The 57,671-nt window shown below is 44.5% G+C and carries 54 protein-coding genes and 1 tRNA gene (1 of these 55 cut by a window edge); 26 read left to right on the top strand and 29 right to left on the bottom strand.

Translation table 11 applies throughout. The features are described from left to right. The 10 genes from ilvA to DN53_RS00825 all read right to left on the bottom strand — a co-directional run. Window positions 1-480: the start of a threonine ammonia-lyase IlvA gene (gene ilvA / locus DN53_RS00780; protein WP_129652522.1), read on the bottom strand. The gene continues 786 nt to the left of window position 1, outside the view; 480 of the gene's 1,266 nt are visible here — the first part of the coding sequence; it begins with the start codon at window positions 478-480; the stop codon falls past the left edge of the window. 17 nt (window positions 481-497) lie between these two features. Then, a complete protein-coding gene (ilvC, locus tag DN53_RS00785; RefSeq protein ID WP_129652523.1) occupies window positions 498-1,973 on the bottom strand; it encodes a ketol-acid reductoisomerase in 1,476 nt (491 codons plus the stop codon). Window positions 1,974-1,995: 22 nt separating this feature from the next. Continuing rightward, window positions 1,996-2,523, bottom strand: a complete 528-nt coding sequence (ilvN, locus tag DN53_RS00790; protein ID WP_129652524.1) for an acetolactate synthase small subunit — start codon at window positions 2,521-2,523, stop codon at window positions 1,996-1,998. Between the two features lie 2 nt (window positions 2,524-2,525). Further along, the gene (locus DN53_RS00795) at window positions 2,526-3,107 is read right to left on the bottom strand and encodes an O-methyltransferase (protein WP_129652525.1); all 582 of its coding nucleotides are present in this window, start codon (window positions 3,105-3,107) and stop codon (window positions 2,526-2,528) included. Between the two features lie 2 nt (window positions 3,108-3,109). Then, window positions 3,110-4,843, bottom strand: a complete 1,734-nt coding sequence (gene ilvB, locus DN53_RS00800) for a biosynthetic-type acetolactate synthase large subunit (protein WP_129652526.1) — start codon at window positions 4,841-4,843, stop codon at window positions 3,110-3,112. Window positions 4,844-4,906: 63 nt separating this feature from the next. Next, the gene (gene ilvD / locus DN53_RS00805) at window positions 4,907-6,583 is read right to left on the bottom strand and encodes a dihydroxy-acid dehydratase (RefSeq protein WP_129652527.1); all 1,677 of its coding nucleotides are present in this window, start codon (window positions 6,581-6,583) and stop codon (window positions 4,907-4,909) included. A 378-nt stretch (window positions 6,584-6,961) separates the two neighbouring features. After that, on the bottom strand, window positions 6,962-7,801 hold the full coding sequence (locus tag DN53_RS00810) for a 5-oxoprolinase subunit C family protein (RefSeq protein ID WP_129652528.1): 840 nt from the start codon (window positions 7,799-7,801) through the stop codon (window positions 6,962-6,964). Next, window positions 7,794-8,528 (bottom strand): 5-oxoprolinase subunit PxpB, encoded by a 735-nt coding sequence (gene pxpB, locus DN53_RS00815; RefSeq protein ID WP_129652529.1) that lies wholly within the window; start codon window positions 8,526-8,528, stop codon window positions 7,794-7,796. Before pxpB ends, DN53_RS00810 begins: the two co-directional genes overlap by 8 nt. Continuing rightward, on the bottom strand, window positions 8,528-9,268 hold the full coding sequence (pxpA, locus tag DN53_RS00820) for a 5-oxoprolinase subunit PxpA (protein WP_129653326.1): 741 nt from the start codon (window positions 9,266-9,268) through the stop codon (window positions 8,528-8,530). Before pxpA ends, pxpB begins: the two co-directional genes overlap by 1 nt. Next, window positions 9,268-10,464 carry an Nramp family divalent metal transporter gene (locus DN53_RS00825; protein WP_129652530.1) on the bottom strand — a complete coding sequence of 399 codons (1,197 nt, stop codon included), beginning with the start codon at window positions 10,462-10,464 and terminating at the stop codon, window positions 9,268-9,270. Before DN53_RS00825 ends, pxpA begins: the two co-directional genes overlap by 1 nt. Before the next feature lie 181 nt (window positions 10,465-10,645). Here DN53_RS00825 and DN53_RS00830 point away from each other — a divergent pair, with 181 nt between their 5' ends. Next, entirely contained in the window at window positions 10,646-11,089 is a 444-nt protein-coding gene (locus DN53_RS00830) for a hypothetical protein (RefSeq protein ID WP_116217812.1), read from the top strand. On the opposite strand, the gene DN53_RS00835 is transcribed toward DN53_RS00830, so the two are convergent. Continuing rightward, window positions 11,086-11,496 carry a hypothetical protein gene (locus DN53_RS00835; protein WP_129652531.1) on the bottom strand — a complete coding sequence of 137 codons (411 nt, stop codon included), beginning with the start codon at window positions 11,494-11,496 and terminating at the stop codon, window positions 11,086-11,088. The genes DN53_RS00830 and DN53_RS00835 overlap by 4 nt on opposite strands. A 259-nt stretch (window positions 11,497-11,755) precedes the next feature. On the opposite strand from DN53_RS00835, the gene DN53_RS00840 reads away from it, so the two are divergent. Continuing rightward, the gene (locus DN53_RS00840) at window positions 11,756-13,186 is read left to right on the top strand and encodes a M20 family peptidase (protein ID WP_129652532.1); all 1,431 of its coding nucleotides are present in this window, start codon (window positions 11,756-11,758) and stop codon (window positions 13,184-13,186) included. 2 nt (window positions 13,187-13,188) lie between these two features. Here the strand turns inward: DN53_RS00840 and DN53_RS00845 are convergent, their stop codons facing one another. The 6 genes from DN53_RS00845 to DN53_RS00870 form a co-directional block, all read right to left on the bottom strand. Further along, on the bottom strand, window positions 13,189-14,724 hold the full coding sequence (locus DN53_RS00845) for a YifB family Mg chelatase-like AAA ATPase (protein ID WP_129652533.1): 1,536 nt from the start codon (window positions 14,722-14,724) through the stop codon (window positions 13,189-13,191). Between the two features lie 142 nt (window positions 14,725-14,866). Continuing rightward, window positions 14,867-17,260 carry a penicillin acylase family protein gene (locus DN53_RS00850; RefSeq protein ID WP_129652534.1) on the bottom strand — a complete coding sequence of 798 codons (2,394 nt, stop codon included), beginning with the start codon at window positions 17,258-17,260 and terminating at the stop codon, window positions 14,867-14,869. A 79-nt stretch (window positions 17,261-17,339) separates the two neighbouring features. Continuing rightward, window positions 17,340-19,319 carry a protein-disulfide reductase DsbD family protein gene (locus tag DN53_RS00855; RefSeq protein ID WP_129652535.1) on the bottom strand — a complete coding sequence of 660 codons (1,980 nt, stop codon included), beginning with the start codon at window positions 19,317-19,319 and terminating at the stop codon, window positions 17,340-17,342. Continuing rightward, complete coding sequence (gene tilS / locus DN53_RS00860) at window positions 19,316-20,623, bottom strand: tRNA lysidine(34) synthetase TilS (RefSeq protein ID WP_129652536.1); 1,308 nt, start codon at window positions 20,621-20,623, stop codon at window positions 19,316-19,318. The genes DN53_RS00855 and tilS overlap by 4 nt, the downstream gene beginning before the upstream one ends. A 22-nt stretch (window positions 20,624-20,645) precedes the next feature. Continuing rightward, window positions 20,646-21,944, bottom strand: a complete 1,299-nt coding sequence (locus DN53_RS00865) for an anthranilate synthase component I family protein (protein WP_129652537.1) — start codon at window positions 21,942-21,944, stop codon at window positions 20,646-20,648. A gap of 7 nt (window positions 21,945-21,951) precedes the next feature. Continuing rightward, window positions 21,952-22,485, bottom strand: a complete 534-nt coding sequence (locus DN53_RS00870) for an NADPH-dependent FMN reductase (RefSeq protein ID WP_129652538.1) — start codon at window positions 22,483-22,485, stop codon at window positions 21,952-21,954. A gap of 129 nt (window positions 22,486-22,614) precedes the next feature. Between DN53_RS00870 and DN53_RS00875 the strand changes: the two genes are divergently transcribed. Then, window positions 22,615-23,811 carry an acyltransferase family protein gene (locus DN53_RS00875; RefSeq protein ID WP_129652539.1) on the top strand — a complete coding sequence of 399 codons (1,197 nt, stop codon included), beginning with the start codon at window positions 22,615-22,617 and terminating at the stop codon, window positions 23,809-23,811. An 80-nt stretch (window positions 23,812-23,891) separates the two neighbouring features. On the opposite strand, the gene lpdA is transcribed toward DN53_RS00875, so the two are convergent. The 3 genes from lpdA to DN53_RS00890 all read right to left on the bottom strand — a co-directional run bounded on the left by lpdA (window position 23,892) and on the right by DN53_RS00890 (window position 26,383). Then, window positions 23,892-25,298 (bottom strand): dihydrolipoyl dehydrogenase, encoded by a 1,407-nt coding sequence (gene lpdA / locus DN53_RS00880; RefSeq protein ID WP_129652540.1) that lies wholly within the window; start codon window positions 25,296-25,298, stop codon window positions 23,892-23,894. A 128-nt stretch (window positions 25,299-25,426) separates the two neighbouring features. Continuing rightward, window positions 25,427-25,816, bottom strand: a complete 390-nt coding sequence (locus DN53_RS00885; RefSeq protein ID WP_129652541.1) for a hypothetical protein — start codon at window positions 25,814-25,816, stop codon at window positions 25,427-25,429. A gap of 108 nt (window positions 25,817-25,924) precedes the next feature. Continuing rightward, window positions 25,925-26,383, bottom strand: coding sequence for an Lrp/AsnC family transcriptional regulator (locus tag DN53_RS00890; RefSeq protein WP_129652542.1), 459 nt, complete (start codon window positions 26,381-26,383; stop codon window positions 25,925-25,927). A gap of 153 nt (window positions 26,384-26,536) precedes the next feature. Here DN53_RS00890 and DN53_RS00895 point away from each other — a divergent pair, with 153 nt between their 5' ends. The 11 genes from DN53_RS00895 (at window position 26,537) to ribB (ending at window position 37,410) form a co-directional block, all read left to right on the top strand. Then, on the top strand, window positions 26,537-27,760 hold the full coding sequence (locus tag DN53_RS00895; protein WP_129652543.1) for an aminotransferase class I/II-fold pyridoxal phosphate-dependent enzyme: 1,224 nt from the start codon (window positions 26,537-26,539) through the stop codon (window positions 27,758-27,760). Window positions 27,761-27,828: 68 nt separating this feature from the next. Further along, entirely contained in the window at window positions 27,829-29,319 is a 1,491-nt protein-coding gene (gene nhaC, locus DN53_RS00900; RefSeq protein WP_129652544.1) for a Na+/H+ antiporter NhaC, read from the top strand. Between the two features lie 210 nt (window positions 29,320-29,529). Further along, the gene (locus tag DN53_RS00905; RefSeq protein ID WP_129652545.1) at window positions 29,530-30,174 is read left to right on the top strand and encodes a peroxiredoxin; all 645 of its coding nucleotides are present in this window, start codon (window positions 29,530-29,532) and stop codon (window positions 30,172-30,174) included. A 5-nt stretch (window positions 30,175-30,179) separates the two neighbouring features. Further along, entirely contained in the window at window positions 30,180-30,494 is a 315-nt protein-coding gene (locus DN53_RS00910; protein ID WP_129652546.1) for a thioredoxin family protein, read from the top strand. Then, window positions 30,475-30,732 carry a DUF6952 family protein gene (locus DN53_RS00915; RefSeq protein ID WP_129652547.1) on the top strand — a complete coding sequence of 86 codons (258 nt, stop codon included), beginning with the start codon at window positions 30,475-30,477 and terminating at the stop codon, window positions 30,730-30,732. Before DN53_RS00910 ends, DN53_RS00915 begins: the two co-directional genes overlap by 20 nt. Window positions 30,733-30,825: 93 nt before the next feature. Then, on the top strand, window positions 30,826-31,332 hold the full coding sequence (gene tpx, locus DN53_RS00920) for a thiol peroxidase (protein WP_129652548.1): 507 nt from the start codon (window positions 30,826-30,828) through the stop codon (window positions 31,330-31,332). Then, window positions 31,325-31,690 carry a diacylglycerol kinase family protein gene (locus DN53_RS00925; RefSeq protein WP_129652549.1) on the top strand — a complete coding sequence of 122 codons (366 nt, stop codon included), beginning with the start codon at window positions 31,325-31,327 and terminating at the stop codon, window positions 31,688-31,690. The genes tpx and DN53_RS00925 overlap by 8 nt, the downstream gene beginning before the upstream one ends. Window positions 31,691-31,752: 62 nt before the next feature. Beyond that, a complete protein-coding gene (locus DN53_RS00930; protein WP_129652550.1) occupies window positions 31,753-34,131 on the top strand; it encodes a DNA translocase FtsK in 2,379 nt (792 codons plus the stop codon). A gap of 4 nt (window positions 34,132-34,135) precedes the next feature. Further along, the gene (gene lolA1 / locus DN53_RS00935; protein WP_129652551.1) at window positions 34,136-34,783 is read left to right on the top strand and encodes an outer membrane lipoprotein periplasmic chaperone LolA1; all 648 of its coding nucleotides are present in this window, start codon (window positions 34,136-34,138) and stop codon (window positions 34,781-34,783) included. Between the two features lie 3 nt (window positions 34,784-34,786). Further along, window positions 34,787-36,274 carry an LptF/LptG family permease gene (locus tag DN53_RS00940; protein WP_129652552.1) on the top strand — a complete coding sequence of 496 codons (1,488 nt, stop codon included), beginning with the start codon at window positions 34,787-34,789 and terminating at the stop codon, window positions 36,272-36,274. Continuing rightward, window positions 36,274-37,410, top strand: coding sequence for a 3,4-dihydroxy-2-butanone-4-phosphate synthase (gene ribB, locus DN53_RS00945; RefSeq protein WP_129652553.1), 1,137 nt, complete (start codon window positions 36,274-36,276; stop codon window positions 37,408-37,410). Before DN53_RS00940 ends, ribB begins: the two co-directional genes overlap by 1 nt. A 25-nt stretch (window positions 37,411-37,435) precedes the next feature. Here ribB and DN53_RS00950 read toward each other — a convergent pair whose 3' ends face one another. Together DN53_RS00950 and DN53_RS00955 are read right to left on the bottom strand one after the other, a co-directional pair. After that, on the bottom strand, window positions 37,436-38,629 hold the full coding sequence (locus DN53_RS00950) for a DegT/DnrJ/EryC1/StrS family aminotransferase (RefSeq protein WP_129652554.1): 1,194 nt from the start codon (window positions 38,627-38,629) through the stop codon (window positions 37,436-37,438). 21 nt (window positions 38,630-38,650) lie between these two features. Then, window positions 38,651-39,403, bottom strand: a complete 753-nt coding sequence (locus DN53_RS00955; RefSeq protein ID WP_129652555.1) for a sulfite exporter TauE/SafE family protein — start codon at window positions 39,401-39,403, stop codon at window positions 38,651-38,653. A 103-nt stretch (window positions 39,404-39,506) separates the two neighbouring features. Here DN53_RS00955 and DN53_RS00960 point away from each other — a divergent pair. Beyond that, window positions 39,507-39,591, top strand: a tRNA-Ser gene (locus DN53_RS00960). 71 nt (window positions 39,592-39,662) lie between these two features. Here DN53_RS00960 and DN53_RS00965 read toward each other — a convergent pair. The 6 genes from DN53_RS00965 to DN53_RS00990 are packed head-to-tail and all read right to left on the bottom strand — an operon-like array spanning window position 39,663 to window position 45,747. Further along, window positions 39,663-40,547, bottom strand: coding sequence for a diacylglycerol/lipid kinase family protein (locus DN53_RS00965; protein ID WP_129652556.1), 885 nt, complete (start codon window positions 40,545-40,547; stop codon window positions 39,663-39,665). Continuing rightward, window positions 40,544-42,511 carry an LTA synthase family protein gene (locus tag DN53_RS00970; protein ID WP_129652557.1) on the bottom strand — a complete coding sequence of 656 codons (1,968 nt, stop codon included), beginning with the start codon at window positions 42,509-42,511 and terminating at the stop codon, window positions 40,544-40,546. The genes DN53_RS00965 and DN53_RS00970 overlap by 4 nt, the downstream gene beginning before the upstream one ends. A 17-nt stretch (window positions 42,512-42,528) precedes the next feature. After that, a complete protein-coding gene (locus DN53_RS00975; protein ID WP_129652558.1) occupies window positions 42,529-44,067 on the bottom strand; it encodes a DUF3570 domain-containing protein in 1,539 nt (512 codons plus the stop codon). Continuing rightward, on the bottom strand, window positions 44,030-44,239 hold the full coding sequence (locus DN53_RS00980) for a DUF4266 domain-containing protein (protein ID WP_129652559.1): 210 nt from the start codon (window positions 44,237-44,239) through the stop codon (window positions 44,030-44,032). The genes DN53_RS00975 and DN53_RS00980 overlap by 38 nt, the downstream gene beginning before the upstream one ends. A gap of 8 nt (window positions 44,240-44,247) precedes the next feature. Beyond that, the gene (locus DN53_RS00985) at window positions 44,248-45,294 is read right to left on the bottom strand and encodes an FAD:protein FMN transferase (RefSeq protein WP_129652560.1); all 1,047 of its coding nucleotides are present in this window, start codon (window positions 45,292-45,294) and stop codon (window positions 44,248-44,250) included. A gap of 9 nt (window positions 45,295-45,303) precedes the next feature. Further along, the gene (locus tag DN53_RS00990) at window positions 45,304-45,747 is read right to left on the bottom strand and encodes a thioredoxin family protein (RefSeq protein WP_129652561.1); all 444 of its coding nucleotides are present in this window, start codon (window positions 45,745-45,747) and stop codon (window positions 45,304-45,306) included. A gap of 107 nt (window positions 45,748-45,854) precedes the next feature. Between DN53_RS00990 and DN53_RS00995 the strand changes: the two genes are divergently transcribed. The 7 genes from DN53_RS00995 to ygiD all read left to right on the top strand — a co-directional run bounded on the left by DN53_RS00995 (window position 45,855) and on the right by ygiD (window position 53,239). Then, window positions 45,855-46,376: an RNA polymerase sigma factor gene (locus tag DN53_RS00995; protein WP_129652562.1), complete on the top strand. Its 522-nt coding sequence runs from the start codon at window positions 45,855-45,857 to the stop codon at window positions 46,374-46,376. A 50-nt stretch (window positions 46,377-46,426) separates the two neighbouring features. After that, the gene (locus tag DN53_RS01000) at window positions 46,427-47,341 is read left to right on the top strand and encodes a FecR family protein (protein ID WP_165357208.1); all 915 of its coding nucleotides are present in this window, start codon (window positions 46,427-46,429) and stop codon (window positions 47,339-47,341) included. Between the two features lie 24 nt (window positions 47,342-47,365). Then, window positions 47,366-49,909 (top strand): TonB-dependent receptor plug domain-containing protein, encoded by a 2,544-nt coding sequence (locus tag DN53_RS01005; protein ID WP_165357210.1) that lies wholly within the window; start codon window positions 47,366-47,368, stop codon window positions 49,907-49,909. Window positions 49,910-50,022: 113 nt separating this feature from the next. Further along, entirely contained in the window at window positions 50,023-50,874 is an 852-nt protein-coding gene (locus DN53_RS01010) for a helix-turn-helix transcriptional regulator (RefSeq protein WP_242502038.1), read from the top strand. Window positions 50,875-50,959: 85 nt separating this feature from the next. Then, complete coding sequence (locus DN53_RS01015; protein WP_129652565.1) at window positions 50,960-51,484, top strand: YceI family protein; 525 nt, start codon at window positions 50,960-50,962, stop codon at window positions 51,482-51,484. Window positions 51,485-51,496: 12 nt separating this feature from the next. Further along, a complete protein-coding gene (locus DN53_RS01020) occupies window positions 51,497-52,339 on the top strand; it encodes an SDR family oxidoreductase (protein ID WP_129652566.1) in 843 nt (280 codons plus the stop codon). Window positions 52,340-52,408: 69 nt separating this feature from the next. Next, window positions 52,409-53,239, top strand: a complete 831-nt coding sequence (gene ygiD, locus DN53_RS01025) for a 4,5-DOPA-extradiol-dioxygenase (RefSeq protein WP_129652567.1) — start codon at window positions 52,409-52,411, stop codon at window positions 53,237-53,239. A 15-nt stretch (window positions 53,240-53,254) separates the two neighbouring features. On the opposite strand, the gene DN53_RS01030 is transcribed toward ygiD, so the two are convergent. Beyond that, complete coding sequence (locus tag DN53_RS01030) at window positions 53,255-53,884, bottom strand: NAD(P)H-dependent oxidoreductase (RefSeq protein ID WP_129652568.1); 630 nt, start codon at window positions 53,882-53,884, stop codon at window positions 53,255-53,257. Window positions 53,885-54,035: 151 nt separating this feature from the next. Between DN53_RS01030 and DN53_RS01035 the strand changes: the two genes are divergently transcribed. The 4 genes from DN53_RS01035 to DN53_RS01050 all read left to right on the top strand — a co-directional run bounded on the left by DN53_RS01035 (window position 54,036) and on the right by DN53_RS01050 (window position 57,020). After that, window positions 54,036-54,431 (top strand): DoxX family protein, encoded by a 396-nt coding sequence (locus DN53_RS01035; RefSeq protein ID WP_129652569.1) that lies wholly within the window; start codon window positions 54,036-54,038, stop codon window positions 54,429-54,431. A 42-nt stretch (window positions 54,432-54,473) separates the two neighbouring features. Continuing rightward, entirely contained in the window at window positions 54,474-54,860 is a 387-nt protein-coding gene (locus DN53_RS01040; RefSeq protein ID WP_129652570.1) for a tRNA-binding protein, read from the top strand. A gap of 21 nt (window positions 54,861-54,881) precedes the next feature. Next, a complete protein-coding gene (locus DN53_RS01045; protein WP_129652571.1) occupies window positions 54,882-55,913 on the top strand; it encodes a DUF4421 family protein in 1,032 nt (343 codons plus the stop codon). A 267-nt stretch (window positions 55,914-56,180) separates the two neighbouring features. After that, complete coding sequence (locus DN53_RS01050; RefSeq protein ID WP_129652572.1) at window positions 56,181-57,020, top strand: PD40 domain-containing protein; 840 nt, start codon at window positions 56,181-56,183, stop codon at window positions 57,018-57,020. The last annotated feature ends 651 nt before the right edge of the window (window positions 57,021-57,671 follow it).

The raw sequence follows: 57,671 nt of genomic DNA on the forward strand, positions 1-57,671 counted from the left end.
TTCATCATCAAAAGGGTGTACAAAGGTCTTACCTTCTTCGGCACAGAATAATTGGGCCGCTTTATTGGAGTCATCAAAGGTATCGCCTTCCAATACTACTTTGACCCAATCGCCGCCAAACATCTTGGTCTGGTCTATTTTTTGTTTTGGGGTGACCACGGGCATAAAAATCGTACCCTTGACCTGTAAATGACTACAGGCAAATGCCACGCCTTGGGCATGGTTGCCAGCACTGGCACAGACCACGCCTTTTTCCAGTTCTTCCTTGGAAAGCGAACTGATCTTATTGTAGGCACCGCGAATCTTATAGCTCCGAACACGGTGCAGGTCTTCCCTTTTGAATAAAATATTGGCCCCATAATTTTTGGAATACCGGATACTCTGCTGCAAAGGCGTCACTTCGGCCACTTGGGCAATGGTCTTCGCTGCTTGGTATATATCCGCTATTTGTGGAAAATAGGCATCCACAGTCTTCTTCATGAGGCCAATATCTGTATTTATCCAATAGGTTTCATAGCGGTCATGGAAGCACGCAAACGCGCTCCAACCACCTCCACGTCATGCTCACGGATGGCTTTGTTCACTGCGATCAACTTGATGTTGTCCACACCATTGTCCTTTCCTTCACCAAAGTGTTTCCCAATAATATCGGTTTCCACAGTTTTCATGAAGTCGGTCAACAAAGGCTTACAAGCATGATCGAACAAGTAGCAACCGTACTCTGCAGTATCGGAAATTACCCGGTTCATCTCGAACAATTTCTTTCTTGCGATAGTATTTGCAATCAGAGGAGTTTCGTGAAGTGACTCGTAATAAGCGGATTCCCCAATGATTCCAGACTCGGTCATGGTCTCATAGGCCAATTCAACCCCAGATTTTACAAAAGCGACCATCAATACACCATTGTCATAGTATGCTTGCTCGGAAATGGATACATCACCAGCTGGGGTCTTTTCAAAAGCGGTTTCTCCGGTAGCGGCACGCCAATCCAATAGGTTTTTATCGCCATTGTCCCAATCTTCCATCATGGTTTTGGAGAAATGACCACTCATAATATCGTCCATATGTTTTTGGAACAAGGGACGCATGATCACTTTCAACTCCTCGGCCAAATCAAAAGCTTTGATTTTGGCAGGATTGGACAAACGGTCCATCATATTGGTGATACCCCCTTGTTTCAATCCTTCGGTAATGGTTTCCCAACCGTATTGTATCAATTTGGAAGCATATCCGGCATCAACACCTTTCTCGATCATTTTATTGAACGAAAGGATGGATCCGGTCTGCAACAATCCACAAAGGATGGTCTGTTCTCCCATCAAATCCGATTTTACCTCGGCCACGAAAGAAGATTCCAAAACACCGGCCCTGTCACCACCTGTTCCGGCGGCATAGGCTTTGGCCTGCTCCAATCCCTTTCCTTCAGGATCGTTCTCTGGATGGACTGCAATTAGGGTAGGTACCCCAAAACCTCTCTTATATTCTTCGCGTACTTCAGAACCTGGACTCTTTGGAGCAACCATGATCACAGTGATGTCCTCACGCACCTGCATTCCTTCCTCAACAATGTTGAACCCGTGTGAATACGATAGCGTAGCACCTTTTTTCATCAAGGGCATTACCGCACCTACCACTTTGGAGTGTTGCTTGTCCGGAGTCAAATTGATGACCAAGTCAGCGGTAGGGATCAATTCCTCATAAGTTCCCACGGTGAAATTGTTCTCAGTGGCATTCTTGTATGACTGTCTTTGCTCCTTTATGGCCGCTTCGCGAAGCGTATAGGAAATATCAAGTCCAGAGTCACGCATGTTCAACCCTTGGTTCAACCCTTGGGCACCACAGCCCACTATTACAATTTTCTTGCCCTTAAGAGCGGTAACACCATCAGCGAACTCACTTGGGTCCATAAACCTACACTTTCCCAATTGGGTCAATTGTTCACGAAGTGATAGTGTGTTGAAGTAATTTGCCATTTTAACTATTTGATTTTGCTATTTATTGATTTTGAAATTCTGCTAAAATATTGGTGATCGGCATGGCCGCCTTACTCACGGCTATCCTGCCGGAGCGTACAAACTGCATGATCCCGTAAGGCTCCAATGCATCGTGCATCTCATCGATTTCATGACGACGCCCCGTCTTGGCCAAAACAAAGAAATCCCTGCTCACGGTAACAATCTGTGAATTGCTCTCTTTGATGATGTTCTGGATCTGTCTTTCATCAAACAACAAATGGGATGCCACCTTAAAAAGGGCCGATTCTTGGTAAATGGTTTCGTCATCCGTATGATAGTAGGCCTTGATGACCTCAATCTGTTTTTCTATTTGGTTGACGATTTTTCGCGCCCAATCTTCGGTGGAAAAAATCACGATTGTGAACTTGGAAACGTTCTCAATCTCTGATTTTGAAACATTTAAACTCTCAATATTAATGTGTCTCTTTAAGAATATCCCAGATATTCTATTGAGTAAACCCACATTGTTTTCGGAATACACCGATATGGTATACCATTGATTTTCCATGCTTATTTTATTTTAACCGCAACTATGAGTCCTGTGGACCAGTCCATTTTTGTAATTGTTATATCTTTTCTTTTTTCCAATAATTCAATCAGCTCGTTCGCCTTATCCTCATGCCCTGCCGGCCAATTGGGTTGCCTGCTCATATCGTCTATGACATAAAAGCCGCCCATCTTAAGTAAGGCCAGGGCATTCTCCAGATGACTGTATTTTCCAGGCCAAGCATCCGCAAAAATCAAATCGAACGAATCACCTTTATAAGATTCCAGCCAATCCCCACCTTCAGCGCAAACAAGCTCCAAGCGTGGTTCGTCTTGAAAAAAGGCCTTGGCAATCTGGATAAGTCCAGCTTCATTGTCCACACTGATGACATGGGAATCTTTGTCCATCCCCTGCACCATCCAAGCCAATGAAAGGCCAACTCCCGTACCCAATTCCAAGAAACTTCCATTGGATTTGGAGGCCACCAATGTCCTTAACAAGGAACCTACCCCCATATCCGAAGACATGGAAAAGCCCATTTCCTTGGATTTGGCAAGCAAAGCGGGATAGTTGACCGGTATATCCAAACTATTGGCCTGATCCATCTTTATTTCAATCTGATATCTGAAATGGAAGCCCCTGTTGGAACCATTGGGAACACATTGTCTTCCTTCTCTACCCGAACCTCCAAGAAATAAGGGTCTTTGGAAGCCATCATTTCCTCCACGGCATCCTTCAATTCCGAACGCTCCACTACCCTTCTTGACTTAATGTGATATCCTTCCGCGATTTTCACAAAATCAGGATTGGTCATAACGGTTGAGGCATATCTTCTTTCAAAGAAAAGTTCTTGCCATTGACGCACCATTCCCAAGTGATCATTGTTCAATACCACTATTTTCACGGGTAGATTATGCTGAAAGATAACCCCAAGTTCCTGAATGGTCATTTGGTACCCGCCATCACCAATGATAGCAACGACCTCGCGGTCCATAGCCCCCATCTTGGCGCCAATGGCTGCCGGAAGGGCAAATCCCATGGTGCCCAAACCACCTGAGGTGATATTACTTTTAGTCTGTTTGAACTTGGCATATCGACAAGCCATCATTTGATGCTGTCCCACGTCGGAAACAATGACCGCCTTGTGTCCGGAGGCCACATTGATCTGTTCCAAGACCTCACCCATGGTAAGTCCCGGCTTGGTGGGATGTATATCTTTCTGGATTACAGTATCAAATTCGATTTGACGCTTTTTTTCAAACTCGCCCAACCATTCCTTATGTTCATTTTTATTTACCAATGGGAGTAGCAACTCCAAAGTCTGTTTGGCATTGCCCAAAACAGCAACATCCACCTTCACATTTTTGTTGACTTCCGCAGGATCTATCTCAAAATGAATGATCTTGGCCTGCTTGGCATAGGTTTCCAAATTCCCGGTTACCCTATCATCAAAGCGCATCCCTATGGCAATGAGCAAATCGCACTCATTGGTAAGGACATTGGGGCCATAATTTCCATGCATACCCACCATACCCACGTTCAATGGATGGTCCGTATCCATGGCCGATAGTCCTAAAATGGTCCATGCCGCGGGAATTCCCGCTTTTTCAACCAAAGCCTTGAGCTGTTCTTCCGCTTCACCCAAAATCACCCCTTGTCCAAAAACAATATAGGGCTTTTTGGCATTGTTGATCAATTCCGCCGCCTTTTCAATAGCACTTACTTCGATATCCGGAGCAGGTTTATAACTTCTAACCCCTGTACATTTCTCGTATACAAAATCCAACTCGTCAAACTGGGCATTTTTGGTGATGTCCACCAAAACGGGGCCCGGCCTACCGGATTTGGCAATGTAGAATGCCTTGGCCATGATCTCAGGGATTTCTTCTGCTCTGGTAATCTGATAGTTCCATTTGGTAACAGGTGTTGAAATTCCAACAATGTCCGTTTCTTGGAAGGCATCGGAACCCAAGAGATGTCTTGCCACCTGTCCGGTGATGCACACCATAGGTGTGGAGTCTATTTGGGCATCGGCTATACCGGTCACCAAATTGGTGGCGCCAGGGCCTGACGTTGCCATGGCAACCCCAACCTTTCCGCTTACCCTCGCATACCCTTGCGCGGCGTGGGTAGCGCCTTGCTCATGCCTTGTAAGGATATGGGTAAGCTTATCCTGAAACTTGTACAGTTCATCATACACAGGCATGATGGCCCCACCAGGATACCCGTAAATAAGGTCTACCCCTTCGGCCAATAAGCAATGTATGATGGCCTCAGCACCTGTTATACGTATGGAGGTGCTTTTTTTGTTCTCTTTTTTTTGTGCTTTCAATGTTTCCATAAGCCTTTATTTTTGGAAATACATATCCTTCCCTCTATGGGCATTTATAGTGTTTGTTTATTTTTAAAATAAGTCGGTAACACATCCTTTAGAGGCAGATGAAACCGTTTTTGCGTATTTGTACAGGCTCCCTGATTTTATTTTCAGCTCAGGTTGCTTCCATGCTTTTCTTCGCTGTTCCAATTCTTCATCGGAAATATTGATGTTGATGGTATTGTTCACAGCATCGATAGTGATTTCATCCCCATCCTTCACCAAAGCGATACCTCCACCCACTTGAGCTTCCGGGGAAACATGACCTACCACAAAACCGTGGGATCCTCCCGAAAACCTTCCATCTGTGATCAAGGCAACATCCTTGCCCAAGCCTGCGCCCATAATGGCTGAGGTTGGTTTCAACATTTCGGGCATTCCCGGAGCTCCTTTAGGTCCTTCATAACGAATGACCACCACATCTCCTTTTTGGACTTTACCGGTGTGAATTCCTTCGTTAACGGCAGTTTCGCTGTCGAAAACACGAGCTGTCCCCGTAAATTCCAATCCTTCTTTACCGGTAATCTTGGCTACAGCACCTTCCGTGGCCAAATTTCCGTAAAGGATACGGATGTGCCCCGTTTCTTTGATGGGTTGGTCCAAAGGCCTGATAATATCCTGTCCTTCTTCCAAATCGGGCGCATCCAAAAGGTTTTCGGCCAATGTTTTTCCGGTCACGGTGATGCAATCGCCATGAAGCATTCCTTTCTTCAACATATATTTTAGTACCGCTGGAACACCGCCTACCTTGTGAAGATCTTCCATAAGATATTTTCCACTGGGTTTCAAATCTGCCAGCAGCGGGGTAGTTTCACTGATTCTTGTAATGTCTTCCAAAGTAAAGTCAACCTCTGCAGCATGGGCAATGGCCATAAAGTGCAATACGGCATTGGTAGAACCACCCAAAACGGTTACCAATCGGAACGCATTCTCCAAGGATTTTTTGGTAACAATATCCTTGGGCTTGAGGTCATTTTGCAATAGGTTGAGCAAAGCGGCTCCCGCAGCTTCGCAATCGGCACCTTTGCTTTGGTTCACTGCCGGGATTGAAGAGTTGAACGGCATGGACATTCCCATGGCCTCAATGGCCGACGCCATGGTGTTGGCTGTGTACATCCCTCCACACGCGCCGGCTCCCGGACATGCTTTGTGGATTACTTCCTTATATTCGGTTTCATCAATGGTTCCCGCCACTTTTTGGCCATAAGCCTCAAATGCGGAAATGATATCCAATTTTCTATTATTGTGGCATCCTGGCGCTATGGTTCCCCCATACACTAAGATAGAAGGTCTGTTCAAACGCAATTGGGCCATCAAGGCACCAGGCATGTTTTTATCACAGCCCACAACAGTCACCAAACCGTCATAACTCATGGCTTGGACCACAGTTTCCACGGAGTCCGCAATAATGTCCCTTGAAGGCAAGGAGTATCGCATCCCGGGGGTTCCGTTGGAGATACCGTCGCTCACCCCTATCGTATTGAAGATAAGTCCGACCATATTGGTAGACTGCACCCCTTTTTTCACTTCCAATGCCAAATCGTTCAAGTGCATGTTACAAGGGTTTCCCTCGTAGCCTGTACTTGCGATGCCTATAAGTGGTTTTTGTAAATCTTCGTCGGTCAACCCTATGGCGTGCAACATGGCTTGTGCAGCAGGAAGGGTTGGGTCTTGGGTCACATTTTTACTAAACTTGTTCAGTTCCATTGTCAAATTTCGTTCGAATCGAGAATTTTGTTGAATTTCTTTATGTTATTCAAAGATAGATGTTTAATAAACCCCATATTTTTAACAGTTTCGGGCTATCTAGGTCCATTTGAAATATTATCAACACAACTCTCTTAAAATCAATTATTTATACTTAAAAAAATCCAATATTCATTTATTTTTATAATACAAAAGAAAAAGGGCCTGCATCAATCTTGATACAGGCCCTTTTCATCAACAGCAAGTCTGTATCATTCCATGTTCGGAACAATAATGACGACACCGTTGACTAGAATATTTCTTTTCATGCCCCAATGTTACAAAAAAATACTTTTATGAAAGCCCCCTATCGATTAAAAAATAAAATATTTTATCCAATCATAGGAGTTTGAAGGATAGGGTATCCCCCAACTTCTTCTGGGCGAGTGTATTTATGGCAGCTTCCGATAGTTGCAATATCCGGGGGTAGCCTCCCGTAGTCTGACCATCTTTCATCAAAATGATCAAACGTCCGGCCGGCGTAAATTGGATGGTCCCCGGCAAGGTTCCCGAAGTGAGCATGGAATGCCCATGTCCCGGAATCAGTTCCTTAAGCTGATAGGCCATTCGATTATTTTCTTTGGACACCGTAAACGGTTTTGAAAAAATGGCCGCCAATTGTTGATCGGATAAAAGAGAAAATTCAGGTCCCTTGAACACGTCCAGTTCCTCACCCAGAAAATGGTCTTCTATCTTGACCTCGGAAATAATCGGCGCATAGGAATCGGTTTTTGTGTACGGAATCTCTTCCCCATCCTTGACATGTTTCTTTTTGGTGACCGGAATAAATTGGGAGCGGCTTCCTAACACTTTTGGGGTCTGAAACCCATCCTTAATGGCTAAATAGCCTCTAAATCCGTTTTCCAACCTACCGTAAGAGAGAATATCTCCTTTGGAAATCTGTACAACCTGATAATTCTCAATGGGCACATTGTTCAAGGTGGCAGAGATATGCGCTCCGGAAAGACAAATGGCCGTAGGCTCTTCAAACTGGAGTGTTGGGCCCTGCATGGTGATCTCAAGTACGGCCGCATTGGGGTCATTTTCCAACAACAGATTGGCTTTTTTTACGGAATCCACGTCCATGGCGCCGGAAATAGGCACTCCAATATCCCGGTGTCCAAACCGCCCCAAATCCTGTATGGTCATAAAAAAACCGGATTTCAACACTTTAAGCATTCAATACGGTTTTCTCTGGTTTGTAAATCCCCACTTCTCCCTCGATCTTGTGCAAGTCATACTCGGCCCTTGATATTTTTTGAAACTGAATTTTATCGCCCACCTTCACAAAACAGGGTTCCTCTGCTTTCGGATTGAACAATTCCACGGGGCAATTCCCTATGATGTTCCAACCACCCGGTGAATCTTGGGGATACACCCCGGTTTGTTTTCCTGCCAATCCCACAGAGCCTTTGGCGACTTGCAGACGAGGTTCCGCCCTTCTTGGGATTTCCAGGCCCGTTGGCAATCCTCCCAAATACATGAAACCTGGCAGGAAACCAATTCCATACACCACATATTGATGTGCCGTATGCTCCTGTATCAATTCATCGGGGGACAACTTCAAGGTTTGGGAAGCTTCTTCCAAATCAATACCGAATTCCAAATCATAACAGACCGGTATTCGCCATAAATATTGGATCCTTTTTGTTTTGGAGGCCGCTTGCCTTGAATGGCAGTCCAATACAAGATTCTTTATGGTCTCGAAGTCCAGATGTTCTTGGTTGCAGACCATGGTCAAGGAATTATAGGCAACGGACATCTCCCATCCGGGGAGTCCCAATTCCTTGAAAGCATCCATAAAATCAAGGATGTCCGCTAAAATAGACTCTTCCACTTGGTTGGGCCATTCCACTAGAATAGCGCGTTCTCCAAAGGGCTTAATGGTGATGGGGTAACTTTTCACTACTGTAATCGTACCTGATGGTTAGGCAATTCTCTCGAAAGATACATCAATATTTCCAATGCGGAAGCAGTATCGCCGTGTATGCATAAAGTTTGTGCCTCTATTCCTATCTTTTCTCCTGTTACAGCCAAAACCTTGCCTTCCGTTATTATGGAAACTACATGTTTCAAGACCTCCTCAGGGTTCTGGATAAGGGCATTGGGCTGTTTTCGTGAGACCAAACTTAAATCATTGTTATAGTTCCTATCCGCGAAAGCCTCGAACCAAATTTCAAAACCGCGTTGCTCCGCCTTTTTTGAAAAAACGGATCCAAACGGAGCATACAGCAATGCTTCCTTAGCATAAGGTGTGAGGGCATCCAAATAGATTTCAGCCAATGCTTTATCCTTTGCCGTTTGATTGTACAAAGCCCCATGGGCCTTAATGTGGTGTAGGTTGACCTGCTCTTCCTGCAAAACCTTCGTAAAGGTTTTTAACTGGTCTTTGATACTTTCCTGTAGCTCTTGGAGTGAAATATCCATGACCTCCCTACCAAAATTTGCCCTATCCGGGTAGGAAGGATGCGCTCCTACCTTAATATGATGCTGCTTGGCCAACTTTACAATGTGCCTCATGGTCTCCAAGTCCCCTGCATGTCCTCCGCAGGCAATGTTGCAGGAGCTAATGTAGGGGAAAAGTGCAGCTTCATTCCCCACTCCTTCGCCTACGTCGCAATTGATATCTATATGCCACTGCCCCATCACAACCATCCGATCACTTTAAAAATACTTTTCGCTCCTAAAAATATACTGAACCCCACTATGGCAATTCCAATGATATTTTGAATCCATGTGTTTTTGTAGGGTCCCATAACCGATTTGCGATTCACGATCCACAACAGCAGAATTGCCATGATGGGAAGCAGTATCCCATTGGCCATTTGTGCAAACTGTATCACCTGGATGAGCTGTATGTCGAACGACAAAAAGAATACCCCGCAAAAGAGTACAAAGCCCCATACCATTTTGAACCTTCTGTCCCGCATTCCCCCACTCCACCCAAAACAACTGCTGACCACAAATGCTGCGGCGAGTGCTGCGGTTATGGCCGAAGTGATCCCGGCAGCCAAAAGTCCGACAGCCATAAGGTATATGGCCATCTTGCCAAACAAGGGCTCCAAACCTTTGGCCATATCCAAGACATTGTTCACATCATCAATAGGCGCTGCCGAAGCCGTAACCAAGATAGCCAAGGACACCAGTCCACCCAATCCAATGGAGATGGCCGTATCCCATTTTACCGCTTTCAAGTCATTATCTGATTTCCATTTTTCCTTGACCAAAGAGGCATGGAGAAAAAGATTGTAGGGCACCACAGTGGTTCCCACCAAGGCAATAACGGTCAATAAACTCCCTTCGGGAGGTCTTGGAACGAACATGCCTTGTACAATATCCGAAATAGAAGGTTGGGTCAACAGGGCACAGATTACGAAACATACCCCCATGAGAGCGACCAAGCCTACAAAAATTCGTTCCAGAATCTTGTAATTGCTAAACCAGAGCAACACAAAAATGAACAAACCCACCAACAAAGGATAAAATGGCATTAGCTGTTGTTGTGGAAAAAGCTGCTCCAATCCCAAGGTGGCCCCACCAATGTTTCCCGCCTCATAGGCAGCGTTGCCAATAAGAATAGCGCCCAAGACCACAGCAATGACCAGTTTTTTCACCCAAGGGTTTTTGAGCTCCCCTCTTACCACATCCACCAGCCCGGTCTGTGTCACCACGCCTATTCTCCCTGCCATTCCCTGCAGTGCGATCGTAGCCAGAATGGATACCAACAAAGCCCAGATAAGGGCGTAACCAAACCGAACCCCTGCCAGCGTGCACATCGCTATGGTACCTGGTCCTACGAATGCAGCGGCGACCAAAACACCCGGACCTATTTTTTTGAACATAATAGAGATGGTTTCTTGGTCTTCAAAATAAGAGGATATCTGGAGAAATGTTGCATTTCATCCAAAAAAATGCATTTCGTCTAAAAGTGGGGTGTTTTACATCGACAATTTATACGATAATGGAAAAGCGAAAGTTATAATAATCCCAAATCATACATAGACCTAAACCGAACAAATACTTATGACATGTAAGGATTGCGCCAGAAGTATCGGACACGAACAATACAGGGAATCTTTTGATTCGCTAGGTGTTGAACTTTGCGAAAGACATACCAAACTCATTAAAAGGGTTATTTTAAACAACGACACCCCCCTTGAAGCCATACAACTTTTTTACGCATTGAAAGAAGCTGGCGCCAACCCCATGCTGGAATGGTGGGACGGCAAACGATCCGTGGACATTGCCATCTCCCGGGTAAAACTCAATATTGAAATTGACAAGGACTACAACATGATCACCCATGAACAGGCCATCAATGATCTTGAGGACGCCATGCATTCATTCAAAAACGGATTCACAACAGTAAGAATACCCCATTTGGCAGTAAAATATTACCTAACGGATACTGTGGATAACATCTTGGGCATCATTTCCGGACTGAAGGCAAACATCAGGGCCATTTAGTTGTAGAACTGCAACTTGTTGTCCAGTTTGGTTTCTTTGTATTCCAGAATATTGATCACAATGGGGTCTTCGCCTATGTTTTCCAAATCGTTCACATAGTTTTTTCCCCTATATTCAAAATATTCGGTATCCTCGGCATCCAGTTTTATCATGTCTATCTTTCCGTTTCCATAACGGGTCAAGGCCAGTCCCCCTGTGGTACATACCCAACCATAGTTGGTATTGTGTTTTCTAAACGGAATACGTTCCCTTGGGGCGAGACGTAATTCCCATAGTTTTACACTTTCATTTTCAAACACCAATCGATCACTTAGCGATTGTGTTATTTCTTGATGCAGCAACTCATCTATCTTCTCCTGTTCCCACGGGTCAAAATTCCCAGCAGGATTCAATTCAACACATTGCATTCCTTCAAAATTTAAAAAACCCTGCAAAAATACACCTTAATCAACTCATAAACAGATTAATACAAGATATTTAACGTATAATTTGCGTAATCCCCTGTTTAAGATCAATCTATTGTCAAAATGATGAAATACCGAATCCATTTTTAGGATTTTTCAAATAAAACAGCTTCTACCTCCTTGACTTACAATTTTTTATCTAATTTGTAACAGGGCAAATCAATTGCTTTAAAATTTCAGATAACCAACCTCTATATCCCTAATGAAAAAATTACTTTTAGCACTTCTTGCCATTGTCTTGGTAATTGTTGCCGTTTTGATCACCAACACACTATCACTGACCTCTAAGCAAGTAGACCCCGAAACACTCGTTTCGATGGACTTTTCCGAGAATGCCTATAACCGACTTTCCAAGGCCGTCCAGTTCAAGACCATTTCCTACAATGAAGAGACCCTACCCGATTCCACGGCCTTTAATGGATTCCATGATTTTTTACGTGAAACTTTTCCATTGTTGCACCAAAACCTAACCTTGGAAAAAATCAACGACTATAGCCTGCTTTATAAATGGACAGGTTCGGACCCGAACCAACAGCCTATTATTTTACTATCGCACCAAGATGTGGTACCCGTGGACCAACCTACCCTAGTCAATTGGGAGGCCGGCCCATTTGATGGAACCATAACGGACACACATATTATAGGAAGAGGGACCATGGACGATAAAAGTTCTCTAATGGCACTGATGGAATCCGTGGAACAATTACTGAAAGAACCTTTTATTCCTACCCAGACCATTTATCTTGCTTTTGGCCATGATGAAGAATTGGGTGGCGAAAACGGGGCCAAGAATATTGCATCTTACCTGAAAGAAAAAGGAGTCCATGCAGCCATGACCCTTGACGAAGGGGGCTTTTTGGCAGAAAATATGGTGCCCGGTTTTGACAAGACGGTTGCCATGATAAATTTAGCGGAAAAGGGATATGCTTCTTTCCATTTAATTGTGGAAACCAAAGGAGGGCATAGCTCGGCCCCGCCAGAACACAACACAATCGGTATGCTTGCTCAGGCTATTGTGGACCTCGAAAACAATCAACTACCATATAAATTGGTAAAGCCGTTGGATTATCAGTTTGAATATATGGGAGCGGAAATGTCTTTTTTCAAAAAAATGGCCTTTGCCAACCCATGGCTGTTCAAAGGGTCTGTTCTAAAGGCTTTAAATGCCCATACCACTACGGCCCCAACCATCATTGAAGGCGGGGTCAAGGACAACGTAATCCCTACCGTGGCCAAAGCCACCATCAATTTTAGAATATTACCCGGAGAAACCGTTGAGTCCGTAAAAGCACATGTTCAAGAAACCGTTGGGGATAAGATCAAAGTAGAATTGGCTGGATTTGCCACCAACCCATCCCCAGTGTCGGGAATTGATTCCGATGCATTCAAAAATCTTGAAACCACCATACGCTCTGTGTTTCCGGAAGTAGTGGTTGTTCCGGGTTTGATCGGCGGTGGAACAGATGCCCGTTATTATTATGATGTTTCGGACGAAGTGTACCGTTTTTATCCCATTCGCATTGCTCCTGAAAGTTATACCCGTTTTCATGGTATCGATGAGAAAATCAGCAAAGAGAATTACAAAGAAATGGTACAGTTCAGTTATCATCTGATTCAACGTTTCAACAAGTAACCTTAACCCAACCAACCTTCCCGGTCCAAGCTTCTGTATTGAATGGCTTCGGATATGTGGGATTCCTGTATACTTTCGGTATTGTCCAAATCCGCTATGGTTCGGGCCACTTTCAAAATCCTATCATAGGCACGTGCCGATAGGTTCAACCGTTTCATGGCATTTTTCAGCAATTCTTTTGATGCATCCCCAAGTACACAGAATTTTGCAATCTGTTTGGTTCCCATTTGGGCATTATAATGCAGATTCCCCATTTCCATAAACCTCCCATTCTGTATTTTTCTGGCTTCCATCACCCGTTTTCTGACCGTACTACTATCTTCCCCTTTTCTATTTTCCGACAATTTCTCAAAAGGAACCGGTGTCACTTCTATATGAATATCGATCCTATCCAACAAGGGACCGGAAATTCTGCCCAAATACCGTTGCATCTCCGCCGGGGACGAGGTCACTGGGGCGTCCGGATCATTAAAGTACCCACCGGGGCTGGGGTTCATACTGGCCACCAACATAAAACTACTGGGGTAAGTAACCGTATACTGGGCCCTGGCAATGGTCACCTCCCTGTCCTCCATGGGTTGCCGCATTACTTCCAACACCCTGCGTTCAAATTCGGGGAGTTCATCCAAAAAAAGGACTCCGTTATGTGCCAATGAGATTTCACCCGGCTGAGGATAACTTCCGCCACCCACCAAGGCCGCACTGCTAATGGTGTGGTGTGGACTTCTAAACGGTCGCTGCCCCATGAGTCCCTGGTTTCTCACTTTACCTACTACACTATGGATTTTTGTGGTTTCCAAAGCTTCGTTCAAAGTCATGGGGGGCAGTATGGAAGGAAGGCGCTTGGCCAACATGGTCTTTCCTGCACCTGGCGGTCCGATCAAAATGATATTGTGCCCACCTGCCGCCGCTATCTCCATGCAGCGTTTTATACTTTCCTGTCCCTTTACATCTGAAAAATCGAACGCAGGATCGTCCATATGTTTGTAAAACTCCTTTTGGGTGTCTACAAGTGTCTGTTTCAATGGAACTCCAGCATCAAAATAATCGATGACCTCCTTGATGTTACCAACACCAAATACTTTTAATCCGCTGACCACGGCGGCTTCCGCAGCATTCTCTTTGGGGAGTATAAATCCTGCATACCCTTCTTCCTGGGCCTTTATGGCAATCGGAAGGGCCCCTTTGATCGGTTGAAGGCCACCATCCAACGAAAGTTCCCCCATGATCAAATATTCCTCGATACCGTTTGACTTGATCTGATCGGAAGCCGCCAATATTCCCAACGCCAAGGTAAGATCATAGGCAGACCCCTCTTTTCGCATATCGGCAGGAGCCATATTAATGGTGATTTTCTTTCCGGGAATCTTATAGCCTATATTTTGCAGTGCCGCGGCTATTCGATAATTACTCTCCTTGATGGCATTGTCTGGAAGGCCCACCAAATGGTAGCCCACGCCTTTATCTATATTTACTTCAACTGTGATGGTGGTGGCCTCAATACCGAAAACGGCACTTCCGTAAACTTTTATGAGCATTTGGGACTTTTCGGATTAAATGAGCCCAAAAAGTAAGAGATTTCAACCAACCCTATGCTCCCGTTTGACGGATACCGGGTTTTGAGTTGATGTAACCCCATCCCGAACCAACGGATGGGTGAAGGGGTATTGTTTTTTTCGGTTATTCCTTGTTGAAAATAAGAACGGACTCTGCCGTATTTTCAATTTCTTGTTGGTTCATCATCATTTTTCGGAACTTTCCTTGCACATACATCTCCGCTTGGTCCTTGTAATGTTTGCTGAACGGATTCCCAGATTGTCCTGTGGGTAAGATACTGATGCTGTTCTCCACATCCGAAAAGTCTATGATGCGTCGGGTCGAAGGTCCTGAGTTGACCTTATAAAGCCCGGTACTGTCATAGGGAAATCCCATGTTATTGATGACCTCACGGCTTCCTTCCACAGGAAACGGCCCAACATTGAAGTACTTTCGTAACGATTCCACTTGCCCAATGGGGTGCGGATGTTCCACGGTATGTACTTTATCCCACGTCCATTGGCTTGGGTCCGGACCAAAGTCCTCGACCAAGGAAGTCCATGCATCAGCAAAAGATTTTAATACAATGTCCCTGCGGGTTTCCACCATATCCTTGGTATGCACATTGTCCCACCATTTGCCTTCGGCCATATTGGCTCCCCAAGCAATCTGTCGTTTAAAAAGGTGGGTGGCCAAAAACTTATTGAACAACTCTGTGCCCATCTCATCTTCCATAGTATTTTTTACCATAAAGTATTCGCAGCGATGATACAAGGTAGGGCTTGTACTGTTCAAGGAATAATGGCCATTCCAGTTTTTGAGTGAGTCTACTTGCACCAACTGTTCATTGGTGAGTGTGGTGACATCGAACATCTTAATGAGTTCCGTAATCAAGGACGGATTGACAGATGAGGTCACATCCAATATCATCTCCGATGCGGATTCCTTATCCCAGTCGTTTTTTGGCTCCAATAGCTCAACGATACGTTTGGCCCTATTCTCAGGCAAATAATATCCCGGATAGACCATTCCTGCAATGGAATCGGGTTGATTATTGGCCGAATACACATAATGCCAAGGCGGATTCACAGCACTTGGGTTCTCCGAAAAATCCAAATAGCGCAAAGGTTCTTCTTTTCCTGAAGCTCCATCAAGAATAAATTTAGTGGACAGGCTATCCGGCATTTGATATAGTTTGGCCGTGGCCCACCAAGCCACATTGCCTTGGGCATCCCCATACATTATATTGAGACCGGGAGCGTGTATCTTGGGAAGGGCACTTTTAAACTCTTCGATGTTGGTCGCATGACTGATTCCATGTAAGGCATCCATGACCTCATTTTTGGGTTTCGTGAAGATCCAAGACATGGAAACAGGAGTTTCTTGTGAAATTTGGTCGGCAATACCGTTCAAGACCGGACCGTGGTGTGTGTTTTTATAGGTAAAGGAGACATCTTCCCCGTCTTTTACTTTGATGGTCTTGGTTACATATTCAAAGTCCTTCCACCCTGATGCGACCTTATATTTTGTGCTGTCAGATGGATGCATTTCCTCATAATAAAAATCAATATCATCATTTTCGAACATGGTCATACCATAGGCCAAGTTCCGATCATGGGCCAACAGCGGGAATGGCACACCGGCCAAATGGTAGCCATATTTTTCGTAGTTGGGCGTGCTCACATGCGCCTCGTACCATACAGAGGGCTGTGCAAAACCAATATGCGGGTCATTGGCGAAAATCACCTTACCACTTTTTGTCTTCTCGGGGGCTATTACCCAACTGTTACTTCCAATAAACTGGGGTATGGGCAATTTTTCAAGGGCTTGGGCCACACTATTCGTGATATCCACTCCCAAAGAGTCCATGGATACTTTGGGATAGTTTTTGATCCATACCGTGGACGTGTCCGAGTCAATCGCCAAATCATTGAGGTATTCCGCACCTAGCTTGTCCCTTAAACTGCTCAACAGTGGGTCTGTTTTATGGGCCATGGCAAAACTAAAGGCCATATACCCCACGGCATCATACACATCTTCCAAAACAAAAGGTTCCTTTTCCAATCCGGTAAGGTAGAACTCTACAGGGGTGGGGCCCTTCTTTATAAACTCATTGATTCCATCCAGATAGGCTCTTGAAAGTACCACCATGTCACTATTCATGTCGAGATTGGCCACCGTTTGGGCCGAATAGTCATCAATCCCCAAGGAGAGAAAGAACTTGTCCGTCTTTACCAAATCGGGTCCGAAAACCTCGGAAAGTCTTCCTTTGGCCACCCTACGCAACAATTCCATTTGCCAAAGCCGGTCCTGGGCATGCACATATCCCAAGGCCTTGATGGCATCAACCTCATTCTCCGCATAGATATGGGGAATTCCGTAGGTATCATAAAACACATTTACCGTGCTTTCCAATCCCGGTAAGGTCTTTTCTCCTGAATAATCTGGTTTAAGGGTGTTGACAAAAATCAGTGCTCCTGCAATTATGAGCACTAGCAAAACTGCCAAAGCCCAGAGTACCTTTTTTATCCTTTTCATGGAATTTTGGTTAAGTTGATTAACATTCTAAGGTAAGTTTATTTTCTTGAATGCATTAAAAATCAACACAAAATAAATGTTACTTGTTCATGGAAAGCTGATGCTTTTCCAGACCGGACCTGAGCCATTTTTCATAGGTCTCCACATCCACATACTGGACGGCATCATTCAGGATTTCCAAATCTGGGGAAAGCAGCACATAATACGGTTGCGAAGCCGCATTGAAATTGATGGTCTGGAACGTACCCCATTTTTGCCCTACGGTTTCTATAGCCTTTATTCGACCACTATCATACTGAAAATCAAATTTTTCTGCATCCGGGAGTTCCTTTCTATCATCCACATAAAGGGATATGAGAATATATTCATCTTTCAATATGGGATAAACACTGGCATCACTCCACACATTTTCTTCCATTTTTCTGCAGTTCACGCAGGCCCAACCTGTAAAATCGAGCAAAATAGGTTTGTTCACCTCTTTGGCATACGTAACACCTTCCTCAAAATCCTTGAAGCAATCCAATCCCAATGGGCAATCGCTCTCGGTTTCAACCACGCTGTAAAAGCTAGGGGGCGGAAATCCACTCAACAGTTTCAACGGGGTCACATTGAATATCCCCAGCACCAAATACACCGAGAATGCCAATCCTGCAATCCCAAAAAACTTTCGGGTCGCGGAAAGCTTTTGTTTGGGCCCGTCGTGCGGAAAGCGGAGCAACCCAAAAAGGTAGAGGGTCATCAACACAAAAAGTACAATCCAAATGCCCAAGAAGATTTCACGCTTGAAGATGCCCCAATTGCCCACCAAATCTGCATTGGACAGGAATTTGAAGGCCAAGGCGAGTTCCAGGAAGCCCAACACCACTTTTACGGTGGTCATCCATCCGCCAGATCTGGGGAGGGAATTCAACCAAGCGGGGAATAGGGCAAAAAGTGCAAAGGGCAATGCCAACGCCAAGCCAAAGCCCACCATCCCAATGGTAAGGTTGGTAGCCACATCACCTTCCGCCAAAGTGGTACTTCCCAAGAGGCCGCCCAAAATGGGACCCGTACAGGAAAAGGAGACAATGGCCAAGGTCAGGGCCATAAAGAATATGCCCAAGCCGCCTCCTACTTTGGATGAGGCCGAATCCATCTTATTGGCCCATGAACTGGGCAAGGTGAGTTCGTAATATCCAAAGAACGAAAAGGCAAAGACCACAAAAATGATAAAGAATGCCACGTTAAGCCAGATATTGGTGGCTATGGTGTTCAGTATTTGTGAATCCACCGAATTGAACAGGTGAAAGGGCAAACTCAGCAAGAAATAGATCAAAACAATGAAAAAGCCATAGAGTATGGCATTGGCCACTCCTTTGGACTTTTGTTGCGATTGCTTGGTGAAAAACGACACCGTCAATGGGATCATGGGAAAAACGCAGGGTGTGAGCAAGGCGATAAGCCCTCCCAAAAAACCCAGACCAAAAATCACCCATAGGTTGGATTTTCCTTCGGAACTCCCAAGACCGTCTTGGTTCAACAATGCTTTGTTCTTTAAATCCAAACGCAGAGATTTTCCAAGGGCAATACTGCGCCCGTCCAGTTCCTTTTGCACATCGGTAAATGCATTGCCATCCAAGGAAATTTGGAACAATTCATCTTTGGGGATACAGACCTCCTTGCAGATTTGGTAAAAGAGATTCACGGTGATTTGCCGTACTTCTGGATTGAGCAGTTTGATTTTTTGGGTAAAAATGGCCTCCTTCTTGAAAAAGGTTTCTTCCACTTCAAAAATATCGCTGTATTCATGGATGGTCTCACTTTCCGTGGTCTCACCAACCAATTCGTAGTCCTCTCCTGCTTTCTCAAAGGTAAATTCACTGGGGAGTGACCCTCCTTCGGCCGTGTATTGGGAATACACATGCCACCCGTCCATGATGACACCCTTAAAGACCAGTTCGTACTCCGTGTCCGACAGTTTGTTCACTTGATGGCTCCAAAGAGCAGGGTTGGCATCCGTTTGCGCAGAACTATGCAGGTTGGCAAACAAAAATCCGAATACGAGCAAAAAATACTTCATGAAACCAGTGTGATCTTTAAAATTTCCTTGGTCGAATCCTCAACCTTAAACCGTTCATCCGCTCTTCGTCCCACTACCCAAACAATGGCGTCATCTGAACACAACAGCCATTGCTTTTCCTTGGAAATGACATCCACTTTTTCATCCTTGAAGAACTTGGACAGCTTTTTCTTCCCTTTCATTCCGTAGGGATAAAAATAGTCGCCTTTTTCCCAATTCCTTAATTGTAACGGGAAGTTTAACTTTTCCTTATCCAAATAGATGACATTTCGCCCCGTATTTTCAACCTTTTTAACGTTTTGAAACCTAATGTTGATGGGGATTTCCAGTTCCTTGACATTATCTAAAATCCAAAATACTTCCTCCGGTCCGGTTTCGATTGGCGATAAAATCAAATGGGTACGGTCCTTTACCAGTCTATGGGTTTTGGACAGCACCTCCTTGCCGCTCATGGCGTGCAACAAGCCTTCCACATCATTCCATTCCGTAAAGCCATACGCTTGGAAGAGTTCGTATAGATACCCAGCTGCGGGTTTCAGTTCTTGCAGCTTTTCCACGCTTATTCTGATGGTATCTCCATCACTTTCAAACAGTCTTGCCCTGATTTCCTCCATGTGATGACGCACCAAGGATTGGGTTTGCTCCAAATGGGCTTGGGTCCGCATGAAGTTTTTCAAAAAGGTAGGATGCAGTGTTTTAAGTTGGGGCACAATATCCAATCGGATTTTATTGCGAAGGTATTTGCTTTCCGAATTGCTGCTATCTTCCCGCCATTCCAGATTATTGTCTTTCGCATAGGACAAAATTTCCTGTCTTGAGAAATTCAACAAGGGTCGAATTACTTTTTCATTTTGGACAGGAATCCCTGAAAGTCCCTCAATGCCCGTTCCGCGGGATAGATTGATCAAGAAAGTCTCTAAATCGTCATCGGCATGGTGGGCCGTCATGATATAATTAAACTCCCCAGAGCCCAAAAGCTCATTGAACCATTGGTAGCGCAACTCCCTTGCCGCCATTTGAATGGAGCCTCTATGGGCTTCCGCATATTTCTCCGTGTCAAACGATTGGACCATCACCCCAATACCCAATTCATAGGAAAGATTCTTAACAAAAGCCTCATCCCCATCGCTTTCATCCCCCCTTAATTGAAAGTTGCAATGGGCCAAGGTCACCTTTAAGTCCGCAGCAACGCATAAATGGGCCAATACCACACTGTCCACTCCCCCACTACAGGCCACCAAAAGGGATTTTTCCTTTAGGAAAGGAAGATTGGTATCAATATGTTCCGAAAATGGTTTCAGCATGCCACAAAAATAGCAATAAAGATCAGTCCGTTTCCAAAACGCTGCGCATGGCCTTGGCCTTCAGCAAGCACTCTTGATACTCCTTTTCAGGGTTTGACTTTGCCGTAATGGCACTTCCTACCGAATAGGACACATATTTGTTCGCGGCATTGTACAGAATACTGCGGATCACCACGTTAAAATCGAAATCCCCATTGGGGTCAAAATAGCCCACAGCTCCACTGTACAAACCCCTTTTGGTTTCTTCCAGTTCTTCAATGATCTTCATGGCCGAAATCTTTGGAGCACCTGTCATACTACCCATGGGAAAGGTCTCTTCAATAAGCTCGACCGGATTTTTGTCTTTTGGAACGGTAGCGATTACCGTGGAAATCATCTGGTGCACTTGTTTGTAAGGGTATACTTTGCAAAGTTCCTGAACCACCACAGTCCCCTTCAATGCACTTTTGGACAAATCATTACGGACCAAATCCGTGATCATGATGTTCTCGGCCCGTTCCTTTTCATCTTGGGAAAGCTGTTGCTTCAACCTTTCATCTTCCGCTTTGTTTTGACTTCTTGGGGCTGTCCCTTTAATGGGCTGTGAAATCACCGTTTGCCCCACCTTTTTTAAATAGCGTTCCGGGGAGGCACATAACAGATATCTCTCATCCCATCGCATAAAACACGCAAAAGGAGGTTGGGAAATGGCGTTGAGGCGCTTGTAGGTTCCCAAAGGATCCACAGTGCTGTCTTCAGCATAAAACTCCTGACAGAAATTGGCCTCATAAATATCACCGCGATGGATATGCTCCAGAAAACGGTTGGCTTTTTCAAAGTAGGCATCCTTGTGGATGCGCATTTTTATTCGGATGGGAGTGGATGGGATTCTCTCCTGTTGCCACATTCCCCTATTTGACAAAAGTTGTCCATAATCACTTTCAATATCCTCTGCACAATGTTCCAAATACAAAAAAGTCAATTCTTTCCCATTGAGGAGTACTATTTTTTCGGGCTGAAAAAAGTGCACGTTGCCAAACTCCAATCCATCGTAATTTTGGGAATGTAGGCCCTCCAGTTCGTTCTTAAGGTCGTATGAAAAATATCCGAACAGCCAATCCTGTTTTTCCTCCATGGAACTTTTCAATCCACCGAGTGAATCAACAATCATGGACTTACTGGTATGTCTTGTTACAGCCAATACCCCATCATAGGAATGGAATGCATTGCAATGTCCATTATCGTCCAGCCATACAACCTTTTCATAATTGCCCGACCAGTCCAACAAAGCTTCTTTGATCAAGGAGGGATCGGTGATGGTATAGGTTTGCCGCTTTCGCAAGGGATGTCTATTGAAGTGTTTGTAGAAAAGTGTCCAAAGCCTTTTGATGCTTTTCCTTTAACTCATTCTCTATAATATTCCCATCCTTAAAATTCTCATGGAACGATGGCAAGGAAAAGGTAGATACAATCTCGGCACCAAATCTGGGCAACATATTTTCAATCACGTCCAAAGAGCCAATGCCCCCTCGTTTACCTCCCGAGGCGGACATGAGAAAGACCTTTGTTCCGTCCAAAAACTTACGGTCAATGCGGGAGAGCCAATCCAAAACATTCTTAAAATAGGCCGAAGGATTTCCGTTATGTTCGTTCACCGAAAGAATCAACCCCTGCACTTTTTGGATTTGATCTTTCAAGTCCACCAAGGCATCGGGATATCCTTCTTGTTTTTCAAGATCCTCGCTGAACATGGGAAATGGGTGTTGGGCCATATTGAGTTCCTGAATATCATGACCTTGCACCAATGAGGTGGTATATCGGACCAATTTAAAATTGATGGAAGTTGAAGAATTGCTTCCGGCGAGTGCCAAAATTTCAGCCATTACAAGAAATGTTTGATTGTTTCGCTAAAATACCCCAATTGGGGAACAGATGCGAGTATTTTGTATAATTTTGCCCCGGAAAGCATCCAAACCCACTGCTAAACAAGTATATAGGGTATCCAAGAGCAAATGAACGTACAGACCAACAGATTGTATTTTATTGATGCCATGCGGGCATGGGCCATCCTTATGATGCTCCAAGGACATTTCATTGATGGGCTTATGGACCCTGTTTATAGGGATACTGGAAACGCTGCGTTCAACATCTGGCTATATTTTAGAGGTATAACCGCTCCGGTCTTCTTTACGGTTTCCGGATTTATTTTTACCTATTTATTGATTCGGGTGCCTCAAAAAGGGTTTGAAAACCCAAGGGTAGCCAAGGGTGTTCGTCGCGGATTGCAGCTTTTGCTAATTGGCTATTTACTCCGTTTGAACCTTTTTGGGCTCTTCAAAGGACAGGTGTACAACGCTTTCTATCTGGTGGATGTATTGCACTGCATCGGACTTTCCATTCTTGTTTTGATAGGGATTTATCTCATCACAAGTAAGCGAAAACCATATCTTTTCCCAACACTTCTCTTGGGTATTACTTTGGGGTTGTTCCTCTTTGAGCCAGTTTACAAACAGTGGTCATTTTCCTTTTTGCCCAATGCCTTGGCCAACTATTTCACCAAGGCCAACGGGTCTGTATTTACGATAATCCCTTGGTTGGGCTATGCTACACTTGGTGGGTTTGTTTCGGTGCTCTTTACCCGATTCAAGGATTTTAAACACTTGTACGCCGCGGGTATTCCTTTGGCTGCAGCAGTGGGATATGTGTTAATTTATCATTCATCCAGTGCCTTTGCATCCTTGCATGGATTTACCGGATGGGAGTTTTTTGGCTTGATCCCTTTGAACAATTACCTATTTATACGACTTGGGAATGTTTTTATCGTTTTTGCCGTGTTCATGCTCTTACGCAGGTTTTTGACCAACCGTACCATTTTGAACATTGGCGCCAGCACATTGTCCATTTATGTGATTCATTTTATTATTCTATACGGTAGTTTTACCGGATTGGGGCTTTATCGCTTCTTTAACCACTCCCTAACCCCACAGATAGTGATTCCCGGAGCCATTCTCTTTATGGTGGTCTGCACCTATTTGGCCTTGAAATATAACCAACATGAAGCGGAGATCAAATCGCAGATTGCTTGGGCTTTGGCTTCCGTGAAACGTCAAGCCATTGAGGTAAAGGAAGCTTCAATTCCCATGTTAAGGGAACTTTCCATCCGTGTGCGATTGGTATTGCGTAGATTCCTGCGGACCGTTAGGGGCTAAAAAAAGCCCAAAACGTCAACGATTTTACTCGATAAACCCTTTGGGCAAATTTCCTTACAGCCTTTGGCTGATGGTATCCTTTAAACGTGTATGGCCCTATCGGCAGTAGCGGCCAAAGCAGCTTCCTTAACGGCTTCTGCAAACGTTGGGTGGGCGTGGCTCATACGGGCAATGTCTTCTGCAGATGCCCTGAATTCCATGGCAGTGACCCCTTCCGTGATCAAATCCGCGCTTCGGGCACCGATCATGTGTACTCCAAGGACCTCGTCGGTCTTTTTATCGGCCAAAATCTTTACAAATCCATCAATGTCCATACTGGCACGGGCACGACCCAAGGCACGCATGGGAAATTGACCCACTTTATATTCCACGCCAGCTTCCTTGAGCTGCTCTTCGGTTTTACCCACCGCGGCAACTTCGGGCCACGTGTATACTACTCCTGGAATCAGGTTATAATCGATATGTGGTTTTTGGCCGGCCAACAATTCCGCCACCAAAGTTCCCTCTTCCTCTGCCTTGTGGGCCAACATAGCACCACGGATGACATCACCAATGGCATAAATATTGGATACATTGGTCTGAAGGTGATCGTTCACCTCTACCCTACCGCGATCATCCAATTTTACTCCGGCGGCTTCAACATTCAATCCATCCGTGTAAGGTCTTCTTCCCACACAGACCAAACAGTAGTCTCCCGTAAAGGTGACTTCCTCTCCTTTTTTGTTGTCGGCCTTTACAATGACTTCGTCGCCTTTTCGCTCCACCGATTTTACTTTGTGGGATAGGTTGAAGTTCACTTTTTGCTTCTTCATCACCTTCATCAATTCTTTGGAAAGCGCCCCATCCATTCCGGGGATAATACGATCCATGAACTCCACTACGGTCACTTCGGCACCAAGACGTTTGTACACCTGACCCAATTCCAGTCCGATGACGCCACCTCCAATGACGATCATGTGCTTGGGCACCTCTTTCAGTTTCAATGCCTCTGTTGAGGTGATGACCCGTTCTTTATCAATTTTGATGAAAGGCAATGAGGAGGGCTTGGAGCCTGTGGCAATAATGGTATGCTTTGCTTCGATGGTCTCTTTTTCGCCATCGGCTTTATCTATGTTGATGTGGGTGGCATCCTTGAAGCTTCCAAAACCTTCATAAACATCAATCTTGTTCTTGTCCATCAAGAATTGGATTCCTTTGGTGGTCTGGTCCACAACACCCTGCTTACGGGCAATCATCTGCTCCAGGTTAACCTTTATCTCTCCAGGAATATCAATTCCATGTTCTTCAAAATGCTTTACGGCATCTTCGTAATGATGTGAGGAGTCCAAAAGGGCTTTGGATGGGATACAACCTACATTTAGGCAAGTTCCCCCCAAGGTGGCATATTTTTCAATTATTGCAGTTTTCATTCCCAATTGGGCACAACGGATCGCCGCTACATAGCCTCCAGGTCCAGAGCCAATAATGGCCACATCATATTGATTCATAGTAAATGCTTAGAGATAATTATTCGTTCGATTATCAGCTACAAAAATAACAATGTTTCTCCGATAGACCATGCATTTTTCCTTAACATATCCGAGTAAAAAAGTTGGGTATGCCCCTATTGGAACAACTACACTGGGGCCAACGGGAATTTAATGGCACCGTAGCATCCCAACCAAAGTCCACCCAAAAGGGAGAGGTGTACGCCCGACTCAAACCACAAGGGTCCGCCCCATTGTCCACAAAGTGCCACCATGGATAATTTTCCAACAATAAAGAGGGAGATGAAAAAATGGGGCCAAAAATTATCTCGGACCACAATCAATGAAGAAATGAAACCTGTGAGCACGGCCGAGGTGAACATGGCCAATGTGCCCAGCGTCAAATCCATTGTGGAGGAAGAGCAAAAACTCATGCCTTCAAACAAAATATCTTGGGAAAGTGTAGTGTAAAGGACCAAACACAGTCCACCAATGACCGTGGCCAACACGGTGAGAAACAATCGGGTACGGGTTTTCATGACGGAAAAAGAAGTCTTTTGATGGTTGTTCGTTTTTTGATACGCCAAAAATTACACATCCCCCTTTATCCGATGGGCTTTTTTAACACCGATTTAGGTTAAAGTTTGCTAAATGTGGACCGCAGGGCTGTTTTTCACCTCGTTGATAACGAACGAACTCTGCGTATTTCCAATATTGTTGATGGTGGTGAGTTTCGTCAACATGAATTCGCGATAGCTCTTCATATCCTCCACATGGATCTTTAAAATGTAGTCATAGTCGCCGCCTACATGGAAGCATTCGGACACCTCTTCCAGTTTAAGGATTTCCCGTTCAAATTTCAATACATTTTCCTTGGTGTGCTGAACCAATCGTATCTGGCAAAGCACCATAAAGTCGCGCCGTACTTTCTCCTTGTCCACCAAGGCCACATATTGGGTGATTACCCCATTGCGTTCCAATCGTCGTATACGCTCGTACACCGCCGTTTTGGAAAGTTGTAAACTATCCGCGTATTGTTTTGTGGTCTTTTTACAGTCTTCCTGAAGCAGGTGTACCAGCTTTATATCCGTTGTGTCGAGTTCCATCCTGATGAATTTTCTGTATCTGATTGAATATCATACCAAAAATAGAATATAAATCTTTATTATAAATAATAAATAGATTTAAAATCTATATAATAGCATTCTTATTGACTTTATATCTTTATTTATATACTTTTCACCTAAAATTATCACACAATGGACTACAAAGCATCGGAGCACATTCAAGACCTTCAATATTTTGGTGAATTTGGTGGGGTGAACCCCTCCATATCGGATTCTTCCACCTATACCTTTCTTTCCGCAAAGACCATGTTCGACACCTTTGAGGGCAATACCGAAGGTTGCTATCTGTACAGCAGACACTCCTCCCCTTCCAATCTATATTTGGGTGAGGCCATGGCCCAATTGGAGGGTACGGAATCGGCCAATGTGTTTGCCAGTGGAATGGGCGCCATAAGCGCTGTGGTTTTTCAGCTTTGCGATACAGACGACCATATCGTCTGTAGCAGGACCATTTACGGAGGCACCTATGCCTTCCTGAAAAACTTTGTGAAGAAGTTCAACATCTCCACATCCTTTATAGATATCACCGATTTGGACATGGTGGAGCAATCCATTACCTCAAAAACCAAAATGATCTATTGCGAGGCCATAAGCAATCCCCTTTTGGAAGTAGCGGACATTGCGGCCCTTTCCAAATTGGCCAAAAAGCATGGTATTCCCTTGGTGGTGGACAATACCTTCTCCCCCTTGAACATCAACGCGGCCCAATTGGGTGCGGATATAGTGGTCCACAGTCTTACCAAATTTATCAATGGTAGCAGTGACTGCGTCGCAGGTGCCGTTTGTGCTTCAAGCGATTTCTGCCTAAGCCTAAAAGATGTGAACAATGGAGCGGGAATGCTCATGGGAAGCACGTTGGATAGCCTCCGGGCGGCATCCATCCTCAAGAATATGCGTACACTGCACATCCGCATCAAAAAGCACAGTGAAAATGCCCTCTACTTGGCACAACAATTTGAAAAAGATGGTTTAAAAGTAGTCTATCCAGGATTGGAAAGCCACCTAGGGCATAACGTAATGAAATCCCAAATGAACCCGGAATACGGTTTCGGCGGCTTGCTTACCTTGGATGTAGGCTCTGTAGATCAAGCCAATGCCCTTATGGAACTCATGCAAACCCAGAAATTGGGCTATTTGGCGGTAAGCCTCGGTTTTTATAAGACCCTCTTCAGCGCATCGGGCACTTCCACCTCTTCGGAGATTCCCATGGAAGAACAAGAAGCACTAGGGTTGTCGCAAGGGCTGATCCGCTTTTCCATTGGTTTGGACAACAATATCCACCAGACCTATTTGGCCATGAGAGCTTGTATGGAAAAAATGGGGATTCTGTCCCCATCACCATCTACTATGGATTAAACGATAAAAAGCCGTTTGGAGAACAAGGTTCAAAATCGTAATATTACCTCTTAACAAACCCAGACCACATGCCAAAAAAAGAGGAAGCCCCAAAGTACAGACAAGATGAACATATTGTTGAAAATAAGGAGCTGACCATTGGGGAAGCCTTGATTCCTGTTTTTGCACTGGTGGCCATGCTGGCCTACAATGTCTACGTTTTTGGTGATGATGCCCTGAGTGGGTCCAACCAGTTCATCCTTCTTATGGGAGGTGCCATGGCGGCCATCGTGGGTTTTTTCAACAAGGTATCCTACAAACAGATGATTGCCGAAGTGGCCGAAAATGTACGTTCCACTACCGGGGCCCTTCTCATTTTATTGATGGTAGGCGCCCTATCGGGAACCTGGTTGGTCAGCGGTATTATTCCGGCTATGATCTATTACGGGCTCCAAATATTGAATCCCACTATATTTTTGGCGGCCTGTGTTATTATTTGCGCCATCATTTCCATTGCCACGGGAAGCAGCTGGACCACGGCCGCAACGGTAGGTATTGCCTTGGTGGGCATCGGTGAAGCCTTGGGCATTTCTTTGGGCATGACGGCAGGCGCAGTGCTTTCTGGAGCCTATTTTGGGGATAAGATGTCCCCTTTGAGTGACACTACCAACTTGGCCCCTGCCATGGCGGGCGGCGAATTGTTTTCCCATATTCGATACATGGCACTGACCACTGTACCCACCATTGCTGTAACCTTATTGGTGTTCATTATTATGGGCTTTACCATTGAAACCGAAGGAGTGGCCGATACAGGCGCCATCCTTGAAACCATTGGGAGCACTTTTAATATTAGTGGTTGGCTATTTTTAGTGCCCGTTGTGGTAATCTTTTTAATTATAAAAAAAGCCCCTCCTCTATTGGCCTTGCTGATTGGGACTTTATTGGGTGGTGCCTTTGCGTTGATTTTTCAGCCGGATATTGTCACTACCATTGGAGGAAGCGAAAGTCTCACTTTTGAGTCGGGATATAAAGGAATTTTAAACGCCATCACCGTGGACACCTCAATTGCCACGGACGACCCCGCACTGAACGACCTGTTCTCCTCGGGAGGAATGGCAGGTATGTTGGACACCATTTGGCTGATTGTCTGTGCTATGGTCTTCGGGGGTATCATGGATGGTATAGGTGCCTTGGAGCGCATCACCGAATCCCTGTTGAAAATGGCCAAGACCACATTTGGGCTTTTTGCCAGTACCGTGGGCAGTTGTTTGGCGCTAAATGTAACCGCATCGGACCAATATCTGGCCATTGTAGTCCCCGGAAAGATGTTTTCCAAAGCATATCGGGAACGTGGCCTGGCCCCGGAAAACTTGAGTAGGTCCCTTGAAGATTCAGGAACCGTAACTTCCGTATTGGTACCTTGGAACACCTGTGGCGCCTACCACAGCGGGGTATTGGGTGTTGGTGTTATGGAATATGGGATTTATGCCATCTTCAATTGGTTGAGTCCAATCATGACCTTATTGTTCGCGGCTTTCAAAATCAAGATTAAAATGTTGACCGAAAAGACCCCTGCCTAAAAATTTTCGGCCCCATTTTCTTCCAAGATCCGTTTCTTTATGAAATTGTGATTTTTCACCCTTTGTAATTATTGGCTTTTCAAAAATCAATCGCTTTTTTTATACCATAAGCCTAGGCTATCCATTCATAGGAAATACTGATTTTTTCCTTTGGGAAAGGCATTTCCCTGCCCTAATTTTGCAGCATAACCTTTATAAAAAAACACAAGAATGACATTAGTCGGAAGGAAATTTCCAAACATCGAAGTAAATGCCATTGATGAATTGGGCGACACTTTCAAAATCAACATTTTAGAAAAAGCCAAGGCCGAAAACAAGAAAATTTTGCTTTTCTGGTACCCAAAGGATTTCACCTTTGTTTGCCCTACGGAGCTACACGCTTTTCAACAACATTTGGCCGAATTTGAAAAAAGGAACACTTTGGTGATTGGCGCATCTTGCGATACTGCAGAAGTACACTTTGCTTGGTTGAACACTGCAAAGGACAATGGTGGGATTGAAGGGGTGACCTACCCTATCATTGCCGACAGCAATAGAAACTTGGCCAAGGCTTTGGGCATTTTGGACATCACAAATGAAGATTACAATGAGGAGACCGACTCTGTTCTTGTGGAGGGTGACAACGTAACCTACAGGGCCACTTATTTGATCGATGAGGAGGGTACGGTGTTCCACGAAGGCATCAACCACATGCCCCTTGGCAGAAACGTGAAGGAATTCATCCGTTTGGTGGATGCATTTGCCCACGTACAGGAAAAAGGAGAGGTATGTCCTGCCAACTGGGAAGAAGGTAAGGAAGCCATGAATGCCAACCGTGACGGAGTGGCGGAATATTTAGCCAATCACGTAAACTAAGGAATATGGTCATAGAATTGGAAAAAGACAACCTGAGCGAGCTTGTTGCCAGCAACGAGTCCGTAGTGGTGCAATACTCTGCATCTTGGTGTGGAAATTGCAGAATTATGAAGCCTAAGTTCAAAAAAGAGGCTTCGCTTAACCAGAACGTCACTTTTGTGATGGTAGATGCGGAAAAATTCCCAGAGTCACGGAAAATGGCCAATGTGGACAACCTACCCACCTTTGCCGCTTTTTCCAACGGGACATTGAAGAATCAGGTGCAGACCAACAAATATGATGTACTAAAAACCTTGGTCAATGAAGTTGCCCATCATTAAACAGCTGGTGAATTTTGTTGAGGAGCATGACGAGGATTATCTGTTGGAAACCGCGGAAACCTTGGAAAGCATCTGCGAGGTCGCTACGTTAAAGGACAATGAACTGGACACCATCGGAGAAATCATCTCCAATATCTATGGTGCCCTGGAAGTGTCCAGCGAGATACAAAAGGGGACTCCAAAGAAAGAGGCCATGAATGCCTTTATGTCTCGGGTGCTCAGTTCCATCGACAAATAAACCATACTATATTTTCTAGTCAAGAACCTTCCCGTAATGCATTACGGGAAGGTTTTTTTTAAGTACTTTTGGGCCTGAACCAAATATAAAAATATGGCTACAGTCACCTTAAAAGGAAATGAAATACACACTCTTGGCAACCTTCCCGAAAATGGTTCCCAAGCCCCAGAATTCAAATTGACAAAAAACGACCTCTCCCCTGCTTCCCTATCGGATTATGCTGGCCAAAAAGTGGTCTTGAACATATTCCCAAGTATAGATACCGGTACTTGTGCACAATCGGTTCGCCAATTCAACCAGGAAGCTGCCGAACTGGACAATACCAAAATACTTTGTATCTCCAAAGACCTTCCTTTTGCCCAAACCCGCTTTTGTGGTGCCGAGGGGATTGATAAGGTTGAGACCCTATCCGATTTTAGGGATGGAAATTTTGGGAAATCCTATAAGGTGGAGTTTACCGATGGTCCATTGCAAGGGCTTCTGTCGCGCTCCGTGGTAGTACTTAATGAAAATGGACAGGTCATCTATTCCGAACAGGTTTCCGAAACTGTGGACGAGCCCAATTACAAAGCTGCGCTTGAAGCATTGATGGATGCCTAAGGAATCTTTTTTCAATAATAGAATTCGCAGTATCGGTTATGCGCTCAAAGGCATGTTCTTGCTTTTGCGTACCGAGGCCAGTATCAAAATCCAATTTTTTATTGCCTTGGTAATGACCGCAGCAGGATTCTATTTTGAGATCTCGGCCACGGAATGGATTCTTCAACTCTTTGCCATTGGATTGGTCATGGGTATAGAGGGAGTGAACACGGCCATTGAAAAATTAGCGGACTATGTACAACCCGATCAAGACCCAAAAATTGGTCTGATCAAAGATATTTCCGCGGGTGCCGTGATGATCGTATCCATTGTGGCCAGTATTATTGGATTGATCATCTATATACCCAAATTGATGTAAGAACATCCAAGACCCGGTATAGCAGCGTAAATTTGTAAATTAGCCCCATAGCAAACGGATTAATGGCAAAGAAAAGGACAAAATCAAAATCCAAACCTACAACCGCCAAAAAGAAGGTCTCCTTTAGGCCTTCCAAGCAAAACAAGATTATCTTGGGCAGTTTGCTGATTGTACTCAGCATTGCACTTTTCTTCTCGTTCATGTCCTATTACTTTACATGGCAGGAAGATCAGAGCATTCTCTCCGAGTTTGCGCACAGAAACGCCGAGGCCAGCAACTTATTGAACAAGTTCGGGGCCAGTGTGAGCCATTTTTTCATGTACCAAGGATTTGGTCTTGCATCGTTTGCCTTTCCTTTATTACTGGCTGTCACTGGGTTGTACCTGTTTTTGGGGCTTAGTGGAAAAGGTCTCATTGGTAAATGGATTTGGGGCTTTATCGGTATTATCTGGGTATCCATTGCCTTGGGCTTCTTTGCTTCGAGCCAACCTTTGTTGGGAGGGCTTATTGGCTTTGAAATGAACGATTTCCTCCAAGATTACACTGGAAAGATCGGGGTGTTCTTGATCTTGATTTTCATGCTGATGGTCATCTTGGTACAACTCTTCAATTTTACGCCCGAAGGGGTCGCCAATTTCTTCCGTTCGCAACGCCAAAAAATAAAGTCCGATTTTCAAACGGAAACCTCTGTTTCGGAAAAACAGAAAACGGAAGAGCTCCCTATTGAGTTGGACATGAAAGAGGAAGAAGTTGCCATTTCCGTGGACACCTACACCCACAAAAAAGATATCCCTCCCCTTCAGAATGAAGCTGGGTTGGACGTGAACCTTCCCCAAGAAGAAGAGGAAGGCATCAGTCTGGAGGTAGAAAAAGTCAAGGAGGAAAAAGAGGAAAAAGACATCAAGGCCGAAAAGTTGGTCAAGGATTTTGGGGAATTCAACCCAAAACTGGAACTCGGCAGCTATAAATTTCCTCCTTTGGAGCTATTGGAGGCGCATGGCGCAGCCGGTGGCATCACCATCAACCAAGAGGAACTGGAGGAGAACAAAAACCGTATTGTAAGCACCCTAAAGAATTACAAAATCGGGATTGCGCAGATCAAGGCCACCATAGGCCCCACGGTCACCCTGTATGAGATTGTCCCCGAAGCGGGCATCCGTATCTCCAAAATCAAAAATCTCGAAGATGACATAGCCCTTTCCCTAGCCGCTCTGGGGATCAGGATCATTGCTCCCATTCCCGGTAAGGGAACCGTGGGTATTGAGGTACCCAACAAGAACGCTTCGGTTGTCTCCATGCGATCGGTGATTGCATCCAACAAGTTTCAAAAAGCGGAAATGCAACTTCCCATTGCTTTTGGAAAGACCATTAGCAACGAGACCTTTGTGGTAGATCTGGCCAAAATGCCCCACCTACTTATGGCGGGTGCTACCGGACAAGGGAAATCCGTAGGATTGAATGCGGTAATCACTTCGCTCCTCTACAAAAAACATCCGGCAGAAATCAAGTTCATTTTGGTCGACCCCAAAAAGGTGGAATTGACCCTCTACAACAAAATCGAACGGCATTTCTTGGCCAAGCTCCCAGATTCTGATGAAGCTATCATTACGGACAACACCAAGGTAATCAACACCCTGAACTCCCTCTGTATTGAGATGGACAATCGCTACGAGTTGTTGAAAACAGCCATGGTACGAAACATTAAGGAATACAATGCCAAATTCAAGGCCCGTAAATTAAATCCGAACGATGGGCATAAATTCCTTCCTTACATCATTTTGGTGATTGATGAATTTGCAGACTTGATCATGACCGCGGGCAAGGAAGTGGAAACCCCCATTGCCAGATTGGCACAGTTGGCCCGAGCCATTGGAATTCATTTGATCATTGCCACCCAGAGGCCTTCGGTAAACGTGATCACGGGTATTATCAAGGCCAACTTCCCGGCAAGGATTGCATTCCGGGTAACCTCCAAGATAGATTCGAGGACCATTCTGGATGCCCAAGGTGCAGACCAACTCATTGGCCGCGGGGATATGCTCTACACCCAAGGGAATGATGTGACCCGTTTGCAATGTGCCTTTGTAGATACGCCCGAAGTGGCCAAAATCACTGAATATATTGGGTCGCAACGCGCCTATCCAGAAGCCCATTTACTGCCAGAATACGTAGGTGAAGACTCTGGCACGGGTATTGATTATGATATTTCGGAAAGGGATGCCATGTTCCGCGAAGCTGCCGAAGTTATTGTAACGGCACAACAAGGTTCCGCCTCCCTGATCCAGCGAAAACTGAAATTGGGATACAACCGGGCCGGTAGGATCATTGATCAACTGGAAGCCGCTGGGATTGTAGGTCCTTTTGAAGGAAGTAAAGCCCGTCAGGTCTTGATTCCGGATATGTATTCCTTGGAACAATTTTTAGAAAACGAATCAAAATAATACCATGATCAAAAAACACATTCTTTTTATCGGACTTTTTACCGTTGCACTATTCTCATATGGGCAGAGCTCATCGCAGGCCAAGGCACTGTTGGACGAAGTCTACAATAAGGTAAAAAGCTATGACAACATCTATATCGACTTTACTTCCACCTTGGAGAACAGTGAGGCCAATTTGAAACAGGAAACCCATGGCAATGTTTCCCTTAGTGGCGAAAAATACTTTTTGAACTATTTTGGGGCCCAACAATTATATGACGGCACCAAGGTCTACACCGTTGTTCCCGAAAACGAGGAAGTGACCATAGAGGATGTCGATCAAGATGCCGACAATGTGAGCCCTTCAAAAATGCTCACCTTTTATAAAACCGGGCATAACTACGCCTGGGACATCTTGCAAAATGTGGGGGGAAGAAAAATACAATATGTAAAGCTCACCCCTATTGATTCCAATACCGAGATCAAATCCGTACTCTTGGGCGTTGACACTCAGACCAAACACATCTACAAGCTCATCCAGACGGGAAACAACGGTACAAAAACTACCATAACCGTTAATTCTTTCAAAACCAACCAGCCATTTTCAAGTACCCTCTTTACCTTTGACGAGAAAAAATACGAGGATAAAGGGTATTACATAACACGAAACTAGCCATTGAAAATACTAGACCAGTATATATTATCGAGGTTTCTCTATAACTTCTTTAGCTCCTTTGTCATCTTGATCGTCATATTCATTTTTCAGGGAATATGGCTTTTTATAGATGATTTGGCAGGAAAAGGTCTAGGCATGGTCATTATTGGGAAGTTTATTTTTTATTTCATCCCCACTTTGGTGGACAAGGTATTGCCCCTAACCGTATTACTGTCGTCCATCCTCACCTTTGGTACCTTTGCGGAAAACTATGAGTTCGCCGCCATGAAGGCTTCTGGAATATCCCTTCAGCGAGGGATGCGAAGCTTGATCATCTTTGTCCTTTTTTTGGGAGTGGTCACCTTTTTCTTCGCCAACAATATCATTCCAAAATCGGAACAGAAAATATTCAACCTACGGCGTAACATTGCCAAGGTAAAACCTGCTGCAGCCATTACCGAAGGGGTTTTTAGTGATTTTGAAGGTACCGGTGAGGGCATGAACATTAAAGTGGAGCGAAAGTACGGGGAACAAGACCGGTTTTTGGACAATGTGGTCATCCACAAAAAAACAAACCAAAATGTAAACAATACGGTCATCAAGGCCAAAGGTGGGGAATTGATCAGCAGTGAAGATTCCGACATTATCCAGCTGGTACTGAAAGATGGCAATTACTACGAGGAGCTGGTCCCAAAGGATAGCAAGGAAAAGAGAAAACAACCCTTTGCCAAGGCCCATTTTGAAACCTACACCATCAACATAGATATTTCGGAACTGAACAACCAAGACCTGGAAGAAGACGGCAATATTACCACGGACAAAATGAAGAATGTGGGGCGTTTGATCAAGGATATCGATTCATTGGGAACCAACAATCTGGAAAAAGTGGAGGCATTTTCCAAAAACATTGTCAATCGTATGGGGGCATTTCCTCCAAAATCAACTGTTGGGGACACCATTCAAGCCGCAACCCAGATTCCGGTAACCAAAATTTCAAAGGATTCCCTCAATAGTGTGGACGAGCTTTTGGCATCATTGCAGGACTGGCAACAGCTGCAAGTGGTCAACAATGCCAAAAATTCGGTTTCAAGTGTCTTGACCACCGTCGTTTCCAAAAAAGAGGAACTGCAACAACGGTTCAAATTTTACAACAGTCATATCCTTTCCTTGCACAAAAAGTTCGCCTTGGCATTTTCGTGCATCATTCTATTTTTTGTGGGAGCACCCTTGGGGGCCATTATCCGAAAAGGAGGGTTGGGACTGCCCATGGTGATTGCCATTGTCTTATTTTTGACCTACTATTTTATTGGGGTATTTGCGGGCAATTACGCTAAGGAAGGTAATATACACCCAGCCATTGGGGCCTGGCTTTCCACCTTGATCATGCTACCCTTAGGGGTTTCACTGACCAAAAGGGCCACTGCGGACAGAGGACTGTTTGGGTTTGGACATATTATAGATCGTATTAGGAGCATATTTAAACGAAAAAGAAAAGATTCTGAAGAGTAATGGTCGAGGAGAAAAAAATACAATTGCACGCCATAGAGGAAGCCATTGAAGACATCAGACAAGGCAAGGTCATTATTGTGGTGGATGATGAAAACCGTGAGAATGAAGGTGACTTTGTGGCCGCTGCAGAACTGATTACCCCTGAAACAGTGAATTTCATGGCCACCCATGGTCGAGGGCTTATCTGCGCCCCACTTACTGAAGGGAAATGTAAAGATTTGGGACTCCACATGATGGTGACGCACAATACCGATCCCCTGGAAACCGCCTTTACAGTTTCTGTGGATTTAAGGGGGAATGGCGTTACCACGGGAATTTCCGCCTCGGATAGGGCCAAAACCATCTTGGCCTTGACCAATGCCAATACCAAGGCCCATGAACTGGCCCGTCCCGGACATATCTTCCCGCTCATTGCCAAGGAAGGTGGTGTACTGCGCCGTACCGGGCACACCGAAGCCGCTATTGATTTTGCCCGCTTGGCAGGATTGGAGCCTGCTGGCGTTATTGTGGAAATCATGAACGAAGATGGCACCATGGCCCGATTGCCCCAACTTTTGGAGGTAGCCAAAAAATTTGACCTTAAAATCGTTTCCATCGAGGATTTGATCGCTTACCGAATGGAACATGATAGCCTGATTGAACTCAAAGAGGCCTTCACTATCCAAACCCGATTTGGGGAATACCGTCTGCGCGCCTACAAACAGACCACCAACGATCAAGTACATATTGCTTTGGTCCGTGGTAGCTGGAAGCACGGCGACCCAGTCCTGACCCGTATCAACTCTACCCTTGTGAACAATGACATTTTGGGCACCTTGACCAACAATCCGGATGAAACCTTGAACCGAATGTTCAACGCTTTGAACGCTGAGGATAAGGCCGCCATGATCTTTATCAATCAAGGGAACCAATCCAAGAATTTATTGGGTCGCTTGGCAGAGTTCAAGAAACTTCAGGCCGAGGGAATCCACAAAGCACCAAAAATTGATATGGACACCAAGGATTTTGGGATTGGTGCGCAAATATTACATGATCTCAATATTTCCAAAATCCGCTTGCTTTCAAATTCCGCACAGACCCGAAGAGTGGGGATGGTGGGTTACGGTTTGGAAATTGTGGAGTATGTGAATTATTAGGTTTTCCCAAATACAAAATTGTGGGCTAGATGGTTTTCTTGAGGATTTCCGCTATTTTTTTAGCCCTTTCCCGGATTTCGGCTTCCGTCCAGCCCAATTTGATCAGACATGAAATGGTCCTGCCCACCCAGTGGTCCGAGGCAGAAAAATCGGCCTTGGAATAATCCGGTAAGCCCTCAATGACTTCTTGGGGCAGTTTGCCCAATGATTCCAATTGGCTGAGGTGTTCCCATTTTCTATAGTAATGCCAGTTGTTGTTGTACCAATAGAAGCAGGCATCAATCCCTGCTTCACCCAAAGCTTTGTGGGCTTGTTGGGCAATCGCTTCCGAAGGAAGGAAGAAACTCAGGAAGGAGTAGTTTTCCTCACCCCCATCAGGTACCTTCCGAAAACTAATCTCCGGAACCTGTGACAACGCCTCCCTTAAAATGGTATAGCTTTTCTTCTGCAGCGCGATAAATTCATCCAATCTATCCAACTGGGCCAATCCCACGGCGGCATTCAACTCTGAAATTCGAAAATTGTATCCCAAAAAAGGATGGGTCTCTGCCCCCCTATCATGTCCAACATGGTCGTGCCCGTGGTCCGAGTATTTATGGGCATTTTCATAATACGCTTTAGTATTGGTGATGACCGCCCCGCCTTCACCACAGGTGATGGTTTTTACATAATCAAAGGAAAAACAGCCCAAATCCCCAATGCTGCCCAAAGGTTTTCCTTTATAACTTCCCCCAATGGCCTGGCAGGCATCTTCCAAAAGCAGAAGGTCGTGTTGGTCACAAATCTGTTGTAACACTTCCAAATTTGCCATGGAACCGCACATATGCACGGGCATCACCACTTTGGTACGGGGGGTTATCGCTTTTTCCACTGCAGATGGGTCCAACGTCAAGGTATCATCTATGTCCACCAAAATAGGAATGGCGCCAAGGGCCAAAATCGATTCAAAACTGGCCACAAAGGTGAACGTGGGCATGATTACCTCATCCCCTGCCCCCACACCGGCACTGGCCAACGCTACCGTAAGTGCCGCCGTACCACTGCTCAACAGGTGTACGTGTTTGGACTTCATTTTGGCGGAAAGGGCAGCTTCCAACTCCTTAGCCTTCCAATGCCCGTTTCGCATTCCATCGAACCCATAACGCATCAATACCCCCGAGTCCAGCACATCCTGTACCTGTTCCCGTTCCCTATCTCCAAAAAGTTCAAAACCCGGCATACTTGTCTTGTTTAAAATTGTTTAAAAAAACCACAGTTTAATGGCCATGGCTATGACCACGACCACTAAAAAGGTCTTTATGAATCCGTCTCCCTTTTTTACCGAATAACGGCTCGCCACCCATGCTCCGGAGCCATTTCCAATGGCCAAAATAAGTCCCAATTTCCAATTCACCTTATCATTAAGGGCAAAAACGGCCAAAGCGGACAGCATATAAATAAAAACCACGGCCACCTTGGTGGCATTGACCCGAACGAGGTTCATCCGGTTTACGTAGTGCATAAAAAATATCATTAAAAACCCTAGACCTGCATTGATGAATCCGCCATAGATCCCAAAAAAGAAGAACACAATAAGACTCAGCCACAGGTATTTGCCCGTGAGCCTTTCTTCCATGTCCTCCAGGCGCATCTTGGGCTTGAAAACAATGATAAGCACCACGGCCAACATGACCATGGCCAAAATCCGGTTAAAGGTCTCGCCGTTGATATCAATGGCAATCCAAGCTCCCAAAATAGCCCCTAAAAAGGCCGCAATACCCAAATATAGATTGAAAGGGAATGTAGAAACCCCCTTACTCTTGAATCCTGCAGTTGCCAAGGCCGTTTGAATAACAATGGCCACCCTATTGGTCCCATTTGCCACGGCTGGGGGAAGTCCCAAAAAGATAAGGGTGGGCAAGGACAGTAAGGAACCCCCTCCCGCCACGGTATTGATAAAGCCTACAGCAAAACCAACCGCAACCAAAAGCACATAGTGGTACCATTCCATCATGTAGACAAAAGTACTCCCTTAAAATGGGATTCATTCGTGCAAAAAATTAAAGTTTATAAACTTTTATAGAACCAAAAAAGCTTTATATATTTGCACCCGCTTAGGAGGAATGGCAGAGTGGTCGAATGCGGCAGTCTTGAAAACTGTTGAGGGTCACACCTCCGGGGGTTCGAATCCCTCTTCCTCCGCTGAGAGACATCATCTCAAAACAATGGACCCTGTGAATAATTGATTCACAGGGTTTTTTATTTCCCTTGACTTAAGGCACCAATACATTCAAAGCCCCCCCTTCCACCGAAACACTCACTTGTCTGTCCTCTAAATGGTGTAGCTCCCCATCCGTCTGCATAAAACGCTCCTTACCTTGACCCTCAAAGCTAAACTTGAGTTCCTTTACTTTAAAGTACTGTATCTTTTTGAGATATTGATTGAGCCTAAGTAGCATAAAAAGTCCAAGTATAAGGATTTCACCTTTTGTCAGGTTTTCTATGATCACCACATCCAACAATCCATCTTGCAAGGAAGCCATTCGGGTTAGTGAAATATCGTACCCCATTACCTTGGAGTTAGAAACGAAAAACATAAACGGATTTGTCTTAAAGGTCTTTTGGTCAAACTCAACCTTGATCCTTTCCTTGCTGCTAAAATCCCTGATGGACCGTACAACTGCCTTGACATAGGCCCAAAACCTGCGTTGGCCGCCGGCATTGTAATTGGAAATCACCTTGACATCAAAACCAATCCCCATATTGCTAAAGAAGGGTCTGCCGTTCACCATGGCGACATCTATACGACTTACCCTGCCCTTTTTAATGGTCTCCATCGCTGCTTTTAACCGCCGTGGGATCTTGAGACTTTCGGCCAATCCGTTTCCAGAACCCATGGGGACAATTCCCAACAGAACGGGGGTGTGGACCAAACATGAAGCCACTTCATTGATGGTCCCATCCCCTCCACAGGCCACGAGTACATCCACTCCGCTTTCAACGGATTCTTTGGCCAGTTTGACTGCATGTCCAGCATAATTGGAGGTCTTTACGGTTATCTCGTATGCTGCTGCATCGAAATATCCGGACAGAGCCTTTTCGTCCAATACACTCCCCTTGCCTGCAATAGGATTTACAATAAAATGGACCTTTGTCATTGTGCAAGTTTTACGTCAAGCCCGCCATGGTTATACAGATGGTCGGCCAATTGATAAAATGAAATGGTCTGGTTCAAAAATGTTGTGTCCACAGCCTCCCTTGTCAGACTATTGTCAGCTTGGTCCCATTTGTATTGGTTGGCGGTCTTACCATCTCCCAATACCATCAAATCGTCTGATTTCAACAATCCGAGCTTCCTGTAGTTCCCAATAAAGGCCCTTTGTCCCGAAGGTTCCATGCTAAAAACATCCCTTCCGAAAAAATTGTTGCGGTACTGCCATCCCAACAGCGAGAAAACGCTTGGCATCACATCTATTTGGGAGCATTGCTGGGTAATCTGTCTTTGTTTAAACCCATCAAAATTCACCAAGATTGCAGGAATCCGATAGTTGGCGACATCCAATTCCCACTTCCCGGCACTACTGCCACAATGGTCCGCCATAATCACAAAGACCGTATTCTTATACCAGGGTTTGGTCTTGGCCTTTCGCAAGAAGTTCCCTATGGCATAATCCGTATACTTGACCGCTCCACTTCTTCCCGTTCCCGATGGAATATCGATTTTTCCCTCAGGATACGTGTACGGCTTATGGTTGGAAGTGGTCATTATAAAATTGAAAAAAGGCACCCCATTCTTTGAAGACCGTTCAGCTTCTTGGAGGACCTTCCCAAAAATATCCTCATCGCATACGCCCCAGGCATTCTCGAAGGTCACCTCATCATCTTCAATGTTTCTTCGGTCCGTGACAATATCCCCAGATGGCAAAAAGCCTCTCCCACGATCCACAATGTCAAATCCATTTCCACTGAAGAATTTGTCCATATTGTCAAAATAGCCATCACCCCCATAAAAGAAAGTCCTGGAATACCCCTTGCTTTTGAAGACTTCCCCAATGGTATATAGGTCTCGGTTGTGTTCCCTTTTTACAATACTTCTTCCCGGCGTTGGCGGAATGGCCAAGGTTATTGCCTCCATACCTCTGACCGTTCTGGTTCCGGTGGCATATACATTGGTGAAGTATGCTTCTGCCTTGGCTATGGAATCCAGATGGGGTGTCAAATTTTTGTCATTCCCAAAGACACCCAAATACCTGGCACTCAAACTTTCCACACAAATGAGTACTACATTTGGCTTTTTTTCCACCTCTCCCTTTACGAGCCGTAAAATGTTCTTTTCAGGAAAAAGAAGACTATCGGAAGGAGCCTTAATCTGTTCCTCTACGGTAGCGAGGACATTCCTTTCGGGCAAGGTCTTGTAGAAATCCGTATAACTGAGCTCATTGTTCCTAAATGCCGCAAAGAAGGAATAAATGCCCGCTTTGGACAATTCATTGTTATAGCGATTGTTTGATAGTTCCGCCTGTTCGTTCTTGATGGTACCTGCGAAAAATAACATGATGACCATGGCCATGCCGGTCGGCACCAACTTTTGCCTGAAACTTGTGGTTGATGCAAAGGCATTCTTTAAAATCCTTTTTCTATTGAACAACCATACGGTAAGTGCCACCAAAAGTAACATCCCTCCAATAAGCAGTGGTAAAGGATAGGATTCATTGATATTCTTTATCACTTCATAGGTATAGATTAAGTAATCCACGGCAATAAAATTGAACCGTCTTTGGAACTCGTCCCAAAAGGTAATCTCGGCAAAAAAGGAAAAATAGATGATCAACAGACCTATGGCCAAACCAAAATAGCACACAATCCGGTCAAAAATTGAACCATATAGCCTTTGGGGCAACAGTAGAAAATATAGGGAGGCCACCACGTAGAAAAAGGACAAGGTGCCCAAATCAAAGAAGAAACCAACAAGGAAAACCTTGAGCAGTCCCCAAAACGAATGCTCCACCTGCGAAAAATCCATCAGCAAAAAGGTCAAGCGCACCAAAAAGGAGAGCCCCAAAAACAACACCGAAAAAGCGTTGATGATAGAAAAACGGGATGGAAAAATATTTTTTAACATATACAAAGTGTTCTTTTCTAATCCATTACAAACTTGAACCCAACACCAAAGTAATTGGCCTTGAGGCCAGTGTTCCGATGATAGTTGTTATACTTAAGGTCAATGCTCTTCAGGCCAAACCGCCACGTCCTGAACTTGGTAAAGATGTCCGTATAGGTAACCCCAAACCCAAATTGATGGGCGTCATAGGCAGATAGGTCAAAGTCGGAGGTGTAGTATTCTTCCGTAGATAGATGGGTATCGAACGGTGCAAAATAGTCTATCTGGTTCTGGGTGTAATAGCGATAGGACGGGTAGAGCGTAAAGTTCTGCGAAACCTTGATGGGCAACTCAATATTGGCCGTATGGGCCTGTAATCCCCAATCGTCAAAATAATAGCGATAATAGGTGCGTACCGTAAGTATCTCATTGAAATAGTGGTTCAGGCGAAATCCAATGGGGAATTTCAATCTTGTATCCGGCAAGCGTTCCATATCATCCGCCAGCATAAAGACATCTGTATTTTGTGATGAGGTGTAATTGGGGATACTGGCAGGGTTACCAATAAAGTAGTTGGGGACATCTGCAAAATAGACCCGCTGCATGGGATTGGCCAGCCACCCTTGTTGACTGACCACATCGGCAAAAATGGAAATTTGGGTATTCTTACCCAGAATCTGTGAAAAGGATGCCGATAGGGCAAAACTGTTCCTTTTTTTATCAGAGATCAAGCTAAAACCATCAACGGGCCTCCAGGTAGCCGTACCATTTTTATTCGTGACGAGCCCATTCCTGTTCAAAATATCCACCCCAGCGAAAAACCCACTGTTAAGATTGCCCCCTACCTCCAGATAACTGTCCAACTCGGTAGGATATCTTGGCAGCCATGTATCCAAAAACACACTCCCCTTTATACTGACTTCCGTATTCTTTTCATTAAAAAGCTTGGTGATTCCTCCTCCAAAACCAACGGAGACATAATCATATTCTGAAGCGAAGGAGGCATTGGCATTCCAAATCTGGTTTCGGTCATCGGAACTATGGGCATACGCTACCGAAACACTGCCCCAGGTGTCTTGTCGGGAAGCCCCGGAAGAAGCCACCCAAGGACTTCCAATGACACCGGAATACCCTCCATTGTTGTTATCATCGTCAAACTCGTCATCATCCCCTCCTCCGCCAACTCCAGCATTTCCTGAGGCCCCACTAATGCCCGAACCGGTTTTGGTCAGGTCAAAAGGATTCAAATTGCTGGAAGAAGCCGAGGTATAGGTGGAAATTCCAACGTCAACGGTCAGCACATCATCATCGTTCAAGGGAATGCTCACCACAATGGAGGGTGCCACATCGGTCAATTGTTCTGTTCCGATACCCCCGGTAACGGAGGCATTGTTCCCGGTCTGTTCATAGTAACTGGAAAGAATATCCACCTCTGTGGATTCCAATACCCGCTTCTTATATCCTTCCGTGTTTGTTTGCTGTGCCAAACCCATCAGAGGGCACAACAGCAAGATCCAGATAATTCTTTGCCTTTTTGGTTCAATTACATCCACAGCCACCTCCAGTTTTTCCACCATTTCCTCCGGATGCCCCTTCACGGTAGACCTGATAGTTGATTTCGAATTTTGTAAACTTTTTATCGGCAAGGACCATATCGGGGTCATTGAGGTTTACTTTGTCATACTCATGTAGTACCACACAGGACGATAGGCTACAGAGACCATACAATGCAATTAAAATCTTCTTCATAGTTGAATTCATCTACTTTGGGTTTCCACTTCTTTTAGGGCGATATTCTTTGAGGTGACCACTTTATTGTCCTCATCCACAATAATGCACTCCACTCCTTTCAATTGGTTCACAAAATCAAGACCTGTCTCCACTCCCATAACAAATATGGATGTGGCCAGGGCATCCGCCAGTTCGGCATTCTTGGTAAAGACCGTGGCACTTAGAATCCCTTTGCTGGGGTAACCCGTTCTGGGGTCAATAATGTGGGTATAGCGCTCCCCATCAAGAATGATATATTTTTCATAATTGCCCGAAGTGACCACAGCCTGGTCCTTAATGGGCAGCCAAGAGAAAACCTTGTTTTTGTTCAAGGGATTCACAATGGCCACCATCCAGTCCCTACCATCGGGCTGGGAGCCCCAGGCGTGCAGGTCACCCGATGCATTGATGATGCCTGACCCTACCCCGTTCTCTACAAGCAACTTCTTGGCTTTATCGGCGGCATACCCCTTGCCAATGGCACCAAAGCCGATCTTCATGCCTTTGTTCCTCAAAAAAACGGTTTGGTTTTCGTGATCCAGTAGGATATTTTGGTAACCCACCTTGGAAACGGACTGCTTGATCGTTTCGGCCGGGGGCATTTGGGTAACAGAACCATCAAATTTCCAAATACGGTCCATGGAAGCATAACTGATATCAAAAGCCCCTTGGGTCAATTTGGAGATCTTCAAAGCTCGTTCAATGAGTTGAAAAAGTTCCTCGTCCACCTTTACGGGCTTCAACCCTGCATTATTGTTGATGGCAGAAGTCTGTGACTTGGGATCCCAGGAGGAAATCAGTTTTTCTATCCGGGAAATCTCCGATATGGCCAAGTCCAAATACGCATTGCCTTTCTCTTGGTTTTCAGCAACCACAGTGAGATCAAACCGACTTCCCATCAATTTTAGGGTGCGCTGGTACACTTGAAGTTCGGTTATGGTATCGCTGGTTGTACGGGACACTTCTTTCGGATGTCCCCAAAACCCCAAGCAGAAAATAAATGCGGTGGATATCACCTGCCCTATTCTCAACATAATCCTGTTTTAAAAAGAGTTCAACTTGTTGAAATAGGCTTTTGGGCTTGCCTTTTCATATCCTGCCTGGCCCAATACATTTCCCGTTGGGTCCAATACCACTACATAGGGAAAATAGCCGTTGGGATTATATTTGGCCGCCAACGATTTGTTCCTGGCCTCCTGTTCCTCGGGTAGTTTATTGCTTTTTTTTCGGGGGAAATCCGCCTTGAGCATTACAAAGTGGTCCTTGGCCAGATCTTGGAATTCCTTGGAACTCCATATTTCTCGATCCAACTTAATACAAGGGGCACACCAATCGGAACCTTGGAAGACCAATACAATGTTGTTGCTCCTTTTTTGGGCCAGATCTTTGGCTGTGTCAAAGTTGGTTTGCCAATCTTGGGCCATAAGACCTTGAAAGAAAAATACACCACAGATGACCCATAGTGCTGCCCATTTTTTGTTTTTCATAATCAGATTCATTTCTTTTCCATTACTTAGACAGGTAAATAGAAAGGCACCCTATTTTTTTCTAATTATTTTTGTGTGCCCCTAAAAGGGTTTCGCCAAAACAGAGCATGACAGAGGAAGACCCATCCATTTGTGAACAAAAAATCTACAATCAAATATTTCGTGCCCATTATGGGGCCGTGATGCGATTTGTATATTATAAATGTGGGGATCTTCAACAGGCTGAGGATATTGTACAAGACGTTTTTGTGAAGCTTTGGAGATTGTGCTCCACCGTTTCCTTTTCCAAGGTAAAGGCATACCTGTACAGAGCGGCCAACAACTCTTTCCTCAATGAAAAAGCCCATGAGAAAATTGTACTGAAGCACTTGCAAAGCACCTCTCCCTCCGTGGATCATGAAAATCCGGAGTATCTAATGCAAATGGACCAATTCCATGAAAAATTGAAACAGGCCATAGCCGCATTGCCCCAAAAGGAAAGAGAAGTTTATCTGCTAAGTAGGTTGGAAAAGAAAACCTATCCGGAAATCGCGGAACTATTGGGACTTGGTGTTAAGGCCGTAGAACGAAGAATGAGCAAGGCCTTATTGATTTTAAGGGACATTCTTGGAAAGGAATTAAAATTTTAATAGGGTAACGGATTGTTCAACTGTCATTTACATACAAAGCGCTGATGCCTATGAAAGAAAAGTACGCGAATGAAGATTTTTTGACCCGATGGCTGGCCGGAGAGCTTAGTGAAGAAGAGCTGGCAGGGTTCGAGGCATCCGATGTCCATAGGCAACTAATGGCTATTGACGATGCGGCCAAATCCCTCAAGGGGCCAGAAATTGATGTGGAAAAAGCACTTTTGGCCGTGAACTCAAAAAATCAAAACGTACAAAAGGCACCCAAGGTAAAACGCTTGTGGGCATTTTCGGCGGCAGCGGCCTGTATTGCCCTCCTATTTGCAAGCTACACCTATTTCTTCGGCTCTAAAACCTATTACACGGGCATTGGCGAAAAAGAGACCATTCTTCTCGCTGATGGTTCCACAATCACATTGAATGCCAACTCATCCATATCTTATAGAAGATTCAATTGGGAGGAAGACCGAGCCGTGGATTTTGATGGAGAGGCCTTCTTTGATGTTTCATCCGGAAACGACTTTACCGTTAAGACCAGTAAAGGAACCGTTTCTGTATTGGGAACCCAGTTCAATATCAAAAATCGAAAAGATTTTAAAGTACAATGCTATGAAGGGTCCATTGAATTTACACCATTGGATACAAACCATCCTAGCATGAGACTTCAAAAAGGCGTGGAGATATCCTTGATGAACGGGGAAATCCATCAAAAGCAATTTTCTAAAAATACCCCGGATTGGAAAAATGGATTTTCCTCTTTTTCCGAACAACCTCTTTCTGAAGTATTGGACGAACTTACCATTCAATATCCCATTCAATTTAAAATAGATGCTATTGACATCAATCGCAAATTCACTGGAAACTTTACCCATACCCATCTGGAGAATGCCCTAAAAACTACTTTGGAACCCATGGGAATCCAATATCATGTTTCTACAGACAAAAGAATTGTTACCTTGTCTGAATAAGAAATGAGGTGTTTTATATCAGTCTTGCTACTCTTTCTTGGCATTTCCATGTCCAATGCCCAGGAAAACCTATTCTTTGAATTTGAGGAAACTCCCCTAAAAGATGTGATCCAGCGACTGGAAAGGGAAATTGACCTGCGTTTTTCCTATGCGGAAGATTTGGTGGAGCATAAAAGTATTACCGCTATTGCCGAAAACTTGTCTCTTGACGAACTACTCGGCCTCTTGGAAGCCCAGACCGGTTTACATTTTGAAAAAATAGCGGAGCAACCACAGGTCATTATTGTACCTAGAGTGCCAGATAAGAACATTTGCCTCTATTTTTTGGATGAAGACACTCGATTTCCCATTGCCGAGAACGAAGTAATACTGGACTCAAGCTTGGTGATGGAAACCAACAAAAGTGGACTGGTCCAATTTAAAAATACTGGAAAATCTGCCTATCAACTGGAAGTTGTCGGATATCATATGGTACAGGTAATACCCAAAGAGACGTGTACCTCCGTGTACCTTGCCCCCGTTTACAAAGAACTCAAGGAGGTCGTGGTCACTTCTTATATAACCACAGGAATCGACAGAAACCGTGATGGGTCCATTACCCTTTCCCAAGCGCCTTTGGGGTCCATACCCGGCCAGACCACCCCTGATATTCTCCAAAGCATCCAACTTATTCCGGGGGTTGCCAGTTTGGACGAATCAGCATCCGGCATACAGATACACGGGGGAACTTCCGATCAGAACTTGGTGCTATTTGACCATATTCGGGTATTCAATACGGGGTATCTGTATGGCATGTTGTCCAGATTCAATCCCTACGCCACGGAGAAAGCCACCATTTTTAAGACCGCCAGCAGTGCAGCTTTTGGTGATAGGGTCTCGGGAATCATTGATATCAGTACAGACAATGAAGTCGCTAAAAAATTATCAGGAGGCCTTGGGTTGGATGGGTTAAGTGTTGACGGGTATATCAAAGTACCCCTTTCAAAAAAATCATCACTGTCCCTTTATGCCCGAAATGCCTATTTGGATGTATACAAAACCCCGACCTATGAGGCTTATGCCAAGAAAATTTTCAACAATACCGGCTCTGTGACCGATATGAATGGAAATCCATTGAACGTTAGCACGGACGATGGTTACACCTACGATACCAGTGAAAATGAGTTCAGGTTCTATGATTTCAATGCCAAGTATGTGTACAATCCCAACCCGAAGGACAAGATTTCCCTGAGTGCGCTAATGACCCGAAACCGAACCCTTTTCTCCTTTAGCAGTCAAGGCGAGACCAAAAAAGATTCCCTCACCACAGGGAACGGAGGCATTAGTATCAACTGGGAACACCGCACATCCCCAACACAGACCGATCAGATCACAACCTATTTCTCATCCTACGATTCCTACTATAAAAATGAGGAGTACATCGGACAGATGTTGGAAGAAACCAATATCAGGGGAAACAGGATCAGTGATTTTGGCTTTGAGCTTAAATCGGACAGGGTTTTAAGGAACAATGATGTATTGGGTTTTGGCTACCAACTCTCCAACACCAATTTGGAAATAGACCTGAGCAGTGTCTCCCACTTGGATTCGAACAACGAAGTTAGTCTGCCTGTCCATGAAAGCAACTTGAAAAATGTCCTTTTTGGGGAGTACTCCATCCGAAAGGACAATGGGGGCTTATTTAAGTTCGGGCTCAGAACGGTTCATTATGGCAGTTTGGGACAAGTCTATCTGGAACCCAGACTCAATATTGAGTTGCCGATCAATAAATCATTTCGAATCCGGACCGGGCTGGAAAGAAGAAACCAACCCATCTCCCAACTCATCGAGTTCAACCAAACCGAACTGCGATTGGACAACAATCTTTGGAGGCTTTCCGATAATTCCAACTATCCCCTGCTTCAGGGCAATCAGTTTTCGGCAGGCCTACTTTTTGACCGGAACGGCTGGACCTTGGATGCCGAAGGATACTATAAGGGAATAACCGGACTCACCTCATATAGTCAGGGGTTCCATCTCCCCCAGCCCGACCTCAGCGAAGGAAAAAGTCGGATTATAGGTGTTGATCTTCTATTAAAAAAACGCATTCGAAATTATAGGTTCTGGGTGGGATACGCTTTCAACGATGTGAATTTCACTTTCGATGATATCCAGGAAGATAGTTTTTCCGGGAATAATGACATTCCCCATAGTTTTAGGATATCCAATAGTCTGGATATAAAAAACCTGGAACTTTCTTTGGGGTGGCAGTACCGCTCCGGAACGCCTTTTACCCCCATAGAAAGCTATAATGAAGCAACGAGGGAGGTTGTCTTTGGTACAATCAATGAGAGTAGACTGCCCAATTTCCATAGATTGGATGCATCCATAACTTACCGGTTCCCCATATCACACCAATCTTCCATGATGCAAATTGGGTTTTCAGCACTGAATATCTATGACCGGGTCGTACCGTTGGCGATTATCCATAGGACCACTCAAGAAAATGGTCAGACTCTTTTGGAGCAGGTAATCCAAAGAAGTTCATTGGGCTTTATACCCAACCTTCACATCAGGGTGTTTTTTTAATGGTAAATGTGTACAGGAAATGCATTCCCAAATCCGTGTCTGTTACAAACCGGTGTATAGAGAAAGGGGTAATCATATTGATATTTGACTTTAAAAGAATAATTTTATACGTATTGTTACTTAAGCAAGGTTTGAACAAATTGTTCCACATATTCAAAGTAGATGCCGAAGAGGCCAAACGGATTTCCGAATTGCCGGATGAGCCCCATAATCATGATTTTGAAGAATTATTGATTGGTATTAAAGGTGAACTGGAACATTTCATAGATTTTAAGACCTCCAAGATAAAGGCTCCCTTTGTAAGCTTTGTTACCCAAGGAAAAGTGCATCGGTTGATTCCCAAACCCTACCAAGGTGAGTGTGAGATTTGGGGCATTCGGTTTAAAAGTGAATTCATTCCCGAAACCACTTTTCAGCTGTATTCACTCTATCATAACCAAGCCAATCTAACATTGGAGGAGGGTTTCTGTTTTCAGAGACTGGTCACCCTGTGTCAATTGATCTATGACGAAACCAAACAGGAAACCATTGATTATGCGGTTATCAGACAATTGTTAAGCGCCTTGCTCACCATGATAGAATCTGAACGAAGAAAAATTGCACCTCCCGACCAAACCCTTCAAAAAACACAGCACATTTCCTTCGGAAATTTCTTGAATATCCTTGAGGAAAATTTTCGAAGGCCCGTTGGCGTGGAATTCTATGCCGAAAAGCTTTTCATGTCATCCAGAAACCTGAACTTGATCTGTCAGAATATCATGGGGCAAAGTGTGTCGGAAATCATTGAGACCCGAAAGCTCATCGAGGCCAAAAATCTTTTGATTTCAACCGATAAAGCCATTTCGGAAATTGCCTACGAGTTGGGCTATAATGAAAACTCGTATTTCTCCAAGGTCTTTAAAAAGAAAGCCGGACAATCCCCAAATGAGTTCCGGGAAGATATGAGAAACGCCCTCATTTCCTAAAACTACCATTCATTTACCGAATAGTGTAAGATTCCCAGCATAGCTTGTTCGCATCTTTGTATCATACTATTAAAGAAATAAGATTATGTCAACTACAAAATGGGTAATAGACCCAACACACAGCGAATTGGGATTTAAAGTAAAACACTTGATGATTTCAAACGTAAAAGGTGTTTTTACGAACTACGAGGCAACCATTGACGGGGAAAATTTTGCCACATCCCCCCTTAAAGTCACCATTCAAGCTGCATCCATCAACACCAACAATACGGATAGGGACAATCACTTAAAAAGTGCCGACTTTTTTGATGCGGAAAATTTCCCCAACCTTACGTTTGAAGGTCTATCCTTCACCAAAGTGGATGATGAGGAATACAAACTCAAAGGGGTTTTGACCATTAAAGAAGTAAGCAAGGAAATAGAGCTTGATGTAGCGTACGGTGGAACCAACAAAGATCCTTGGGGCAATGAAAAAATGGCCTTCGAAATTACCGGGAAACTAAATCGTAAGGATTTTGGACTAAACTGGAATTCCACTTTGGAAACAGGAGGTGTTTTGGTCGGTGATGAAGTGAAAATCAATACCGAAGTGCAATTTGTAAAACAATAAACGACAATCACAATGAAAATAGGAATCACAGGTGCATCAGGAAAATTGGGACAATTGGTCGTTTCACAACTTAAAGACCGTGTACCTTCCACAGATATGGTTGCCTTGGTCCGCACCCCCAATAAGGTGGAAGCCTTAGCTGTTGAGGCCCGGGCGTTTGATTACAATGAACCCAGTCAATTGGCCACAGCCCTTGCAGGAATTGATAAATTGCTTTTGATCTCCGGTAATGAAATAGGAAAGCGTTTTGCGCAACATTCGGCGGTCATCAATGCTGCCAAGGAAGCTGGGGTAAAACATTTGGTCTACACCAGTTTGCTAAAAGCGGACGGCTCTACCTTGGTTTTGGCTCCCGAACATTTGGATACGGAGAAAGCCATCAAGGAATCAGGGCTGGAGTATACCATCTTGCGAAACGGCTGGTACAACGAAAATTACACGGAGTCTGCAAAGGATACCATTTCCATAGGAACACTTTATGGCAGTTCGGGTGATGGGAAGATCACTTCCGCTTCAAGGACCGATTTTGCTGAAGCCGCTGCGGTGGTACTCTCCCAAGCATCGCACACGAACAAAACCTATGAGCTTTCGGGAGATTTGGCATTTACCATGACAGACTATGCCGCTGAACTTTCAAAATTGGCCGGTAAGGAAATCCCCTATGTGAATATTTCGGAGGAAGAATTTGCGCAAGCTCTGGAGCAAGCGGGATTACCCAAGCCTGTCGCCTCGTTTTTCGCGGGAACCCATACCGCTACCTTGCATGGAGATCTATATGATGATGGCAACCAGTTGAGCCAATTGATAGGTAGGCCAACGACGCCTATCTCACAATCCATCGCTGAAGTTTTGTAAATTAAACCCGGCATGAAAAGAAAACATTTTTTAAAATCGTTCTCTCTACTGCCGATAATAGGCGCAACGATGAATTTGAAAGATCTAAATAAAATGACTTCCAACCTAGGCAATACGGTCAAAATGCCCGTATTGTTCCTAGGGCATGGAAGCCCCATGAACGCCATTGAGGAAAATGAATTTGTCCAAGGGTTCAGAAAGGTCGGCAAGGATATTCCTAAACCCCATGCCATCCTTTGTATCTCGGCCCATTGGGAAACCCGTGGCACCTTTGTTACGGCGATGCAAAACCCAAGGACCATTCATGATTTTGGTGGTTTTCCCCAAGCCTTGTTCGATGTACAGTACCCCGCACCGGGCGACCCGGAACTGGCCCAAGAAACCCAAAAGCTCATTACAAAGGCCCATGTGGGACTGGATGATAACTGGGGGCTGGACCACGGTGCTTGGAGTGTGATCAAACACCTCTACCCCAATGCGGATATTCCCGTGATCCAAATGAGTATTGATTACTCCCAACCCGCCCGTTATCATTATGAACTGGCAAAGCAAATCAATAGCCTACGTCAAAAAGGGGTTTTGATCATTGGAAGTGGTAACATGGTCCACAACCTTAGAATGGTGGCTTGGAACAAGCTGAATGAGGAATTTGCCTTTGACTGGGCAACCGAAGCCAATGAGAAGATGAAATCGCACATCCTGAGTGGTGATCATCAAAAACTCATTGATTTTAAATCGCAAGGTAAGGCTTTTGACTTGGCCATCCCTACCCCTGAACATTATTTACCGTTGCTGTATGCCCTTGCCCTTCGAGGGGGAAAAGAGAAAATAACATTGTTCAACGATAAACCCGTAGGGGGTTCCTTGACAATGACCTCATTAAAAATTGAAGAGGCCTGATCGGGCCTCTACACTTTACAAAGTCTCAAAAAGTTCGTGCAGCGGCTTGCGCACCTTCTTTCTAAACTGCGTATGGTCTTCTTGGGAACGATAGCCCACGGGAACGATTACGCTAGCATTCAATCCCTGTTGGTCCAACCCTAGGATCTCATTGTACCTTTCCACCTGATAGCCTTCCATGGGGCAGGCATCAATCCGCAGCTCGGCACAGGCCATCAAAAGCGTGGACATGGCCAGATAGGTCTGTTTTTCGGACCATGAAATCCAAGTGGCATCGTCCATTTCCACCAGACTACGCTTGATCAAGTTTCCATATCCCTCCAATTTGTCCACTGGGGTGCCCTGTATTTGGGAAATGGATTGGATATAGGCATCCACATCTTCATCCTTTCGTTCCGTATAGTTGCAGAACACAAAAAGATGGGAGGCATCCGTAATTTGGTCTTGGTTCCATGAGGCCGTTTTCAATTCCTCCTTGAGCCCCTGGCTTGAAATCACCAAAACTTTATATAACTGCAGTCCATAAGAAGAGACGGATAATTGTATCGCCTCTTTCAGCTTCTCCATATCCTCTTCGGACACTTTTAGGTTAGGATCGAATGTTTTGGTGGCATATCGCCACTTCAAATGCTCCAGTAGTTCCATCTATAATTTCTCAATGGCGATGGGAAATATCCCATGCGGATTCACATACAAAAATAACCCATTGTATAAAATTATGGTCAAAACAGCTTTTAACGTTAACTACGCCACACTTTTACGACCTAGTTGGTACCACTATTAAAACAACACCATCATGACCCGTACATCCATCATCCATCTATTGTTGAAAATCATTGCCGCTGTAATTTTATTACAGACCCTATATTTTAAGTTCACTGCCGCCCCGGAATCAGTATATATATTTGAGACCTTGGGTCTGGAACCGGTTGGACGGATAGGAATCGGGGTATTGGAACTGGTGACCGCCATCCTTTTATTGGTGCCAAGAACCACAGGGCTTGGGGCGCTATTGGGTATGGGGATTCTTGGTGGGGCCATTTTTTCACACCTTACCCAGCTTGGTATTGAAGTCCAGAATGATGGAGGCACCCTTTTTATCTTGGCCGCGATTACTTTTATCATTTGTTGTTTCTTGGCCTGGCACCATCGATTTGAAATCCCCATATTGAAAAACCTATTGGGAAAGTGATAATATGGAGTTAAACCCATTATCGGTTTTGGCCCATTGGAAATGGAGATTGTACCTTGCGCAAAAAAACACCTGTCCGTGGATATTACACCCGACCAAAACCTTAGCTGGGAAGATTTTCAAAAAGTACAGATGGTAGTCGGCACCATCATTTCTGCTGAAATATTCGAAGAAGTCCGAAACCCGGCCTATAAGATGATCATCGATTTTGGGGATTTGGGAAAGCGAAAGACCTCTGCCCAAATCACACAACTATACACCCCCGAAGACCTGATTGGAAAACAGGTCGTAGCCGTGGTGAACTTCCCCCCGAAACAGATCGCAAATATTATGAGCGAATGCCTCGTCCTTGGTGGTATTGGGGACAATAAGGAAGTAACCCTTATGCAACCGGAGCGAAACGTAAAAAACGGAACGCGGATTGGGTAAAGCTGTGTATCTTGTGACGATATGTCCAGATACCGTCTTAATGGTCCCTTACACTTTTCTCTTTTTGGGATTTTTTTATTTTGCCTATTTTTTTCATGCTGGCAGGTACATTCGCAGCAAGATACCAGTAGGATTGTCACGTACACCGACAAAATTATTCTGAAGGCCAATATAGATACCCGGACCGATGTGCTTCTCTATAGAAACCAAAATGAAGATGAAAGACTGGAGCTGACCCCCAACAGCAGATACCGACTTTTTCTATCATTGGATTATGAATTCGTTGGGGTAAGTGTGGGACTCGTTCCAAAATTCATGGGCGGGAATGTTGATGAGAACCTTAAGGGCGAATCATCATTTACCGACTATCAGTTTCGGTTTTTCTTGGGCAAATGGGTCCAAGGGTTGACCTATAACAAAACTTCTGGCTATTATGTGAGGAACACAGCCGATTTTGCACCGGGCTGGATAGAAGGGACCCATCCGTACATACAATTCAACAGTCTTACCAACTCACAATATGGCATGTCCACTTCGTACGTACTCAACCCAAATTTTTCATACAGGAACATTGTCTATCAGAATGAGTGGCAGAAAATCAGCAGCGGCAGCCTTATCCCAACCTTATATTATGACTACAATACTTTTGCATTTGATGAGCTGGGCATCCGCAGTAAGGAACGGTTTTTTAACCTAAGGCTTTCCCCAAGATATTTCTACACTCTGGTATTGCATGAGAATTGGTTTATTTCCGGAAATGTATCCCCTTCCCTAGGGGTTCGCTTCTCCAAAGATGAATCCACAGAAAATGGAATCACCGAGATTGAACGGAACACTTATTTTATCCGTTCCGTGTCAAGTGGCATCAATTTGGGATACAGTTCGGAGAAAGTAATCTTTGGAATGAACCTCACCCTTAACTCAGATTGGTATAACGAAGACAGTAACAGCAGTGTGAAGACCGACCAATTTTATGGGGTACTGTATCTAGGGTATCGCTTTGAACCTCCACAATTTGTAAAAAAAGCATTCCGACCCTTTACGGCGAATTGAGACGGATAAAACAGGAAATAGCCCTAATTCCCCATCAACCACAGATTGCGGTCTTTATATATGTAAAAAGGTCATCTTTTAGCAGATAAAAGGTTAAAAATCACCGATAAACGTTATTTGAAGCTTGTCTGAATGAAAAATCATTAAAATTTTTTCGATAAACTGCACTTTTTACTCGGTAAAAGTAAAAACCTATGAAAAATTCATAAGTATTCCCTTAAAATCTTTTTGATCTTTGTCATGTATTAACCCCCAAATCAGAATATCATGACACGTTCACTTATCTACAGCCTACTTTTTTCTGGAATACTAATGTATAGCCAAAACACCAACGCCCAAATGGACAAGGACCTTGTAACCCATGCCATGGAGGGCAATTTATCCACCTTGGATGGTTATGTACCTTCCATGACAGTGACCCAAGACGGTCAAACGGCTTATTTCAGTAAGGCTACCTATCAAAAGCCTTTAACCGGTGTGTTCTCCAAGAAAGAACTTATCCATGAAATCTACAGGGCCGAAAACATCAATGGCGAATGGAAGAATGTGACCAAAATGGAGGTTTGCCCAAAATATGCTTCCGCCAAGCACCCCACCATTTCTGATGACGGCAAGCGTTTGTTCTTTGCTTCCAACATGCGTGGCAGCTATGGAAAATATGATATCTATGTAGCCGAAGTCAAGCCTGATGGTAGCTTGGGCGTATCCAAAAATTTAGGACCCAAGGTCAACACCAAAGAAGATGAACTATACCCTAACCTCTACAATGGAACCTTGTTGTTCTTTGCTTCCGAAGGACGGGATGGTTTTGGTGGACTGGACCTTTATGCCACACAGGTTGTGTTGAACACCTTGACCCCTTCCGTGAACTTGGGCGACCATATCAATAGTGATCGTGACGACTACGCCATTCAATTGAGTCCTGAAAAAGGATTGGGATTTGTAGTCTCCAATCGAGGTCAAAACCACACCATTTCACAGTATACGGTAGCCTACGGACATGCCAAAAAAGAGGACAACCGATATGTAGCGGATAGAGATACCAATATCCAAACCGCCATGAACACCACCCAAGAGTACACCAGTACTTCTTATGAGGATAAATAAAATATGAAATAAAAGTCGGTCAACTACCTGAGGTGTCATCTGATTCTGTTTCATAGCCGAGATTCGAAACACTCATGACCATGATAAGAAAGACAGGGGGAACTGACAGTCTATCATAGAAGCGGGTTGTATTATTTCAATCTGACCGATTTTACCAAGAATAGGATGCATTAAAATGCATCCTATTTTTTTGTATTGTTTTGAAATATAGGTATTTGCATTTTATTCCATTCTTCCTTATCGTTGATTTTCAGCAAAACCAACCCATTGGCCGGAATGCATTTGAACGAAAAACACTACAAAAAATTCTGTGGGAGTGAAAAAAAAACTAATTTAATTTTTGAAATAATACAAACCCAAATCTATTAGTCATGAAAACAAACTACAATTCTCGGAAAAAAGGCATACCTAAAGCTCCCTACAAGCTACTTTTTTAAGGTATCCAAAACCTTTTCTAAACTACATTTTGATCTGACCCTATAAGGGTCAACCTGCCCTATTTGTTTGATTCGGACAATGGCAGCATTAGGCGTGTGCATGTTACATTCAATGCAATGCTTCTTTGATATGCTTTCCATTTTCCTACCATTCAACTGGCGGAACAGGTAGTTTTTGCCCAAATTTTACCAAAAAGGGATTTAATTACTGTAA

The sequence above is a fragment of the Flagellimonas olearia genome, from assembly GCF_004150225.1.
Classification (GTDB): Bacteria; Bacteroidota; Bacteroidia; order Flavobacteriales; family Flavobacteriaceae; genus Flagellimonas; species Flagellimonas olearia.

Bases quoted from the DNA above. Each gene is read 5' to 3' on its own strand.
- DN53_RS01015 (WP_129652565.1), top strand. From the start codon at position 50,960: ATGTCAACTACAAAATGGGTAATAGACCCAACACACAGCGAATTGGGA.
- DN53_RS00895 (WP_129652543.1), top strand. From the start codon at position 26,537: ATGGACTACAAAGCATCGGAGCACATTCAAGACCTTCAATATTTTGGT.
- ilvN (WP_129652524.1), bottom strand. From the start codon at position 2,523: ATGGAAAATCAATGGTATACCATATCGGTGTATTCCGAAAACAATGTG.
- DN53_RS01035 (WP_129652569.1), top strand. From the start codon at position 54,036: ATGACCCGTACATCCATCATCCATCTATTGTTGAAAATCATTGCCGCT.
- DN53_RS00890 (WP_129652542.1), bottom strand. From the start codon at position 26,383: ATGGAACTCGACACAACGGATATAAAGCTGGTACACCTGCTTCAGGAA.
- DN53_RS00795 (WP_129652525.1), bottom strand. From the start codon at position 3,107: ATGGATCAGGCCAATAGTTTGGATATACCGGTCAACTATCCCGCTTTG.
- ilvB (WP_129652526.1), bottom strand. From the start codon at position 4,843: ATGGAAACATTGAAAGCACAAAAAAAAGAGAACAAAAAAAGCACCTCC.
- DN53_RS00975 (WP_129652558.1), bottom strand. From the start codon at position 44,067: ATGGTGGAAAAACTGGAGGTGGCTGTGGATGTAATTGAACCAAAAAGG.
- DN53_RS00910 (WP_129652546.1), top strand. From the start codon at position 30,180: ATGGTCATAGAATTGGAAAAAGACAACCTGAGCGAGCTTGTTGCCAGC.
- tpx (WP_129652548.1), top strand. From the start codon at position 30,826: ATGGCTACAGTCACCTTAAAAGGAAATGAAATACACACTCTTGGCAAC.
- DN53_RS01030 (WP_129652568.1), bottom strand. From the start codon at position 53,884: ATGGAACTACTGGAGCATTTGAAGTGGCGATATGCCACCAAAACATTC.
- DN53_RS00825 (WP_129652530.1), bottom strand. From the start codon at position 10,464: ATGTTCAAAAAAATAGGTCCGGGTGTTTTGGTCGCCGCTGCATTCGTA.
- DN53_RS00905 (WP_129652545.1), top strand. From the start codon at position 29,530: ATGACATTAGTCGGAAGGAAATTTCCAAACATCGAAGTAAATGCCATT.
- DN53_RS00850 (WP_129652534.1), bottom strand. From the start codon at position 17,260: ATGAAAAGGATAAAAAAGGTACTCTGGGCTTTGGCAGTTTTGCTAGTG.
- DN53_RS00955 (WP_129652555.1), bottom strand. From the start codon at position 39,403: ATGATGGAATGGTACCACTATGTGCTTTTGGTTGCGGTTGGTTTTGCT.
- DN53_RS00990 (WP_129652561.1), bottom strand. From the start codon at position 45,747: ATGAAAAACAAAAAATGGGCAGCACTATGGGTCATCTGTGGTGTATTT.
- DN53_RS00835 (WP_129652531.1), bottom strand. From the start codon at position 11,496: ATGCAATGTGTTGAATTGAATCCTGCTGGGAATTTTGACCCGTGGGAA.
- DN53_RS00810 (WP_129652528.1), bottom strand. From the start codon at position 7,801: ATGCTTAAAGTGTTGAAATCCGGTTTTTTTATGACCATACAGGATTTG.
- ygiD (WP_129652567.1), top strand. From the start codon at position 52,409: ATGAATTTGAAAGATCTAAATAAAATGACTTCCAACCTAGGCAATACG.
- ilvD (WP_129652527.1), bottom strand. From the start codon at position 6,583: ATGGAACTGAACAAGTTTAGTAAAAATGTGACCCAAGACCCAACCCTT.
- DN53_RS00995 (WP_129652562.1), top strand. From the start codon at position 45,855: ATGACAGAGGAAGACCCATCCATTTGTGAACAAAAAATCTACAATCAA.
- ilvC (WP_129652523.1), bottom strand. From the start codon at position 1,973: ATGGCAAATTACTTCAACACACTATCACTTCGTGAACAATTGACCCAA.
- lpdA (WP_129652540.1), bottom strand. From the start codon at position 25,298: ATGAATCAATATGATGTGGCCATTATTGGCTCTGGACCTGGAGGCTAT.
- tilS (WP_129652536.1), bottom strand. From the start codon at position 20,623: ATGCTGAAACCATTTTCGGAACATATTGATACCAATCTTCCTTTCCTA.
- DN53_RS00925 (WP_129652549.1), top strand. From the start codon at position 31,325: ATGCCTAAGGAATCTTTTTTCAATAATAGAATTCGCAGTATCGGTTAT.
- pxpA (WP_129653326.1), bottom strand. From the start codon at position 9,268: ATGGGGCAGTGGCATATAGATATCAATTGCGACGTAGGCGAAGGAGTG.
- DN53_RS00840 (WP_129652532.1), top strand. From the start codon at position 11,756: ATGAAAAAATTACTTTTAGCACTTCTTGCCATTGTCTTGGTAATTGTT.
- DN53_RS01000 (WP_165357208.1), top strand. From the start codon at position 46,427: ATGAAAGAAAAGTACGCGAATGAAGATTTTTTGACCCGATGGCTGGCC.
- DN53_RS01020 (WP_129652566.1), top strand. From the start codon at position 51,497: ATGAAAATAGGAATCACAGGTGCATCAGGAAAATTGGGACAATTGGTC.
- DN53_RS00965 (WP_129652556.1), bottom strand. From the start codon at position 40,547: ATGACAAAGGTCCATTTTATTGTAAATCCTATTGCAGGCAAGGGGAGT.
- nhaC (WP_129652544.1), top strand. From the start codon at position 27,829: ATGCCAAAAAAAGAGGAAGCCCCAAAGTACAGACAAGATGAACATATT.
- DN53_RS01050 (WP_129652572.1), top strand. From the start codon at position 56,181: ATGACACGTTCACTTATCTACAGCCTACTTTTTTCTGGAATACTAATG.
- DN53_RS00985 (WP_129652560.1), bottom strand. From the start codon at position 45,294: ATGTTGAGAATAGGGCAGGTGATATCCACCGCATTTATTTTCTGCTTG.
- DN53_RS00875 (WP_129652539.1), top strand. From the start codon at position 22,615: ATGAACGTACAGACCAACAGATTGTATTTTATTGATGCCATGCGGGCA.
- lolA1 (WP_129652551.1), top strand. From the start codon at position 34,136: ATGATCAAAAAACACATTCTTTTTATCGGACTTTTTACCGTTGCACTA.
- DN53_RS00970 (WP_129652557.1), bottom strand. From the start codon at position 42,511: ATGTTAAAAAATATTTTTCCATCCCGTTTTTCTATCATCAACGCTTTT.
- DN53_RS01040 (WP_129652570.1), top strand. From the start codon at position 54,474: ATGGAGATTGTACCTTGCGCAAAAAAACACCTGTCCGTGGATATTACA.
- DN53_RS00845 (WP_129652533.1), bottom strand. From the start codon at position 14,724: ATGCTCATAAAAGTTTACGGAAGTGCCGTTTTCGGTATTGAGGCCACC.
- DN53_RS00870 (WP_129652538.1), bottom strand. From the start codon at position 22,485: ATGGCTGAAATTTTGGCACTCGCCGGAAGCAATTCTTCAACTTCCATC.
- DN53_RS00980 (WP_129652559.1), bottom strand. From the start codon at position 44,239: ATGAAGAAGATTTTAATTGCATTGTATGGTCTCTGTAGCCTATCGTCC.
- ribB (WP_129652553.1), top strand. From the start codon at position 36,274: ATGGTCGAGGAGAAAAAAATACAATTGCACGCCATAGAGGAAGCCATT.
- DN53_RS00830 (WP_116217812.1), top strand. From the start codon at position 10,646: ATGACATGTAAGGATTGCGCCAGAAGTATCGGACACGAACAATACAGG.
- DN53_RS01045 (WP_129652571.1), top strand. From the start codon at position 54,882: ATGTCCAGATACCGTCTTAATGGTCCCTTACACTTTTCTCTTTTTGGG.
- DN53_RS00915 (WP_129652547.1), top strand. From the start codon at position 30,475: ATGAAGTTGCCCATCATTAAACAGCTGGTGAATTTTGTTGAGGAGCAT.
- DN53_RS00930 (WP_129652550.1), top strand. From the start codon at position 31,753: ATGGCAAAGAAAAGGACAAAATCAAAATCCAAACCTACAACCGCCAAA.
- DN53_RS00855 (WP_129652535.1), bottom strand. From the start codon at position 19,319: ATGAAGTATTTTTTGCTCGTATTCGGATTTTTGTTTGCCAACCTGCAT.
- DN53_RS00950 (WP_129652554.1), bottom strand. From the start codon at position 38,629: ATGCCGGGTTTTGAACTTTTTGGAGATAGGGAACGGGAACAGGTACAG.
- DN53_RS00885 (WP_129652541.1), bottom strand. From the start codon at position 25,816: ATGAAAACCCGTACCCGATTGTTTCTCACCGTGTTGGCCACGGTCATT.